At 68.6% G+C, this 44,241-nt stretch carries 42 protein-coding genes, 1 tRNA gene and 4 pseudogenes (1 of these 47 cut by a window edge); 22 read left to right on the forward strand and 25 right to left on the reverse strand.

The features are described 5' to 3' along the window. The 3 genes from J7E87_RS10075 to J7E87_RS10085 all read right to left on the reverse strand — a co-directional run. A protein-coding gene (locus J7E87_RS10075; protein WP_215092245.1) for a YxD-tail cyclophane-containing RiPP peptide crosses the window boundary here: on the reverse strand, positions 1–122 show its 5' portion. Its footprint begins 91 nt before the window's first position; the window shows 122 of its 213 coding nt (coding positions 1–122); its start codon is at positions 120–122; its stop codon lies beyond the left edge, outside the window. A gap of 615 nt (positions 123–737) precedes the next feature. Continuing rightward, positions 738–1,166: a TIGR03668 family PPOX class F420-dependent oxidoreductase gene (locus J7E87_RS10080; protein WP_215092247.1), complete on the reverse strand. Its 429-nt coding sequence runs from the start codon at positions 1,164–1,166 to the stop codon at positions 738–740. A gap of 104 nt (positions 1,167–1,270) precedes the next feature. Continuing rightward, on the reverse strand, positions 1,271–2,095 hold the full coding sequence (locus J7E87_RS10085; protein WP_215092249.1) for an LLM class F420-dependent oxidoreductase: 825 nt from the start codon (positions 2,093–2,095) through the stop codon (positions 1,271–1,273). A gap of 740 nt (positions 2,096–2,835) precedes the next feature. Between J7E87_RS10085 and J7E87_RS10090 the strand changes: the two genes are divergently transcribed. After that, a complete protein-coding gene (locus tag J7E87_RS10090; protein WP_215092251.1) occupies positions 2,836–3,390 on the forward strand; it encodes a GNAT family N-acetyltransferase in 555 nt (184 codons plus the stop codon). A gap of 98 nt (positions 3,391–3,488) precedes the next feature. Here J7E87_RS10090 and J7E87_RS10095 read toward each other — a convergent pair whose 3' ends face one another. Both J7E87_RS10095 and J7E87_RS10100 read right to left on the reverse strand, forming a co-directional pair. After that, on the reverse strand, positions 3,489–4,901 hold the full coding sequence (locus J7E87_RS10095) for an FAD-binding oxidoreductase (RefSeq protein ID WP_251017220.1): 1,413 nt from the start codon (positions 4,899–4,901) through the stop codon (positions 3,489–3,491). Positions 4,902–4,973: 72 nt separating this feature from the next. Further along, positions 4,974–8,201 (reverse strand): tetratricopeptide repeat protein, encoded by a 3,228-nt coding sequence (locus J7E87_RS10100; protein ID WP_215092253.1) that lies wholly within the window; start codon positions 8,199–8,201, stop codon positions 4,974–4,976. A 759-nt stretch (positions 8,202–8,960) separates the two neighbouring features. Here J7E87_RS10100 and J7E87_RS10105 point away from each other — a divergent pair. Continuing rightward, complete coding sequence (locus J7E87_RS10105; protein ID WP_215092255.1) at positions 8,961–9,218, forward strand: hypothetical protein; 258 nt, start codon at positions 8,961–8,963, stop codon at positions 9,216–9,218. A 112-nt stretch (positions 9,219–9,330) separates the two neighbouring features. Here the strand turns inward: J7E87_RS10105 and J7E87_RS10110 are convergent, their stop codons facing one another. After that, positions 9,331–10,143: an alpha/beta fold hydrolase gene (locus tag J7E87_RS10110; RefSeq protein WP_215092258.1), complete on the reverse strand. Its 813-nt coding sequence runs from the start codon at positions 10,141–10,143 to the stop codon at positions 9,331–9,333. An 81-nt stretch (positions 10,144–10,224) separates the two neighbouring features. Further along, positions 10,225–10,602 (reverse strand): nuclear transport factor 2 family protein, encoded by a 378-nt coding sequence (locus J7E87_RS10115; RefSeq protein ID WP_215092260.1) that lies wholly within the window; start codon positions 10,600–10,602, stop codon positions 10,225–10,227. A gap of 126 nt (positions 10,603–10,728) precedes the next feature. Between J7E87_RS10115 and J7E87_RS10120 the strand changes: the two genes are divergently transcribed. The 3 genes from J7E87_RS10120 to J7E87_RS10130 all read left to right on the forward strand — a co-directional run bounded on the left by J7E87_RS10120 (position 10,729) and on the right by J7E87_RS10130 (position 13,326). After that, positions 10,729–11,376: a TMEM175 family protein gene (locus J7E87_RS10120; protein ID WP_215092262.1), complete on the forward strand. Its 648-nt coding sequence runs from the start codon at positions 10,729–10,731 to the stop codon at positions 11,374–11,376. Positions 11,377–11,847: 471 nt separating this feature from the next. Next, complete coding sequence (locus tag J7E87_RS10125; protein WP_251017221.1) at positions 11,848–13,071, forward strand: S9 family peptidase; 1,224 nt, start codon at positions 11,848–11,850, stop codon at positions 13,069–13,071. Between the two features lie 81 nt (positions 13,072–13,152). Then, entirely contained in the window at positions 13,153–13,326 is a 174-nt protein-coding gene (locus J7E87_RS10130) for a hypothetical protein (protein WP_215092266.1), read from the forward strand. A gap of 306 nt (positions 13,327–13,632) precedes the next feature. On the opposite strand, the gene J7E87_RS10135 is transcribed toward J7E87_RS10130, so the two are convergent. The 3 genes from J7E87_RS10135 to J7E87_RS10145 form a co-directional block, all read right to left on the reverse strand. Next, entirely contained in the window at positions 13,633–15,522 is a 1,890-nt protein-coding gene (locus tag J7E87_RS10135; protein ID WP_215092268.1) for an ABC transporter ATP-binding protein, read from the reverse strand. A 474-nt stretch (positions 15,523–15,996) separates the two neighbouring features. Continuing rightward, positions 15,997–16,731: a serine hydrolase gene (locus J7E87_RS10140; RefSeq protein ID WP_308312890.1), complete on the reverse strand. Its 735-nt coding sequence runs from the start codon at positions 16,729–16,731 to the stop codon at positions 15,997–15,999. A gap of 712 nt (positions 16,732–17,443) precedes the next feature. Next, positions 17,444–18,421, reverse strand: a complete 978-nt coding sequence (locus J7E87_RS10145; RefSeq protein ID WP_215092271.1) for an alpha/beta fold hydrolase — start codon at positions 18,419–18,421, stop codon at positions 17,444–17,446. 220 nt (positions 18,422–18,641) lie between these two features. Here J7E87_RS10145 and J7E87_RS10150 point away from each other — a divergent pair, with 220 nt between their 5' ends. From J7E87_RS10150 to J7E87_RS10160, 3 genes are all read left to right on the forward strand, one after another. Beyond that, a complete protein-coding gene (locus J7E87_RS10150) occupies positions 18,642–19,298 on the forward strand; it encodes a class I SAM-dependent methyltransferase (RefSeq protein WP_215092273.1) in 657 nt (218 codons plus the stop codon). A 141-nt stretch (positions 19,299–19,439) separates the two neighbouring features. After that, entirely contained in the window at positions 19,440–19,817 is a 378-nt protein-coding gene (locus J7E87_RS10155; protein WP_251017222.1) for an FtsX-like permease family protein, read from the forward strand. A 300-nt stretch (positions 19,818–20,117) separates the two neighbouring features. Beyond that, the gene (locus J7E87_RS10160; RefSeq protein WP_251017223.1) at positions 20,118–20,675 is read left to right on the forward strand and encodes an alpha/beta hydrolase; all 558 of its coding nucleotides are present in this window, start codon (positions 20,118–20,120) and stop codon (positions 20,673–20,675) included. 51 nt (positions 20,676–20,726) lie between these two features. Here the strand turns inward: J7E87_RS10160 and J7E87_RS10165 are convergent, their stop codons facing one another. Next, entirely contained in the window at positions 20,727–21,113 is a 387-nt protein-coding gene (locus J7E87_RS10165; RefSeq protein WP_251017224.1) for a hypothetical protein, read from the reverse strand. An 839-nt stretch (positions 21,114–21,952) separates the two neighbouring features. Here J7E87_RS10165 and J7E87_RS10170 point away from each other — a divergent pair. After that, the gene (locus J7E87_RS10170; RefSeq protein WP_215092279.1) at positions 21,953–22,831 is read left to right on the forward strand and encodes a DUF4394 domain-containing protein; all 879 of its coding nucleotides are present in this window, start codon (positions 21,953–21,955) and stop codon (positions 22,829–22,831) included. Positions 22,832–23,185: 354 nt separating this feature from the next. On the opposite strand, the gene J7E87_RS10175 is transcribed toward J7E87_RS10170, so the two are convergent. From J7E87_RS10175 to J7E87_RS10185, 3 genes and pseudogenes are all read right to left on the reverse strand, one after another. After that, a complete protein-coding gene (locus J7E87_RS10175) occupies positions 23,186–24,286 on the reverse strand; it encodes a winged helix DNA-binding domain-containing protein (RefSeq protein WP_215092281.1) in 1,101 nt (366 codons plus the stop codon). Positions 24,287–24,396: 110 nt separating this feature from the next. After that, positions 24,397–24,939: pseudogene (locus tag J7E87_RS10180) on the reverse strand (aldo/keto reductase); the annotation flags it as partial. A 169-nt stretch (positions 24,940–25,108) separates the two neighbouring features. After that, positions 25,109–25,687 carry a DinB family protein gene (locus J7E87_RS10185; RefSeq protein ID WP_215092326.1) on the reverse strand — a complete coding sequence of 193 codons (579 nt, stop codon included), beginning with the start codon at positions 25,685–25,687 and terminating at the stop codon, positions 25,109–25,111. Positions 25,688–25,788: 101 nt separating this feature from the next. On the opposite strand from J7E87_RS10185, the gene J7E87_RS10190 reads away from it, so the two are divergent. Continuing rightward, a complete protein-coding gene (locus tag J7E87_RS10190; RefSeq protein WP_215092283.1) occupies positions 25,789–26,817 on the forward strand; it encodes a YafY family protein in 1,029 nt (342 codons plus the stop codon). Between the two features lie 288 nt (positions 26,818–27,105). On the opposite strand, the pseudogene J7E87_RS10195 reads toward J7E87_RS10190, so the two are convergent. Next, positions 27,106–27,216, reverse strand: a pseudogene (locus J7E87_RS10195) (EamA family transporter); the annotation flags it as partial. Positions 27,217–27,512: 296 nt separating this feature from the next. Between J7E87_RS10195 and J7E87_RS10200 the strand changes: the two are divergent. Beyond that, positions 27,513–27,590: transfer RNA gene (locus J7E87_RS10200), tRNA-Met, on the forward strand. A gap of 106 nt (positions 27,591–27,696) precedes the next feature. Here J7E87_RS10200 and J7E87_RS10205 read toward each other — a convergent pair. Further along, complete coding sequence (locus J7E87_RS10205; RefSeq protein ID WP_215092285.1) at positions 27,697–28,434, reverse strand: hypothetical protein; 738 nt, start codon at positions 28,432–28,434, stop codon at positions 27,697–27,699. Positions 28,435–28,462: 28 nt separating this feature from the next. Between J7E87_RS10205 and J7E87_RS10210 the strand changes: the two are divergent. After that, positions 28,463–28,785 (forward strand): annotated as a pseudogene (locus J7E87_RS10210) (IS5/IS1182 family transposase); the annotation flags it as partial. Between the two features lie 15 nt (positions 28,786–28,800). Here J7E87_RS10210 and J7E87_RS10215 read toward each other — a convergent pair. Continuing rightward, complete coding sequence (locus J7E87_RS10215) at positions 28,801–29,172, reverse strand: VOC family protein (protein WP_215092289.1); 372 nt, start codon at positions 29,170–29,172, stop codon at positions 28,801–28,803. On the opposite strand from J7E87_RS10215, the gene J7E87_RS10220 reads away from it, so the two are divergent. Further along, positions 29,171–29,407: a hypothetical protein gene (locus J7E87_RS10220; RefSeq protein ID WP_215092291.1), complete on the forward strand. Its 237-nt coding sequence runs from the start codon at positions 29,171–29,173 to the stop codon at positions 29,405–29,407. The genes J7E87_RS10215 and J7E87_RS10220 overlap by 2 nt on opposite strands. 134 nt (positions 29,408–29,541) lie before the next feature. On the opposite strand, the gene J7E87_RS10225 is transcribed toward J7E87_RS10220, so the two are convergent. Continuing rightward, positions 29,542–30,099 carry a GNAT family N-acetyltransferase gene (locus J7E87_RS10225; protein ID WP_215092293.1) on the reverse strand — a complete coding sequence of 186 codons (558 nt, stop codon included), beginning with the start codon at positions 30,097–30,099 and terminating at the stop codon, positions 29,542–29,544. A gap of 368 nt (positions 30,100–30,467) precedes the next feature. Here J7E87_RS10225 and J7E87_RS10230 point away from each other — a divergent pair, with 368 nt between their 5' ends. Continuing rightward, the gene (locus J7E87_RS10230) at positions 30,468–30,623 is read left to right on the forward strand and encodes a hypothetical protein (protein WP_251017225.1); all 156 of its coding nucleotides are present in this window, start codon (positions 30,468–30,470) and stop codon (positions 30,621–30,623) included. Between the two features lie 420 nt (positions 30,624–31,043). On the opposite strand, the gene J7E87_RS10235 is transcribed toward J7E87_RS10230, so the two are convergent. After that, on the reverse strand, positions 31,044–31,892 hold the full coding sequence (locus J7E87_RS10235; protein WP_215092295.1) for an alpha/beta fold hydrolase: 849 nt from the start codon (positions 31,890–31,892) through the stop codon (positions 31,044–31,046). A 616-nt stretch (positions 31,893–32,508) separates the two neighbouring features. Between J7E87_RS10235 and J7E87_RS10240 the strand changes: the two genes are divergently transcribed. The 3 genes and pseudogenes from J7E87_RS10240 to J7E87_RS10250 form a co-directional block, all read left to right on the forward strand. Then, on the forward strand, positions 32,509–33,078 hold the full coding sequence (locus J7E87_RS10240) for a PadR family transcriptional regulator (RefSeq protein WP_215092297.1): 570 nt from the start codon (positions 32,509–32,511) through the stop codon (positions 33,076–33,078). Next, a complete protein-coding gene (locus J7E87_RS10245; RefSeq protein WP_215092299.1) occupies positions 33,065–33,883 on the forward strand; it encodes an SGNH/GDSL hydrolase family protein in 819 nt (272 codons plus the stop codon). The genes J7E87_RS10240 and J7E87_RS10245 overlap by 14 nt, the downstream gene beginning before the upstream one ends. A gap of 197 nt (positions 33,884–34,080) precedes the next feature. Next, positions 34,081–34,337 (forward strand): annotated as a pseudogene (locus J7E87_RS10250) (hypothetical protein); the annotation flags it as partial. Here J7E87_RS10250 and J7E87_RS10255 read toward each other — a convergent pair. Further along, complete coding sequence (locus J7E87_RS10255; protein WP_215092329.1) at positions 34,301–34,699, reverse strand: DUF6221 family protein; 399 nt, start codon at positions 34,697–34,699, stop codon at positions 34,301–34,303. The pseudogene J7E87_RS10250 and the gene J7E87_RS10255 sit on opposite strands and share 37 nt — an antisense overlap. Before the next feature lie 443 nt (positions 34,700–35,142). On the opposite strand from J7E87_RS10255, the gene J7E87_RS10260 reads away from it, so the two are divergent. Then, entirely contained in the window at positions 35,143–36,735 is a 1,593-nt protein-coding gene (locus J7E87_RS10260) for an alkaline phosphatase (RefSeq protein ID WP_215092301.1), read from the forward strand. 670 nt (positions 36,736–37,405) lie between these two features. On the opposite strand, the gene J7E87_RS10265 is transcribed toward J7E87_RS10260, so the two are convergent. Both J7E87_RS10265 and J7E87_RS10270 read right to left on the reverse strand, forming a co-directional pair. Beyond that, positions 37,406–37,876, reverse strand: coding sequence for a hypothetical protein (locus J7E87_RS10265; protein ID WP_215092302.1), 471 nt, complete (start codon positions 37,874–37,876; stop codon positions 37,406–37,408). A gap of 83 nt (positions 37,877–37,959) precedes the next feature. Beyond that, positions 37,960–38,166 (reverse strand): hypothetical protein, encoded by a 207-nt coding sequence (locus tag J7E87_RS10270; RefSeq protein WP_215092304.1) that lies wholly within the window; start codon positions 38,164–38,166, stop codon positions 37,960–37,962. Between J7E87_RS10270 and J7E87_RS10275 the strand changes: the two genes are divergently transcribed. Next, on the forward strand, positions 38,165–38,893 hold the full coding sequence (locus J7E87_RS10275; RefSeq protein WP_215092306.1) for a DUF899 family protein: 729 nt from the start codon (positions 38,165–38,167) through the stop codon (positions 38,891–38,893). The two genes, J7E87_RS10270 and J7E87_RS10275, sit on opposite strands and share 2 nt — an antisense overlap. Before the next feature lie 337 nt (positions 38,894–39,230). Here the strand turns inward: J7E87_RS10275 and J7E87_RS10280 are convergent, their stop codons facing one another. After that, on the reverse strand, positions 39,231–40,043 hold the full coding sequence (locus J7E87_RS10280) for a hypothetical protein (RefSeq protein WP_215092308.1): 813 nt from the start codon (positions 40,041–40,043) through the stop codon (positions 39,231–39,233). 989 nt (positions 40,044–41,032) lie between these two features. Between J7E87_RS10280 and J7E87_RS34960 the strand changes: the two genes are divergently transcribed. Together J7E87_RS34960 and J7E87_RS34965 are read left to right on the forward strand one after the other, a co-directional pair. Next, positions 41,033–41,305 (forward strand): hypothetical protein, encoded by a 273-nt coding sequence (locus J7E87_RS34960; protein WP_251017226.1) that lies wholly within the window; start codon positions 41,033–41,035, stop codon positions 41,303–41,305. Between the two features lie 257 nt (positions 41,306–41,562). Continuing rightward, positions 41,563–41,850, forward strand: coding sequence for a transposase (locus J7E87_RS34965; RefSeq protein WP_251017227.1), 288 nt, complete (start codon positions 41,563–41,565; stop codon positions 41,848–41,850). Positions 41,851–42,046: 196 nt separating this feature from the next. On the opposite strand, the gene J7E87_RS10290 is transcribed toward J7E87_RS34965, so the two are convergent. Together J7E87_RS10290 and J7E87_RS10295 are read right to left on the reverse strand one after the other, a co-directional pair. Beyond that, the gene (locus J7E87_RS10290; RefSeq protein ID WP_215092311.1) at positions 42,047–42,550 is read right to left on the reverse strand and encodes a hypothetical protein; all 504 of its coding nucleotides are present in this window, start codon (positions 42,548–42,550) and stop codon (positions 42,047–42,049) included. 210 nt (positions 42,551–42,760) lie between these two features. Then, positions 42,761–43,228 carry a VOC family protein gene (locus J7E87_RS10295; RefSeq protein WP_251017228.1) on the reverse strand — a complete coding sequence of 156 codons (468 nt, stop codon included), beginning with the start codon at positions 43,226–43,228 and terminating at the stop codon, positions 42,761–42,763. A 609-nt stretch (positions 43,229–43,837) separates the two neighbouring features. On the opposite strand from J7E87_RS10295, the gene J7E87_RS10300 reads away from it, so the two are divergent. Then, positions 43,838–44,050, forward strand: a complete 213-nt coding sequence (locus J7E87_RS10300; protein WP_308312891.1) for a hypothetical protein — start codon at positions 43,838–43,840, stop codon at positions 44,048–44,050. Positions 44,051–44,241: the final 191 nt, after the last annotated feature.

Below are 44,241 nucleotides of genomic sequence, written 5' to 3' on the forward strand. Positions count from 1 at the left end.
AGCACAGGGTTGCGCGCGTCACTGGTCAACGACGACAGATCGAGGCCGGTGAAGTCCGGCAGCGGCTCAATGGCTTGATGTCCGTCCCTCGGGGACAGAGCAGTGCCCGGGGGAAGAGGCAAAACCCAACTCCAGGAAGAAATGCTCGCGCTTCGCTCGCTGCTGTGAAGTGGGCAGCGGCCACATCGTAGACGGTTGAAGGGTGAGTTCGAGACACGACGCATAGAAAATGCCGACCGGAATTACCGGGCTGGTGCAGCGGTCCGGAGGCGCCAGGGCGACAAATGGTTTAGGAGTCGTGCATGGCAGAGCCCACCGCCACCATGCGCCGCCTCGCACGCGGCGAGCGCTGTCCGGTTATTCACCAGGTCACGGGCAGACGGCCAAGTCCTCGCGGGAGGCTGGGCCGCCACTGATGATCGACCACATTGCGACGGTGACTGCGTGTGGGGCCGACCCTCGGAGTTGGCCTTGATGTGTGCGGCACCCGGTCGTCGTAGAGTGCTGCGGCCGGGTCGAAGTCGACCAGGAAACCCACCGGTTCGTATTGCGGTCTCCCCTCGGCCAGGACCGCGTCGCCCAGCGATCTCAGCGTGGAAGGGCCGTCGCCGATGCGCCAGGCGGCCCGCGCCATTTCCTGCCATTTCCTGCCTGACCCCCACAGGCCACCGGCCGTGACCTTGCGCCCCAGCTCATCGACGGCACCTCGTACGCGTACGACCCGGCCGGCACGCGGTTCACGACGCGCGCCAGCCGCTCCAGCGCACGACCGAGACTTCGACCACCGGTCCGCCGGGTGGCCGGTCGGCGTACTGCCGGTATTTCGCCGTGAGCAGGCCGATGCAGCGCGCGGCCTCGGGGGACTGGTCCGCGGGCGGGAGCACTCGCGCTTCGCCATCGGCCCGGGCCCACCAGAGGCGGTCCCAGTCCTCCTCGTAGTGATCGGTGAGCAGGCAGATCGATGGGTTGGCGGCGATGTTGGCCAGGCGCTTCAGCCGCGTCGTCCGCTTCGGTTTGTGGTCCACGGCCAACATCACCGTGTCGCCGTCCAGGGCGAACACCACCGGCACCAGGTGCGGGCGGGCCGCCGTGTCGGCCGTCGCGAGGTGGGCGATGCGCGCCATGGCGAACCGCTCCCGTGCCTCAGTGCTCGTCAGAGCGGGCATCGCACCCCTTTCCGACAGTCACGGCGACGGTTTTGGTGGGGCCATCGCGGTTACGGATCTTCGCATCGGTCCCGCCTTCCCGGGGCGCAGCGGTTTCCGGCCTCTCAGCGGTACCGGGCAGCGACTTCGGCCAGTTGGTCCAAGTACTCCAGCGTCTCGCGTTCGGGCATCGTCGGCACGTAGAACAGCAGCCGCTCGACCCCCAGACGGCTGTAGCCCTCGATCTGTTCGGGATCGGCGGGAACCGCGTACACCGTCACGGGCACCTCTCGGTCGGCAAGGGCGCGCAGCCGCTCGATCCGCGGGCCGAGCTCCTGGGGCGGCATGCTGATGGCCAACCATGCGTCTCCGAGCTGCGCCACCCGCCGGAACGCGCCCTCGCCGCCCCCGACGTAGATCGGCGGATGGGGGCGCTGCACGGGCTTGGGCCAGGCATAGACCGGATCGAAGTTGACGAACTCGCCGTGGAACTCGGCCTTCTCCTCGGTCCACAGCTCTCTGATGGCGCGCAGCCGCTCGTCGGTGAGCCGGCCGCGGGTGGACGGGTCGGCGCCGTGGTTCCTCATCTCCTCACGGTTCCAGCCCACACCGACGCCGAAGATCACGCGGCCGCCGGAGATCAGGTCGAGCGAGGCCACCTCCTTCGCCGTGATGATCGGGTCGCGGTGCGGGATCAGTGCGATGCCGGTGGCCAGCAGCAGCCGCTCGGTCACCACACCGACCGCGGTCAGGGCGACGAAGGGGTCAAGGGTGCGGTAATACATCTCCGGCAGCTCACCGCCACCCGGGTAGGGCGTCTGGCGGTCTGCCGGGATGTGGCTGTGCTCGGCGATGAACAACGAGTCGAAAGCGCGTTCCTCCACCGCGGTTCCGAGCGAGGTCGGACTGATGCCCTGGTCGGTGATGAAGGTCGAGACTCCGAATTTCACTACGGCTCCGTCGAGGGTGGAGTGGGGGAAAGGACGGGTGGCACAGATCTGCTGACTACCCACCCCGGGTGGTCCCGCTCCCAGGACCACCCGGGAGAACCATCGCGGATTACGGTTTCGGGCCCGCGGTCGCAAGAACGCGCCGGGGAGACGGCGGACGCGCATCGGCGACCCCGCCGACCCAGAACCCCCCGCGTGGCGTCCAGCGCGCGGCTGACAACGCCGGCGTGGCGTCTCCCGCAGGGTCGTGTGCCGGTGTCCGGGCGGCCGAGGACGCGCGTGCTCGGCGGCGGCCCCGCATCCGCCCGACGCCGTCCGGCAACGCTTTGCCGTGGGATGTAGCGCAGGCACAGCCGGAGCACGCACTCGGCTCTCAGGCCGCCATCATTCGCCGGCGGCGAACATGTCCGGCATTTCGTCGACGCCGGATATCCCGATGCCGAGTCCGCAACCGCCGGCAAGGTGCGCGCGCGGCACGTCTTCGGACAACGGTCCGGCGGGCCAGGGGGTGCCGACGAGGTCGTGTACCCGGTGGTCCCGGGCGAGGTTTCATAAATTGTGCATAGTTGCCACTCCGATGAGTGACAGCTAGTGTGCAATGCGTAATCGAGATGGCGTGAACTCCCCTTGAATCGGCTGGGGTAGTGGCAAAAGACTTCTCATGTGCCAAGGCGGACATGCCCCCCAGGAGGGGCTCCGCGGCACACCAGTCACGTTCGCCATGTAGAGGAGATCGCCGCATGCCCGATGCCGGCCCTCAAGGCACCGCGCACCCGATCACGCTGACCGACGGCACCACCACCCGGACCCGGGAGGTGACCCCCGCCGACCTCGGTCCGATCCAGGCGCTGCACCGCCGTTGCTCGCCGGTCAGCCGGGCCCTGCGTTACCACGCGGGTAAACCCGAGCTGTCTCCGGCCGGATGGCGGCTGCTGTCCGATCCTGAGCGCGGCACCACATTGGTCACCACCACCGCCCAGCGCACGGACCGCATCATCGCCATGACCAACGTCATGCGTACCGATCAGCAAGGAGTCGGCGAACTGGCCGTGCTGGTCGAGGACGAATGGCAGTCGAAGGGGCTCGGCACCGCACTGGCCGTACACGCGGCCGACGTGGCCCGCCGGGCCGGACACCACACCCTGACCGCGACGGTCGCCGTGGCCAACACACCGATGCTCCACGTCCTGGAGAGTCTGGACGCGCCACCCACCCGCGCCACCGGACCCGTCCTCGATATCCACATCCCCATCGCGGGGGACACCTGCCAGGAGCACGTGACCACTTGGGCGTAGGTCCAGGTGCTTCCAGCCACGGCCCGCGCCGACTGTCGGGCGGGAGGAACCGACACGCCGGCCCCCTGTATGGCCGTGCGGGCCGCAGTGCACCAGGGTCAACTCGCCGACGACGGACGGATGTTCTGATTGAGCCGGAACAGGTTCGTGGGGTCGTACTTGTCCTTGACCTGCACGAGCCGGTCGTAGACCGCGCCAGGATACGAGGCGCGCACCTTGTCCTCTGCCGCGTCACCGGTGAAGTTGACGTACGCCGCACCGCGGCCGTGGCGCGCGATCTCCTCCCGTCCCCCGCGTGCCCACTCGGCATGCTCGTCGAAGCCTGTCGGCTCGGGGGAGCGTGCGATCACATTGCAAAGGAAGCCTGCGTCACGTTGGCTGAAGGCGGTCGCGTCCGCGGGAATGCGGCCGAAGGCGCCTCCCAGTTGATGCAGGTGCAGTTCGCTGGACGGCGTCGGCGTGGTGAGGTGCAGGCGCGTCAGCGCATCGATCGCAGTGCCGGATGCCTCGATGAATGCCGAGGTGAAGTAGTTGTGCGCACCAGGCGTCCACAGTGGGTCCAGAAGCGACTGCATACCGACGTACGGCATCGGGCCCATGAGGTCGGCGATCGGGGTGCCGAGCGTGCGCAACGGACGGACCGCCGCCTCACCGGCCTCGATGGCGCCGGAATACATGCCGGCGACGACCACGACGCGGGTACCGTGCACCTCTTCCGGCAGGAACGGCAGCGGCGGGGCTGTTGTCAGGTTGACCAGCGTGGTCAGCTCGTCGGGCATCTCGGCGGTCAGGTCACGCCACCTGGTGATCACCTGCTGTGCCTCGGCGGCAGGATAGAAGATCAAGCCCGCGAGCACTTGTGGGCCCACCAGGTGCAGCTCGTACTCGAGCGACGTGACGACACCGAAATTGCCGCCGCCGCCCCGGAGCGCCCAGAACAGGTCGGGGTTCTCCTCCGCACTGGCGTGCACGAGCCGGCCGTCCGCGGTCACGACATCGGCCGCGACCAGATTGTCGGAGGCCAGTCCGTGGCGGCGGACCAGCCAGCCCACCCCGCCGCCGAGGGTGAAGCCGGAGATACCGGTCGTCGAGACCAGGCCACCGGTCACGGCAAGGCCGAACGCCTGGGTCTCGTGGTCGAGATCCCCCCATGTCATCCCGGGCTGCGCGACGACCCGCCGCCGCTCCGGGTCGACCCGCGCCCCCTTCATGGCGGACAGGTCGATGACGATGCCTCCGTCGCAGGTCGAGAATCCTGCGATGCTGTGTGCGCCGCCCCGCACCGCGACGGGCAGGTCCTGGCTGCGCGCGAACTCGACCGCACGGATCACATCGGCGGTTCCGGCGCACCGCACCACCAGGGCCGGCTTCCGGTCGTGGGCGGCGTTCCAGATCGCCCGGGCCTCGTCGTACGACGGGTCGCCCGGGCGTACGACCTCGCCTCGCAGTGCCGCCTCCAGCTCACCGATGGTGGCGTCCCCGAGGACACCCCTTGCCATATCGATCGACATTGTCGGCCTCCTTGGCCGGTATGGCCTTCTCTCTGACACCAAGGACCGTAGGAGGTGCCGCTTAGCACCGGGTTAGCGTCGACTTTGCGCCCGTGCCCCGGCTCGGCGCAGGTGGGCCAGACCCCGCATGTCGCCCAGTTGAGTGAAATGGCCCAGCGCACGGGCGGTGGCCGCCTCCGCGCCGGCATGGTCGCCCGCTTCCTCCGCCAGCCCGGACAGCATGACCGCCACCCACCCGGTGGCACACGTCGACCCGGCCACGTACTGGAGATCCAGGGCGCGGATGAGCAAAGCCCGGGCTGTGGCGGTGTCGCCCGCCGCCCGGGCGACGAGGCCGAGGTGGAGCAGGCTGTTCGTCCTGCCGGGGGTGTCGCCGGTCTCCTCGAAACCGGCGAGGGACCGGCCGATCGCCGCCCGCGCGCCGTCGACGTCGCCGACGGCCATGGCCAGCAGGCCGAGACTGCCCAGCGTGATCCCGACCTCGCGGCGGTCGCCGAGCCGGCGCCTGATCCAGAGGCTGGCATCGAGATGCGGCCGGGCATTGTCGTACTCCCCATGGGTACGGCAGATGTTTCCCAGGGTGTTGAGGGCCAGCGACTCCCCGTGCGGGTCACCGAGCCCGCGGAAGCAGTCGACGCTCTGTTCGGCCGCTGTTCTGGCCTCCTCCACATCGCCGTCCAGCCGGGTGGCCCACGCGAGGTTGGACAACGCGTACCCGCGCGCCTGTGCCGTGCCCACCAGGCGCCCGACCAGCACGCTCTCCTCGAAGAACAGCGACATCCTGCCCTCGGCGTCCTCCTCGGCCATGTACCCGGGTGTCATGACCGGGAAGTACGGCCGGTCCCTGCCGCCCGGCCCCGTGAGGTCGGCAAGGTCCGTGAGCAGACGCAGACTTGTCCCGAAGGCCTCCCGGGCAGCCCTACCGTCACCGCGGCAGACGGCGCTGATCCCTCGCTGGTGCGCGGCGGCGGCCAGAACCGGCAACTCCCCGCCGGCGAGCGCGCACGCCTCGTCGAGTGCTGTCCGTGCCTCCTCCCAGGTGCCGCGCATCCACAACAGGATCGCCTGCTGGTAGAAGGCGTACGCCAGTGCTGCCCGGTCCCCTCGCGCCCGGTGGATCGCCACGATCTCCGCACCGATGGACGCCAGCCGGGAGCTGTCGCCGAGCCGTATCGCGAGCACGCCCTGGCCGAGGAGCGCCCGAGCGCGTAGCGGGGTCGGTGCCGGCGCTGCGGAGAGGGCGTCGTCCAACCGGCGCCGCCCCTCCGCGAGATACCCGCGCTCGACCCAGAACCGCCGCAACGCGACCGCCAGTCGTAGCGCGCTTTCGGGGTCGTTCTCAAGTGCCGATCGCAGTGCGGCGCGGAGGTTGTCGTGGTCGGCTTCGAGCTGGAGCGAGGTCTCGCCGGAGGCGCGGGTCGTCAGCTCAGGGTCGTGCGACTCGGCGAGTGCGAGGTAGAAGCCGCGGTGCCGGCTCTCGGTCTGCGCCAGTTCCCCGCTCTCACGCAGCCGCTCCCGTGCGTACTGCCGGATCGTTTCCAGCAGTCGATAGCGAGCCTCGTCGCCGTGGCGGTCAACCAGGACGAGCGACTTGTCGACCAGCCGGCCGAGCAGATCCAGCACGGACGCGGGGTCGATGTCCCTGGTGCACACGTCCTCCACCGCGGCCAGGGAGAAGCCGCCGGCGAAGACCGCGAGCCGACGGAAGAGCAGTCGCTCCTCGGGGTCGAGCAGCTGGTGACTCCACTGAAGGGTGGCGAGCAGCGTCTGCTGCCGGGTCACCGTATGCCTGCTGCCCTGCCCGAGGAGGGTGAGCGCGTCGTCGAGCCGTTCTGCGATCTGCCGCGGTGCCAGCATGCGTACTCGCGCGGCCGCGAGCTCCAGGGCCAGCGGCATCCCGTCGAGCCGGAAGCAGATCTGCGCGACGGCGGCCGCATTGTCCGCGTCCAGCTGGAAAGGCGGGACGGCCTCCGTGGCCCGCTCCACGAACAGCCGCACGGACGAGAAACGGCCGAGCTCGGCCGGCGGTGGCAGCCGATGTATGTCCGGCAGCCCGAGTGAAGGCACCCGCGATGTGCGTTCGCCGTAGGCCTGCAGAGGCTCGCGGCTGGTGGCCAGCACGACGACCCCCGGACAGTGGGCCAAGACGTCCGCGACCAGGCCGGCGCATGCCTCGACCAGGTGCTCACAGTTGTCGAGCACGAGCAGCAGCTCCCGCCCGGCGAGCTGCGTGACCAGCGCCGCTTGCGTCCTGTTGTCCGGCGAGAGCTGGATGTCGAGCGCCGCGGCGACCGCGTCCGGAACGAACCTCGGGTCGGTGAGCGCGGCGAGGTCGATGAACCACACACCGTCGCGGACAGCCTCGACGTGGCGTGCCGCGACGGCCAGGGCCAGGCGGGTCTTGCCGCAGCCGCCGGGGCCGGTCAGGGTCAGCAGCTTGCTTCGCGCGAGCAGTTCCTCCACTTCGGCAATCTCGCGTTCCCGGCCGATGAAGCTGGTCATCTGCGCCGGCAGGTTGTGGCGGTGGACGGGACCGCGTTCGGCCGGCTCCTCGACCGAGCCGGCCAGCAGGGTGCGGTAGACCTCGCGGGTCTGCGGGTCCGGGTCGGATCCGGTGTCACTGCGGAGCGCGTCGCGCAATTGCTCGTACACCGCCAGCGACTCCCGCCGTCGCCCCGCAGACGCAAGGACCCGCATGAGCGCCCGGTTGCCTGGCTCGTTCAACTCATCGTCGGCGATCAGGGCCTGCAGCACCTCGACCGCCTCGGCGGCGTGGCCCTCCTGCTCGAGCGCCTCGGCGAGACCCAGTCTCAGCCCGGTGCGCCGGACATGTATGGCACCGCGCGCCTCCCGCGTCCATGACTCGAAGGTGTCCTCGGGCAACAGTTCATGTTCGGCCAGGGCAAGTGCGGCGCGGTAATCCGCCGGACTGCCGCCGGCCGATGCCCGTCGTGTCGCCTCCTCCAGCTCGTCGAGGTCGACCCGTACGCCGCCTTCCGGGCCCAGTACGACCATGTCGTCCCGCAGGACGACGACATCGCCGGGTGTCCCGGCCGTCGCCAACGCGCGCCGGACGGCATGCAACACCTGGTGCAGGTTGTTGGACGCGGCTTCCGCATCGAGGTCGGGCCACAGCAGGTCGTACAATCGGTCCCGGTGCAGCCTGTGGCCCGGCGTCAGGGCCAGCAGTTTCAGTACGCTCCTGGCCTTGCGCAGCCGCCAGGCCCCGGCGGCGACGTGACGGTCTGCGACCGTCACCCGCAAGCCACCGAGCAGACCGATGCGCACCTCGTCGGCCATGTCTGCCCCTAAGGCAGGCTGCGCAGGGGCACTGGACCCGTCGGCAGTCGGTGCGGTCGGCGAGGTGATCCTTCAGCGGCTGCCCCCAGGGCCACTGAGCCCCAGTTCTGGCACCGACGCAGGCTGAGCCCGCGGCCGTCGGCACGGCACCGCCGAGGCCGAGCGCTGCGGGACTGGTTCCACGTGACCATACGCATCACCGTGACCCAGATGGCCATTTCCCTGCGCTCGCCGACGGATCCGACAGCCAGGCTCACACAGGAATTACACCGGTCACTTTACAGGCCCGGGGGAGACGAGTCGCCTGCGCCTGGTAACGGCGGGTGACCGAGATCAGGGCCGTGGTCACCGCCGTGACACTCCACCTGGTGAGCGTTGCGCAGCCGGCCGGCGAAGACGCCTCGCAACCCGGCGACGGGCGCGGGGGGCGTCTCACCGGACGTTGGGCGGGTCGTCCGCCGACGTGCCGGGCGTCATTCGGGCGCCCCTCGACACGGCCATATTCGCCGGCCGCATCGTCAGTTCCGTCGGCGCCCGATCCCCGGCGGGGTCCTGTTTTGAGCGCGCCGTCCTCGCCCACGGCAATCACCCCGGGCCAACCGTCCACCTCGCAGGCCCGGTCCTAGTCGTCCGGGGTGTCCCCATCGCCGATGTCCACCCTGATTCCGTACGGCCGCCCCATGCGTCCAGCGCGGAGGCAGGGATGACGATCAGCGGTCAGGACCTCGTGATCGTCCAACTGCTGTGACTCAAGGGAGGATGGGCCAACTGGCAGGGTTTTTGGGGCCGATGGGCTGCGCCGCGATCCACGATGGGTGGAGCCGGTGGTTCCTCGACGCCAGGCCGGGTCCGGGGTTCGGCGCCGTCGGCTCCTTCTTCATGGAGTCCGGCGGCGACTGCGGGAGGTGGCCGTCGCCGGCGGTGTTCCTCGAGGAGATGGCCGACGCCGTGGAGGATGTCCGGCCCCTGGGAAACCACCTGCCCCGAGTGGACGACGAGGCGTTGTCATGGGACTGAACTCCCGAGGCCGAGGCCGAGGCCGAGGCCGACAGACCACGCCGATCAGCGCGTCGAGGGCAGCGCCGGGCGATCGCCGCCTCGTGACGCACAGGTGCTTGTCTCGTGTCGGTCATGGCCGGGGCCGGGTCAGGTACTGAGCGATGCGTTCTCCCCATGTGCGGATGTCGGCGCGGGTCCGGGACACATACAGGTCGGCGTGCGGGAGCAGACGGGCCAGCGTTTCCGCGGTCGACAGGGGATGGCCCGGGTCATCCACCCAGGCCAGGATCAGGCTTGGCCGGCTCAGCGCGGTGATTGCCGTGGGGCAGGGCAAGTCGGACAGCGCCAGGCCGCGCAGGACGGACGGCAGTACCCGCGCGGCGGGCGTCGGTGGGAGCTCGGGAACGTCGGCCAGGACTGTGGGGCGAGGCTGATTCCTCTTGGCGGCGAGCCAGGCGTCCACTCCCTCTCGTTCGATCAGCTCAGCCCATTCCCGGTTGTCCCGCGCATGCGTCTTTCGCGTCGTCCAGGCTGTGGGTGGGATGAGCAGAACCAGTCGGGAGAACCGGTCTGGCGCCTGGACAGCGGCGTGCAGCACGGTGGCGCATCCCATCGACGCGCCCATGGCGTCGACGGGCTGGGCGGCGCGGAGATGGTCGAGCAGGGCCAGCAGGTCGTCCGCGAGCGAGGGGTAGGTGTAGTCGGTGTCCACGGGGTCGCCGGTGGATCGCCCGTGTGCCCGGGCGTCGTAACGGACCAGGCGCTGCCCCGCGTCCAGGACCGGCGCCCAGTCGAACAAGCCCATTCGGTCCTCGGCGGCCTGACTGACGAATCCGCCGTGCGCGTACACGGCGAGCGGGCCCTCACCGGCGTCGTCGTAGACCAGCTCGGCCCGGCGGCGCCGGAAGCGGCCTTCCCTGACGGTGTGCTCCACTGCCCTCATAGCCGCGCGCCTCGTGTCGGCACCTCTGCTCAAATCCTACGGCTGCCACGGCCAGGGGCGGCAATGGCTGGGACGGGGCAGTCAGGGTTCGATGACGAGTTGCTCGATGAGGCCGTCGCGGAGGGTGAAGCGGTAGTGCAGGTCGACAACTCCGCCGGGGAAGTCGCCTTCGAGGTGCTGCGTGGCGATGAAGTGGGTGCCGTCCGTCTGCTGGGCGCCGGTGAGGCGGATGGTGTACGTGTACTCGCTCGCTGACCGGCTCAGCCACTTCTCGATCGCATCGGCGCCTTCGTACGTCCGGCCCTCGTCGACGACCGATGCGTCGCCGGTGAACGCTGCGACGGCACTGGCCGTGTCGTGGGCCCGGTGGGCGTCCAAGTAGCGGGTGACCGCGTCGGGGAGCGCGGCGGGGTCGATGGCGCCGGGTCGCCGAGTCGGCTCAGCGTTGATCACAGGCATCTGGTGACAGGGCCTCGATGCCGGAACCTCCACGCCATCGACCGGGCTACGAAGTCCGGCGGGTGGCTCATCACGTTCGCGGGATCAATCAGAATATTTCTGAGCATTTAACCCTAGGGTGGCGTTGTGAACGGCCACCAGCGAGTGCGGGACGACGAGGGAAGCGCGGCCCGACTCCTTACGCTGTCGGACGGCGTGTTCGCCATCGCGATGACGCTGCTGGCGCTGGACCTCACGCTGCCCGCCGGGTTGGACCCCGAAGGTTTCGAGCATGCGCTGGGGGATGTGATGCCCAACCTGTGGGCGTACGCCCTCAGCTTCCTGGTCATCGCGGCGTTCTGGCGGGGCCACCACCAGATCTTCCGGTACGTGCGGGAGGTGGACGGGACGGTCATCAGGCTCGGGCTGCTGAGCCTCGGGCTGATCGCCCTGATGCCCTTCCCCACCACCCTGTTGGCCGAGTACGGGGAGCTGCCGCAGGCGGTGGCCCTCTACTCCGGCGCAGTCGCGGCCATGGGGGCCACGCAGCTCATGCTCACGTTCGTAGTGTGGAAGCGCCCGTGGCTGGGTAGCGCGGCGGTGCCCGATCCCGTCGCGCGCAACGATGTGGCCGATCTGGCGTCGACGGTGCTGGTCTTCGCCGTCGCCGTGCCGCTCGCCTTTGTCTCCCCGATGGGCGCGAAGCTGTGGTGGGCGGTGCTGATCCCGGTCAAGTCGTTTACGGGCAAGCGGGGCAAGCGGCTGCGCGCGGCCGCCCAACGGCTCGGTGCATAGCGGGTCTGCGCCAGGTCGGCTGGGGGCTGGGTGGACGGTGTCTACCTGATGCCCTTGGTGGGCGGCGGTGGCATGTGGTGCAAGCGCGGGTGCCGGTCCAGCAGTTCAGGAGGGTCCCAAGTGCGCCAGCTTTGGCCAGTGGCCGTGGAACGCGCTGGGCGGGTCGATGGAATACACCTGTCTACGCGCGGTTGAGGCAGAGGACTGTGGGAAGCGCCGTTCGGGGGAACGGCGGGTGTTGCGGAGAGGGGCCCGGAGGAGCGCCGCGTACGTTCGGTTGGCATGACGCACGCATCGGGTGATCGCGCATCCGCCCCCACCCGCCGCACCACGCTTGCCGGTCTCGTCGGTGGGGCCGGCGCTCTGATGACCGCTGGGTGCACCCCTTCGGGCGCGTCTCCCGCGCATGCACCCACCCCCAGTTCCACGGCGTCGGCCTCCGCCCCGGCGAGCGGTCCCACGCCCGGCGTGATGACGCTCTTCAAAGACCCGGGCTTCAACTTCAACGGGCTCCTCGCGCTCGGTGCGTCCGGCTACGGCGCCGGTGAGGTGGGCGAGGTGCTCACGGCCGTGAACGCGATCAACAAGGCCGGGCTCTCCGCGCAGACGTACACCGAGACGTTCAAGAATCTCGGCGATCAGCTGATGGAGGCGCCCCAGGGCAGCAAACCCGGGACGGAGACGACACGCTTCCGTGCGCTGCGGGCCGCCCAGTACTACGGCCAGGCACTGTTCTTCGTCCTCGGCTCCGACGACCCCGGCAGCGAGGAGCAGCTGTACAAGGCCGGGCGCGGTGCCTGGGACAAGTTCTGCAAGCTGTGCGACCCGGCACCGGTGACGGCGAACATCCCGTACGGGAAGACCCCGCTGCCTGTGTGGTTCTTCCGGCCGGACGACTCGGTCGAGCGGCGCCCCACCGTGATCCTCACGAACGGCAGCGACGGACAGAACGTCGACATGTGGACCTACGGCGTCGCGGCCGCTCTGGAACGCGGCTGGAACGCCCTCGTGTACGACGGGCCCGGCCAGGGGCAGTTGCTCTATGTAAACGAAGTGGTCTTCACGCCACGCTGGGAGACCGTCGTAACGCCGCTCGTCAACTGGCTGGCCGCCCGCTCGGACGTGGACAGCGGCAAGATCGCCCTGACCGGGCTGAGTATGGCCGGGAACCTGGCCCCCCGGGCCGCGGCCTTCGAGAGCAGGATCGCCGCTCTGGTGGCGATGCCCGGCGTGCTCGCGCCCTGGCTGGGCTTTCCTCCGGAGGTCCGGGAGATCCTCACTCCGGACAAGGAGGAGACCAACAACATCTGGAACAAAGAGGTCGTTCCCGAGCTCCCTCCGCCCGCGGCCGCGACGATGAAAAAGCGCATTGAGCCCTTCTCCGTACCGGCGATGCTCCAAGCCCGAGAGGGCAAGATGTTCAGCGACTTCTACACCCCCGCCAAACTCATCGAGTCGCTGGACATCACGAACGTCGTGGGCCGCATCAAGATGCCCACGCTGGTCCTCGACTACGACTACGAGCAGTTCTATCCCGGTCAGCCGCGCCAGATGTTCGACAAGCTGACGGCTCCCAAGGACTACGTGAAGCTGACCACGGCCACCGGCGCGCAGCTGCACTGCTCCCCGATGGCCCCACAGCAGCACTGCGAGGTCGTCTTCGACTGGCTGCAGGAGAAGCTGTCGGGCAGCTGACTTCTGCGGCCACCTCCGCCTCGTCCCACGCGCTGCCCCGTCCGCTCACGCCCGCATGGCCTGTGGGCGCCCAACGGCGGCATGGAGTATCCGCTGAGCATTGCGGTCGTCGCGATCGCCATCGCCGCCGTCGGGCCCGGACGTCTGTCCCTGGGTCGCCCGTTCCGCTGGCGATACGGCGGATGGGTGCCGGCCACCGTGGCGGTGTGCCTCGGTGGAATCGGCGCCGTCATCGTCCTTGCCCTCAAGCAATAGGGGCAGCAGCCCAGCGATTCGCAATCGAAGGCCTTCCCGCGGCACGTGAACGTCCCCAGACAACTGCTGTGGCCCTCGCTCCGGACCTGTGCGCTGCGACAGCGCTCCCTCACTCCCTGCCCGTGACAGGTCGCTGCGCCCGTCATGGCCTGGATCACCGTCACGGCGTAGCCGACCGGCCGCGGACCATCTTCACGCCTCGGGTGACGGGTGTAGTGCCTGTCGCCGTGCCACTCGTGGCGACGGGGGCGGGGCATCGATCTGCCCGTCGGCGAAACGGACTTGGTCGCTTTCGGCGCGGCGGCGTCAATGGACGGGCTGCGCCTCGCCCGCTCCCGGCTGTTCGAACTGGGTCCGGTACAGCTCCTCGTAGCGTCCGCCCACGGCCAGGAGTTCGGTGTGGGTTCCGCGTTGGACGACCCGGCCCTCCTCTACGACCAGGATCAGGTCTGCGGCTCGTACGGTCGAGAGCCGGTGGGCGATCACCACTGCGGTACGGCCCGCAAGTGCCTCCCCGAGGGCCTCCTGGACTGCCGCCTCAGAGGTGGAGTCGAGGTGGGCGGTCGCCTCGTCGAGGATGACGACCCGCTGGCGTGCCAACAGCAGCCGGGCGATGGTCAGCCGCTGCCGTTCGCCGCCGGAGAGCCGGTAGCCGCGCTCGCCGACGACGGTGTCCAGGCCGTCGGGCAGCGAGGCCACCAGCCCGGCCAGGCGGGAGCGGCGCAGGGCATCCCAGATGTCGTCCTCGGTGGCGTCCGGCCGGGCAAGGAGCAGGTTGGCACGGACGGATTCGTGGAAGAGGTGGCCGTCCTGGGTGACCATGCCGATCGTCTCGCGGATCGAGTCCGAGGTCAGGTCGCGGACGTCGACGCCGTTCAGCCGCACGGAACCGGTGTCAACGTCGTACAGCCGTGGCATGAGTTGGGCGATCGTGGACTTGCCCGCGCCGGAGGAGCCGACCAGCGCGACCATCCGGCCGGGTTCGGCGCGGAAGGAGACGCCGTGCAGAACCTCTGTGCCGCCCCGGGAGTCGAGAGTGGCGACCTCTTCCAGGGAGGCGAGGGAGACCTTGTCGGCGGAGGGGTAGCCGAAGCGGACCCCATCGAACTCCACGGACACCGGCCCGTCCGGCACCCGGCGGGCGTCCGGCTTCTCGGAGATCAGTGGTTTGAGGTCGAGGATCTCGAAGACCCGCTCGAAACTGACCAGGGCGCTCATCACCTCGACGCGGGCGCCGGCCAGGGCGGTCAGCGGGGCGTAGAGGCGGGTGAGGAGCAGAGCGAGGGCGACGAGGGCTCCCGGGTCCAGGCTGCCGCGCAGTGCGTAGTAGCCGCCGAGTCCGTATACCAGAGCCAGGGCCAGTGCGGACACCAGGGTGAGGGCGGTGATGAACACGGACTGGGCCATGGCTGTGCGGATGCCGATGTCGCGCACGCGGCGGGCCCGGGCGGCGAATTCGGCGGACTCGTCGGAGGGGCGTCCGAAGAGTTTGACGAGGGTCGCGCCCGGGGCGGAGAACCGCTCGGTCATCTGAGTACCCATGGCGGCGTTGTGGTTGGCGGCCTCGCGCTGCATCTTGGCCATGCGGGAGCCCATCCGGCGGGCGGGGACAACGAACACCGGGAGCAGGACGAGGGCGAGCACGGTGATCTGCCAGGAGATGCTGAGCATCACGGCAAGCGTCATCAGCAAGGTGACGAGGTTGGATACGACGCCGGAGAGGGTGTTGCTGAAGGCCCGCTGGGCCCCTATGACGTCGTTGTTGAGCCGGCTGACGAGTGCACCGGTGCGGGTGCGGGTGAAGAAAGCGACTGGCATCCGCTGGACGTGGTCGAAGACCGCCGTGCGGAGATCGAGGATCAGCCCCTCGCCGAGAGTGGCGGACAGCCAGCGGGTGAGCAGACCGAGCCCCGCCTCGGCGACGGCGATGACGGCGATCAGCAGCGCGAGCCGAGTGACCGTGCCGGTCTGCTCGCCTTTGATGATCGCGTCGACGACGCGGCCGGCGAGTACAGGCGTCGCCACGGCGAGCAGGGCGGTGACCACGCTCAGCAGCAGGAAGCGGTACAGCTGCCGGCGGTGCGGGCGGGCGAAGGAGGCGATACGGCGCAGGGTCGCCCTGGAAATGGGTCTCTGGTCCTGCTGAGCGTTCATCGCGCTGTGCAGCGATGTCCACGCGGTGACTTCCATGTCCAAGGGGTGCCTCCGGAATCTGGTGGGCCGACGCGGTTCCCGTCGGCCGGCGTGGCCCGGGGCGCACCCAGAACGCTACGACCTAAACCAAACTTGAGGTCAACCGATTCCTCTCGGTCCTCGACCGTTTCCACGCTCACCTGCCACAGCTGGTCGCCCAGATCGTTCGGGCTCAGTTCGGTGGCTGATTCCGAATCACCGCCTGCGCGGGCGTCCCGGGTACGGGAAACCGCGAGTACGAGTGCCTGGATGACCGCTCCAGACCGAACACGTTCGCCACGAACAAGTTCGCAATCTTCACCCTCGCCTCCGCTTGCCACACACCCGCCCCCTGCGACGCCGACCGCGTCGCCTCGCCGCCCACAATCCCCAAAGCTCCCAAGCGACCAGGATCACCGCCCCGCCGGACACATCGACGCTCACCGGTTCTGACCCTCCCCAAGCGGGAGACGCGGCCTCGGGCCGGCAGGGGAGAGGTCAGCGGATGATCGGGGACACCGGAGGGGGAGTGCTGCAAAGGGCACGTACGGCGGACTGCGCTGCCTGCTCCACGGCGGAGATGCCGCGGGACATGCTCCGGCTGCCGTGAGAGAGGATCACGAGGTAGAACGTTCTCCCGTGTGCTTTGACCCGCCCCATGCTGTTGATTGCCCAGCGTTGGGACTGGGTCCGCTGCAGCCAGCCGTTCTTGAGTTGCCAACGGCTGCCTGCCGCGGACACCCCCCAGTCCTGGTCGGCGTCGATCCGGCCCATGAGGGTCTGGATCAGGTCGCGCGAGGCCCGATTCAGCGGTGATCGATCGTCGAACACAGCGGACAGCAGGGTCAACTGGTCTGCCGCGGTGGTCCTGGTGAGGCCCCAGTGGATGCCTGGCCCCGCTTCGGTGGACGTCAACCCCAGGGTCCTGTTGGCGTCGGTGAGTCCTCGGCCGCCGCCGATACGCCGCCACAGGGCGCCGGCGGAGTCGTTGTCGCTGCTCTGGATCATCGACGCGGCGGTCGATTCCTCCCACCGGGTGAGCGGCCGTTCCTCGCGCTGGGCACGCAGCAGCAGGGCCGCCAGAATATCCACCTTCGCCAGGCTCGCGGTGATGTGCACTTGCGAGCCGTACAGCGCGCGGCGACCGCTCCTGGGTTCCAGAACAGCGACCGACACCCGAGTGCCTTTCCCCGTTCGGATCGGTTCCAGAGAACGGGCGAGCACGCTGTTCACATCCGTCGGGACCGACGCCCGTGCGCCGGGGCTGCCTGACGGCGCTTCGGCCGGCTTGCTGCTCCCCGACGTCAGCGGTGCCTGGTTCTGAGCCGGGGGGCGTCCACTTCGGTCACCGACTCCGCTCTGACCGGCAGCGAAGCAGCTCGTGAGCAGCATGCCCGCAGCTGAGCATGCCAGTACACGCTGTATCCGCCCTCGGCCCGCGATGGCCTCGTCGTGTCTGCCCGGGGCGGGCGGGACAGGCTCCTGTCCCATCCGGTGGGGTGATGAGGCAGCATCAAACGGATTCATCGGGAACCTCAATCGCACAAGTGGGCGGCAAATCGAAGCGGAAGATATGCCCATAGTCTTTTCCGATGCGAGGCGCGCCGCATCCCGGCGCGGTTTCCCCCTGAAGGCGCAACGCGCTTACCGCAGAAAGCCACCTGACGACCCCTCGGGACGTGACGAAGGCCCATTTCTTCCGGCCGTCTGCGCCTGCCCCCGCGCCGCTACGTCGTGCAACGCCGCCCCTGGCCCCGGTGCCGTGGCCTTTCCGCGCCACTCTTGCCGGTGAGCGCCTCGCGGCGTTTGGGGGTGAGTTGGGCGGCGCGCTGCGGGTGTCAGCGAGGAACATGCCGCGCGGGCGTGGATGTTCGGGTGCGTTGGTGCACGCGGAGACTTCCGTGATCGGAACGGGCTCTGCCCCTGACGCCCCCGATGCGCACGATCACCCGTGCGGGGTCCGGCCCCTGACCAACCTGATCGCGCTGATCGTGAGGTCGGGGTCGTGGACCTGTACGTAGTGGTCGCTCCCCGTGGCAAGTAGGTGGGGGGTCTGCGGTGCCAGTTCCACCAGCGCCTGCTGCACCCGTGGCCAGGCCCGTTCCAGTCGCGTCAGCAGCGGCTTCGGGGCTTCCTCGGCGGCGGCGAAGGGTTCCGTCTTGCTGATGACGGCGAGAGGTACCTTCGGCAGCGGACCGGCACGGTCGACCGCCGCGACGGCACCGTCGATGTCGGCCTTCTCGAATGCCGGATCGTCGTCGAAGGCCGTGCCGGGATGGTTGAGCAGCCGCACGTACTCGGCCCAGTCCCGGCCGAACAACGGCTTCATGTTCGTACCGAACGCGTCCACAAAGACGAGGCCGCCGGTCCGTTCCGGATACTTCTGGGCATACAACCGAGTGATCATTCCCCCGAAGGAGTGGCCCACCAGCAGGTAGGGACCGGGCACATGGCCCAACGTCAGCACCTCGTCGAGGTCGCGCACCATGTCCGTAAGCGAGCGCGTACCGGTAAACGAGGTGCTCCGCGCGGTGAGGGCGGGTGGTTCGGTGTACCGGAGCGTTCCGGGCCGGTCGTAGGTGCAGACGCGGGTGAACTCCGCGACGCCCGGGAAGACCGCGGGCGCCTTCGGCACCGGCGGGCGGGTGTCCGTGATGCTCCAGGTGTCGGACGAGTCGTGGAGCCCCGACACGAGGACGACGGTCGGGCTGCCACTTCCCCGGCAGTGCAGATATATTTTCCGGCCACCGCCGATGTCGACCTGCCGAGCCAGGTCACCGGTCGTCGCGGTCGCCGTCGAAGCCGCAGAGGCGGTCGCCGTTGCCCCCGCGGCGCGGTCGGCCGGGACGGTGTGACAAGCAGAGGGCAGCATCAGCGCCGCCATGGTCGGCACCAGCACCACGACGGGCACGCGTTGTCGCATGGCGCCAGCCTGACCGGAGGCGCGGGCGTCCGCCACCGAGTCGACAGCGGGACCGCGGGCCGGAGCCGTTGCGCACGACACCCGCCCCGGCTCGGGCGGGCGGCTGGTGCTCCCGCACCAGCATCTCGCAGTGCCTGGCTTCATAGGCGAGTACGGAGACCGGAACTGACACCGCCGCTGGAGGATCTGGACTGTCAGTGGCTGCTGAGAGCATCGAGTTATGACTGAGAACACTGCACCGATCACGGCTTACTGGGATGCCGCTGCGGCGACCTTCGACGACGAACCCGACCACGGGCTGAGGGCTGACAACACCCGTGCTGCGTGGGCACGGCTCTTGCGCTCCTGGATGCCGCCGGATCCAGTTGACGTTCTCGACATCGGCTGCGGCACCGGATCCGTGTCCTTGCTGCTGGCCGAGGCCGGTCACCGGGTCACTGGGGTCGACCTGGCGCCGCGCATGGTTGAACAGGCACGTAGGAAGTTCCAGGCCACCGGTCTCGCGAGCCGTTTCCTGGTCGGTGACGCCATGATGCCCCCGACCGGGGAGCAACGGTTCGGTGTCGTGCTGTCGCGTCATCTGGTGTGGACGCTGCCCGATCCGCAGGCCGCGTTGCGGGAGTGGGTGACGCGCTTGCGGCCAGGAGGGCGGCTGGTGCTCGTCGAGGGTCGGTGGGGTGAGGCAGGCCAGAGCGGTGTGCCGTATGTGGCCGGTGCCGAATCGCTGCCGTGGAACGGCGGGATCAGCGCGGAGGACCTGGCCTCGGCCGTTCGCCCGCTTGTTTCTGACGTGAGCATTGAACCGCTCAGCGCAGACCCGGACTTGTGGGGTGGCCCGGTGGACGATGAACGGTATGCCCTGATCGCCGTCATATGACGTGCTGCTTCTCATCCACGGCTTCCACCAGTCCGTCCTGATCCGTATGGACGGCACCGACGCGGCTCAGCGCAACGTCGCCGCACCGGCCGCGTCCCGACCGGACCTGGCCCTGGACGACAACGGGGCCGGGCCGGGGGCGTGGGCGACACCTCGCCCGAGTTGTGGATCAACATCGCCGTACTCGCGGTGCTGCTCGGATATCTCCTGCTCGGCATCGCCAACAAACTCATCGCCACCACCGCCGCGCGGCGCACCGAACTCGCCACGCTCCAGCTGATCGGCGCCACGCCGTACCAGGTCCGAGCGATGATGCGACGCGAAGCGATACTCATCGCCACCCGGGTGCTCATCACCGGCCCGCTGCCGTCCGTCGTCCCTCTCGCGTTGCTGTCCGTCGGCTTCCTGCACCGCCCCTGGCCCGCGGGACCCGCCTGGCTGCTGCCCGCCGGCGCGGGCCCGCTCAGGCGCTCGCCCGCGCCTGACCTGCTCGGCAGCCCTGCGGCATACAGCTGCTGACTCAGGTGGACGCGGTCGGCGGCGCTGCACCAACGCCGCCCGTTCGGATGCGTGTCTGTTGCCCGGCACGTGCGCGGCCAGTGGTATTGCAGTGGGCCTGCCGACGGATGGCGCCTGGACATGAGTCGCCCCGCACAGGAGGGATCTGCCGATGCCAGGAGCCAGGAGCAGCTGGCGAGGCCGTGGTGCTGCGTGCGCCGCAGGGGCCCTGTTGCTCTCCTCCGTCGTGGTGAACGGTTCGGGCGCGGTCGAGCCACCGCGCGGAGGAGCGCCGGTGGGCAACGAACGGACCCTGCTGCGATGGAGCGAGCAGGGTATCTTGGACACTGGTGGGTCTGGGCCAACGAGCCGTGTACGACATGGCAGGCGACAGCTGCCGCGAGCTACGACGGTCCCTGGGACCGGCCCACTGCTCACCCCATTCTGGTCGTCAATCCGACCTACGACCCTGCCACCCCACACCAGGCAGGCAAGGCCATGGCCCGGGAACTCGCCGACGCCCGCCTGCTCACCCTCAACGGGTACGGGCACACCGCACTGGACAATCCGAGCAACTGCGTCAACCAGCACGCGGTCCGCTACTTCCTCAGTGGTGTTCTCCCCCCTGTCGGCGCGTCGTGCGAACAGGACACCCCGCCCTTCAGCACGAAGACGCCGGCCAACGGATCGGCCGGGCCTCGCACACGCGACGAGGATGGCCGTCACGCCCCCGGTCCCGGGCCACAGCACTTCCGTGTCTCGGGCGGGATGATCTCGAAGTCTGCCTGCTTGCCGGGGGCGAGGCTCAACTTCAGCGCATGGAACGGCTGCAGCTCGGCCGGTTGGCCTTCGATGAACGGGTACCACTTCTGGACGTAGCGCTTGGAAGGAAGGACAACATCAGCCGTGGGAGTGCTGTGGCGAGAGGGGTCAGTGCAGGAGATAGAGGGCGAGGGCGCCGCCCGAATCAGCGATACGGGCGATGTGGGCGTAGCCGCGGACAGTGGCGTAGGCACCCGTGCCGCCGGTGATGGCGATGTCGAAGTCGCTGGGCGGGGTGCCGATGGGGGTGGTCTTGAGGTGCTGCCACGACACCTGCCCACGGGGAAGGCTGAAGGTGCCCGAGCAGAGGGTGCTGTCTGCTGCTACGCGAGTGCATACCGCCCCCTCGGTGCCATAGCGTGCACCGTTGCGGAAGAGGTTCGCGGTGATGATGATCTGATCGCCGATCCCGGGTCCGGGCGTGCCGTTGTCGACCACCGTGGTTCCCGTGCTCGTCGACGTCAGTCGGACGACCTCTGTGAGCCCTCTGCTCATGCTCCTTTCCAGGGAGTACGGGTCATGGGATGCAGAGGCAGAACTCGTGAGAGTTGCCAGCGATAGCGCCGTTGCCGCCACCACACCCCACTTTTTTGAAGTGGTAAGCATTCTTCCTCCCCTTATGGAAATGGCTTCTTGGGTGCGCATCAGAATTGCCATTGTGTGATGTAGCGTCAATTATCAACACATCAAAGGTGTCTGGTTCATCCATTCGGCCGTCTCTCGCCGCATCGCCGGGATGACGGCCTCGTCCCGACGCTCCTCACCCGGCGGCAGCGGTACGGCGAGCGGGTGGGGCAGGGCTGCCCGATCCTTGGCCGGCTGACCGTGTGACACCGCTAGCGCCCTCCAACCAGGCCCTGGACCTGCTCCAACACCTCCTGGTCGGCTGGACCGGCGACGCCTCACCTGCGACAACCCACCCCATGGCAGCCCTACGACACCACTCAGCAAGGCCCTACCAGGGCGGCGGCTACAGGAGCCGTACACGCGGATCCTGGCGCCGGTGACGGGGCGCGTGTTGCCGGCCCCAGAAGGCAGGGGGCGACGTCCCTGGCCCTGGACGACGTGCCGATCGGCTTCGCAGCATCACCGGGGTGCCTGCCGAGACGACAGTCAGGGCGGCGAAGTACTTCATCGCCGCACGCCTCGCCGGAAACGGCGCCCGCGTAGACGCGGTGCACCAAAAGCCGCACGGACCGGTCATCCCCGACTGCTTCTGGAGGATACCGGCACTGCGCCGTTCAGCCGTATTACCGCGCTTGCAGTGATATTCGGTGCTTTCGTCGACGGGGGGCGCCCGGCAGCGCTGGCGCCGAACTGAATCGGGAGACGTAATGCGCAGAGCAGTTCTCGCGGCGGCCCTGGCCGCCGCAGTGTCCTCGGCAATCTTTGCCCCTTCGGGCGCCTTGGCGGACGGCGCTGCCTCGTCGCACCGCACAGGCGGGCAGCACGCCGGCAACAGCCAGTCGGTGATCGGGCTGACGAACGATCAGCAGCTGGTCAGGTTCGATGTGAAGGCCCCCTCGAAGGTGTGGCCGCTGGGGCCGGTGGGCGGGCTCACCGGGGACACCGAGCTGGTGGGCATCGACTTCCGGGTCCAGAACGCGAGGCTGTACGGGGTCGGTAACCGGGGCGGCATCTACACCCTGAACAGCTCCAACGCACAGGCGACGAAGGTCTCTCAGCTCACCGTCGCACTGGCCGGGTCCCGGTTCGGGGTGGACTTCAACCCGGCGGCGAACCGGCTGAGGGTCATCAGCGACACCGGCCAGAACCTGCGCCACAACATCGACGACCCGGCGGCCCCGCCGGTCACCACCGTCGACGGCACGTTGACCAACCCGACGATGCCCCCGTCCACCGCGCTGGGGGTGACCGGCGCCGCCTACACCAACAACGACGTCAACGCCGCCACCGCTACGACCCTGTTCGACATCGATACCACCAACGACCGGGTTTCTCTGCAGTCCCCGGCCAACGCCGGCACCCTCGCCCCCACCGGCAACCTCGGCGTCGACGCAGGGCCGAGCGCGGGCTTCGACATCTATTACTCCCCGAAGGCCGGCACCAACCAGGGCTTCGCCGCTCTGCAGACCGGCGGCTACTTCCGCTTCTACAGAGTCAACATCCTGAACGGGGCCGCCACCAGCCTGGGCTTCTTCCCGGCAAACTGGCAGGTCTTCGACGTCGCGCTGCCCCTGAACCAAAGCTGACCGCCTTCTTCAGCTCGGATGATCTCGTGTGCTGCGCTGCGGCGGACCCGCGGCGCAGCACCACCCGCACACCCCGCCCCGGCGCGGGCGAGTGCGGCGGACGTGTGCTGTACAGCGGTCCGGTCCCGCGGGGCTGGCCAAGGCGGGCTACACGCCAACTGCCCCCGCTGCGCGCTGCGATGGCACCGCCGCGTCGTCAGCACCCCGGTCGGCTGGCGCCAGCTCTCGCTATGGACTGCGTGGGTTCCCCTGTCACCGTGGACTGGCGCCTGACCGTGCAGGCCCCTCGACGGTGTGAACCGGAGCGCGCCACTCGATCCCGTGCTCAAGGGAAGCAGCTCGCGGGTGTGTCGCTCAGCAGGGATACGCGGTGATCTGGATGCGGTGGCTGTCGTTGTCGGAGAGGAACGACGCCAGTTCCCGCCCCTGTTCGGCGACGGTGGTGCGGTCGGCTCGGGAGAAGCGGCGCAGCGGGGTGACAATCACGGTGCCTGCCTTGACGCTCCAGGTCGCACCGACCCGGCCGTCGACCAGGACAACGCGAGCGCCGGCAACCGACAGGCCGCGGTGGGCGTCGTCGATGATCCGGCTGCGGTCGTGGTAACCGAGGATCGCGTTGTCGAACGCCGGCAGGAACCGCACCGGGGCGGGTGTGTCGGGGTCGGGACGCGGCGCGTCGGGCAGGTCCAACAGTTCCCGGCCTCGCTCGTCGCGGAAGGTGACCAGTTCCCCGCGTATCGCGGCGACCGCGGCCGGCAGCCCGGCGAGGCCGCACCAGGCGCGCAGGTCGGCCGAGGCGGCGGGGCCGAACGCGGCAAGATAGCGCCGTACCAGCGCTTCGCCGACCGGATCGGCGCCGTCCGGGGACAGAGGGTCGATTTCGCGCCCCAGCCAGGAGGAGAGCATGACGTTGCGCACTCCTGCCCTCGTGCGCCAGAGCCCGCGCGGTGGCAGCTGCGCCACCGGGACGAGGGCGGCGATCAGCATTTCGCCCAGTGCTCGCGGCCCCGGCGTCGGCCAGCGCTCGGCGAGCGCCCGCGCGAGCTCGGTCATCGAGCGCGGCTCGTCGTCGGCCATTACCGCCCGGCCTGCTGCAGCGAGCTCGTCGAGGTCTGTCCCGTCGAGCTCGCGGCGGTAGTTCCCGAGTACCCGTTGGCGCAGCATGGTGTCGTGGCGGGCCCGCCAGGCCAGAGCGTCGTCGGCGGTGACGAGGTGGACGGTGCGGCGCATGAGATGGGTCCGCACCACGCTCCGCCGGACAAGCAGGTCCGAGAGCACCGCCGGGTCGAACGCGCGCAGCCGCGACCAGAGCCCGACGAACGGTTCCTGCGGTTCCTGCGCTTGCAGACCGCCGAGGTGTGCGACGGCGTCGAGGACCGGTACGTCGGCGCGATCGAGCAGCAACTGCCGGGCGAGCGTCGCGCGGTTGAGCGCCCGGGTGTCGAAAACGGTCATCGGGGTCATGCCGCGGCGCGCTCGTCGGCCGATCGTCGGCGTAGCGACGCGCGTTTGATGGCCGGCGGCGTGTAGGACACGTCGAGCGGGCCGATGTCGGTTCCGGGCGCCGAGTACGGGGGCCGCTCGGTGCCGAAGCGCTGCAGTCCAAGCCTGTCGGCGACCCATTGCGCCTCGACGATCTCCGAGACCGGGGCGTTGGAGGATCCGATGGCGCGTACCTTGCCGCTGCGCACCAGGTCGGTCGGGACGGAGAGCGTCTCCTCGACGTCAGTTCGCGGGTCGGGGTGGTGGATCTGGTAGAGGTCGATGTGGTCGGTCTGGAGGCGTCGCAGCGAGTGCTCGACCTCGGTGACGATCCAGCGCCGGGAGCTGCCGCCACGGTTGGGGTCTTCACCCATCGAGCCGTTGACCTTGGTGGCCAGCACGATGTCGTCGCGCCGGCCCTTCAGCGTCCTGCCCACGATCTCTTCCGACTCACTGTGGGAGTAAACGTCGGCGGTGTAGGCGAAGTTGATCGCCGCGTCCAGTGCCCGGTGGACGATCCGGACGCAGTCGTCCTGGTCGGTGTTACCCGTCCGGCCGAACATCATGGTGCCCAGGCAGTAGGGGCTGACCCGAATACCGGTCCGTCCCAGCTCGCGCATCTTCACGGTGACGCCGTTCCCTTCTTTGCTGACTGATGGCAATTGATTGCTCGACCGAGCGGGACCACAGGACCGGACGGCGGGCGAGCAGTCGCCGTCCGGCCCTCATTCACCCCGTCCGGCGCGCAGCAGCGGGTCGGGGCGGCGGCCGGATCTGACAGAGATCCGTCATCAGTCAGGTCGACTTCTGCCCGTCGAGCGTCTCGCGCAGGATGTCCGCGTGCCCGGCGTGCTGGGCGGTCTCGGCGATGACGTGCATCAGCACCCGGCGCACGCTGCGCACCGCTCCCGGCTCGTTCCAGGGCGCCTCCGGCAGCGGGTGCGTCGCCGACAAGTCAGGCACGGAGGCGATGATCTCCTCGCTGCAGGCGGCGACCTGCTCGTAGCGCGCGACGATCCCGGCCAGCGTCTCGCCGGGCAGCATCTGGAAGTCGTTCTGGTGGTCGATCGCCCACTGCGGGAACTCGCGTGCGGTACCAGCCGTGAGGTCGGCCCAGGTGACACCGTCGGGCAGGTCGTAGCGCATCGCCGACGGGCCATCGGCCACGAAGCACATCCATCCTTCCTCGATGGACGCGACGTGCTTGATCAGCCCGCCCAGGCACAGCGCGCTGACCGTAGGGCGTTCACCGGCCTGCTCGTCGCTGAGCCCACGCGTGGTGGTGGTCAGGGCCAATCGCGCGGTCGCGAGCTGGGCGAGCAGGTCGGCCCGCTCGGCGTCGAGAGTGGAGAGGGGCGTGGTCGTGGCGGTCACAGTGATCGGGTCCTTCTGGTCGTTCTCGTTGTCTGGCACGGGAGAACAGTCGCAGGGGAAGCGGTCAGGGTGTGGCCGCTTCTCAGGGCAATATGGGAGTCATGCCGAAGACATCAGCGCGACTGCTGTCGCTGCTCTCGCTGCTCCAGGCACGCCGGGACTGGCCGGGGGCGCTACTGGCCGAGCGGCTGGACATCAGCCCGCGCACCGTGCGCCGTGATGTCGACCGCCTGCGCGAACTCGGCTATCCCATAGTGGCCTTCAAGGGGCCCGACGGTGGGTACCGGCTCGACGCCGGCACGGAACTGCCCCCGTTGCTGTTCGACGACGAGCAGGCCGTCGCCCTCGCCGTCGCACTCCAGATCGCCACGACCACCGGTGCCGGGATCGAGGACGCCGCGGCGCGCGCGCTGACCACCGTCCGGCAGGTCATGCCCGCACGGCTGCGCCGCCGCATCGACACCCTCCAGGTCACCGCCGTCGAGCGCCCCGCGACCCGACCGGACCCACAGGTCGACAGCAGCATGCTCATGACGCTCAGCGCTGCCGTCCACGCCTGCGAAGTGCTGCGCTTCAACTACACCCCGGCATCCCCACCGGGAGCCGGCGACGACGACCGCGCCGAAACTCCACCGCGCCGGGTGCAGCCCCACCACCTCGTCACCTGGGGCGGGCGCTGGTACCTCGTCGCCTGGGACCTCGACCGCAACGACTGGCGCACCTTCCGCGCCGACCGGATCACACCGCGTACCCCCACGGGGCCCCGCTTCACCCCGCGCGAACTGCCCGGAGGCGAGGTGGCCGCCTTCGTCGCCAGCAGGTTCCGGGGCTCCGACGGCTCGGGCGACTGGCCCTGCCGCGGCGAGGTGATCCTCGACCTGCCCGCCGCTGTCGTGTCCCGCTACACCCGCGACGGAGTCGTCGAGGAACTCGGCCAGAACCGCTGCCGGCTCGTCCTGGGCTCGTGGTCATGGCCCGGCCTGGCCGCCACCATCGGCGGGTTCGACGCCGATATAGAGGTCGTCGGCCCACCCGAACTCAAACACGCCTTCGCGCACCTGGCCCGCCGCTACGCCAACGCCGCGACCGACGGAACCGCCAAGCTCACCCCGCCACCCTCAAGCCACTGAGCGACGCGCACTCTCAGAGCGGAACTCGTACGTCCTGTCGCCATACGGCGATCGGGTGTACAGCTTCGCGTACTTGTGCGTCCCGGAGTCTGCGAGCTCGCGCCCTTCCGACCGTGCCGCGGCGAAAGTGAAACGTGACGAGGCTGGCCATCGGAGAGTCGAGAGAAGACTCATCTCTCTGGGGGCGCCGCCCCGCCAGGATGGAGAGACCGGAGCATGCTGGCTCGCCCGAGCCCTCGAAGCGGTCGGCGCGACGGCACTCCACCACGGCAGCAACCATCGCTCCTGCAGCATTAGCCCGATCCCTACCACCATCAGCCCCGCCGCCGCGATCCTCGGCGCACCGAAGCGTTCCTTGAAGAACAGCGCCCCGATCGCCGCACCCACGATGATCGATGCCAACTCTCAACAAGTGTCAGGGCGAAGCCTTGGGCACATCAAGGCACTTGCTGCTGCTGACCGTGGGTCATCAGCGCCGCCGACGGAACCGTCTTGATCCTTTCCGCCCGGCGCGGGCTACTGACGCTGGATCAGATGTGGAACCGTACGAGCTGCGCATGCGGCCCCCCGGGCAGCGCCTGCTCCGCGGAACTACTGCGCAGGCCCGGAAACTGGGCGTGGCGGACGCACGAGAGGCGACTGTCCTCGCCGGTGCGCTCACGGGGGCGGGCTTTGCCGTACAGTGGACTTACCGACGCGGGGTGGAGCAGCTCGGTAGCTCGCTGGGCTCATAACCCAGAGGTCGCATGGTTCAAATCCTGCCCCCGCTACCAATTCCGGCCCCTTCGACGCCCAGGCGACGAGGGGGCCGGAAGCATCTATGGCTACCCGAGCAGAGCCGTGAACGGTGACTTTGTCCGGGCAGGTGCGGTGCCCCGGTCAACTGTGCTGCATCCAGATGTTGGGCTCCCGATACACGCCCTCATCGGCGGATCGGTCGAGCCTCAGCAGGCTCAGTCCCCCCGGGATCACATAGTCGCCCGACTCGGGGAAGGCCATACCGGTCCAGCGCTCCCACTCGGCAACCGTGCCGGTCATCGTCTGCGATGCGGGGGCCGCCGACAGTATCTCGGCTCCAAGGCGCTGATGGGTCCGGATCCAAGGGTCAAGCGCCATCCCGTCCTCCCGGCGCCACCTCATGAAGGTCTCGATCGGCGTCAACGGGTACTGGGCCTTCATCGTCGGGCGGACCGGCGCAATGACCCGAGACCAGCCGGCGTCCTTCGCTGTCTGACGTAGGGCCTTGAGAGTCTCTCCCGCAAGCCCGCGTCCCTTGAGCGCCGGGGTGACGATCGCTCCGCAGATCACCAGGGTGTTCGGCTCTATTCCTTGCTCGCTGCCCTCGACGGCCCGAACAAGGGCCTGCGTATAGCCGGTGGGGAGTGCCGCGGGCACACCGTCCCAGTGGATCGGCACACCCCAGCCTGATGCGACTGGCATCTCGTGCTCATCGATCAGCATGAGATTCAGATCGGCGAAGTATTCGCCGACCCTGCCTATGTAGTCCTTCACCAGCCGGTCAGCTGTGATGAACTCCGGAAAGCCCTCACTGAAGAGCTCCTTCAAGTGTCCATCCGGCCACCTTCGTGCATCCGTTCGCTCGATCTTCAAAGCCATGCCTGTTCATAGCACACAGGCCAAGCCCGGCCGCCACTGTCGACGACGTGGCCCCCTCGCGCCCGACGAGGCATACAGCAACGGGCCGTGCCGCCAGAACCTTCGGCGTCGGGGCATCCGGCACACGATCCCGGAGAAGACAGACAGTCAGGCCGCCCGCCTTCGCAAGGCTCACGCGGCGGACGGCCACCCGGCTTCGACGAAGAGCGTTACAAGAAGCGCAACACCGTGGAACGGGCGATCAACCGACTCAAGCAGTTCCGGGCGGTGGCCACGCGGTACGACAAGCGCGGTTACGTATTCCTCGGCACCGCGACAGCAGCGGCTGTCGTCATCTGGCTCCGAACGTGATCGCCCGAACAACTCCTAGCCGATGAGGGTCTCCTTCGGGCGCACTACGCAGAACTCGTTCCCCTCCGGATCGGCCAGCACGGTCCAGGACTCGCTGCCGCTCTGCCCAACGTCCGCCCTGCGGGCGCCGAGTGCGAGGATGCGCTCGATCTCGGCCTCCCGGTCCTCCGCGGCGGACGTCAGATCGAGGTGCAGGCGGTTCTTGACGACCTTACGGTCCGTCACCGGCATGAAGCAGATGCCCACCGGCGCGGTCTCGTCCGGCCCGATCACGACCTCCCGCTCCCGCTCGGACAGGATCCGCCAGCCCAGCACCTCAGCCCAGAACCGGGCCAGGGCGGGCAGGTTGTGGACGTCGATGACGATGTGATGCAGCGAGACAGGCATGTCGGCCAGTGTGCCCGGTGATCGCCCGGACAGAACCTGGCCGCGCGAACTGGGCTTCCGTTTCGAGGACTCGGACAGTGGCGACAAGGTCGACGTGAAGTGGAACAACTCGACCACGACCCTCTTCATCAGCATCTACGCCCCCTGCGGGCGGGTTCCCGACGAATTCGTGGACAGCTACTACCACTTCCCTGAGGGAGCCTGGCACCGGGACGAGCAGGCCGCGAAGCCCTGAGCTCAAGTCTCAACAGTCTCACCTCCGTCGCCGCTCGAAGTCCACCGCCGGCCGGATCATCGACGACCTCGCTCCACGCCTGGCACTGAAGCAGCGCCGCCGCTACCGCGATCTCGATGGTGTGGATGACAAGCTCACAGTTCGCTCATTGAGTGCAGTTGGGCAAACTCGTCAGCGAGCATGCCCATCATGACGAGATCGTGGTGCCGACCGGCGAAGAACACGTGATCGCGGAGGCGACCTTCCTCGATGAAGCCGAGCCGACGTTGAAGTGCCAGCGATGCCTCGTTGTGTGCGAAGATCCGCGCTCCGCACTTATGAAAGCGCCGCTCGGCGAACATGAAACGCAGCAGCATCACCACGGCTTCTGCCGCGTAGCCTTTGCGCCGATGATCAGCGCCCATCGTGACGCCGTACTCGAACCAGCCCGCACGTGGATCAGCGTGGTGCGAGCCGACAGCACCGACTATTTCCCCCGTGTCGACGGCTTCGATTGCCAACTGGAAGCAGTCGCCATCGGATTTGGCAGCGGCCTGCTCCTTCGCCCAGGCACGGTAGCCCTCGGCGGAACGGGGTGGGTGCAGCAGGTCTCCCGACCGCTCCTCGTCCACGGCGAAGCGCAGGAACGCGGTCCAGTCGTCGGGCTCGATACCGCGCAGGCGTACCCGTTCGCCGGTCCAGAACGATGTCATCCCCTATTTGATCACGCTGCAGTGCGCGAGATCCAGACTCTCGCCAACCTCTGAAGCAGCCTGTGACCTGGCACTTCAAGGTTGCCAAACATGCCAAGTTCGGGCCGCGTTCGGCACCGGACGCTCAGACAAGCTGAACTCCGCTTCGTCCTTCTGCCATGGGCCGGCGACGACAGCAAGGGCAGCATGTAGCGGGCGCGGCGACAGCTCGGCCAACGGGGCCCGGCTGATGCCGTCGACGACATCACCGACGCCCCGCGAGGCCACGGTGCCGTGGCCTGGACGACCCGAGCGCGAGGCTGGGTGGTGGACTCGGCAGCCAGGCGTCTGGGGGCCGTCTTGCCGTGCGTGGTGCGGATGTGGTTGCCGTGGATCACGGGGAGGGGGCCACGGTCCGGCAGATCGGCGAGATGGCCGCCCTCTCCCGCACCGGTTCGGTCGCCTACGAGCTCGGCCGCCTGGGGGAGCAGCGTCCGGTCCTCCGCAGGGGCCGGTGTTGGGGGTCGGTCCGCCTCGGCAGCTGACCGCAGAGACCGACGTGTCCGATCCGCCCGGGAGGGTTGCACGGGTCAGGGACACCCGCTGGCGCGCACTTCGACCGATGCGGGCTACCGGATCGGTCATACGCCGCTCACCGGGCACAGTGCAGACACCTGCCGGGTCACGCGTGCCGGGCAAGCCCAAGGGGCACCTGGGCAAGCTCACCGCCGGGCAGGGGCCCGCGAGTAGCCGCCCGCGGCCTTCAGTTGCCCAGGAGCAGCTCGGCGACGCCTGGGCGGCCGAAGGTGACGGTCAGCAGGCGGCCGTGGTCGAGGTCGACCACTATCCGGGGCCCCCTGGTAGCCGTTGGCCGTGCGACGGGCAGGCCGATCGGTCGGGGTTGCCGCCCCGGCGCCGACACCTTTCGAGGTGACCCATACAGTGCGGCAGCGACGTCCGCGGTTTCACGTTCGGCAGGAGCCGGTGGGGCCGCTTTGTGCGCAGAGGGCGTGCAGGAGGGGGCGCAGGGCCTCAGCGAGCGCGGCCGGGTGCGTGAGGTAAGGCACGTGACCGCCCGGGAGTTCGAAGAGTTCGGTGTGCATCTGGGTGGCGAGCCACTGCGATTCTTCGTACCCGTGGTGGTAGTCCGCAGTCGGGTCGCGGTTGTCGGCGCCGGCCGTGACGATGCGCGGGACCTTCACACGGGAGAGCTCCTCAGGTGTGGGCAGGTACTCGATGAAGGCCCCGAGCTCCACGCCGAGGAACACGTCCGCGTTGGACAACAGCCGTTCACGGAGCTGCGGTTCGAGGGCCGCCAAGCCCTCCTCGCCCCAGGACCAGCGGAGCAGGGCCACCAGCGCACCCGCCAGCCCACCCGTCGCCATTCCCTTCTCGAACAAGACGCCCATCAGCCTGCCCACCTCATCGGCGTCGGAACTGACAGAGACGAACGGCGGCTCATGGAAGATCGCCGCGCGCACCACTTCGGGGTGACGCAGCACGAGGTTGGTGAGGATCACTCCACCGCCGCTCGCACCGAGCACCACAGCCGGAGCGAGATCGAGCCCGCGCAGTAGCCCCGCAGCGTCATCGGCCTGCTCATCGACGGACGTCGAGATCCAGTGCTGAGGACGTGGACTGCGCGAGTTGCCCCGCCGGTCGTACGACACCATCGTGAACTCGTCCGCGAGTGCCTCGGCGGTGTTGGTCCACAGCCCGGCGTCGCCCGTGACTCCCGAAATGCACAGCACCACAGGACCGCACCCACGCTGCTCGTAGTAGACAGTGGCGTCGCCGACGTCGATGGTGCTCATAGCAGCCGCCTTCCCGAATTCGGCCCCGCCTCCACAGGGCATTCTGCCTTGTGGAGGCTTTGCCCGGCCGGAGACAGGTCTCAGACCGGACCGGAGACGGGTCTCGGAGAGGAAGCCGCTGAGCAGCGGTTCAGACTCTCTGCGCACGTCCGTGCGGCACAGCTCGCGGCCCTGGCGCCCAGGTGATCAGGGGTATAGCCAGGCGATCGGGGCAGTGCCGGGGGCAATCATCCGCACCAAGATCGCCCCGCCCCGGGCGCAGGCCGCAACCTCGGATGGGTCAGACCACTACGGCGGGGGGACACCCGCAACGCACCGCGGTACCCCATTTCGAATATCAGCAACGCGATCGCATCGTGTTCCCCCGCGTGTTGAGCGCCTCGTATGCAGGCCGCCGCTGACTTGCGGTTGGGCGTGACGGTAGCTCGTCCGTACTGGTTCGAGTGGCTTCCCAGGTCCGCCGGCGGCGGCCGGCACTGCTTGGACCACACGATTTGCAGGTCCTCCACGGCGCGAAAGTGTTCAGCTGTCTCCGGCTCCTGATAGTCAAGGATGTGATTAGTCAATTTCTTGCGTATGATGCGGGGGAGGACTAGGACAGGGAGGGGCTGCTTCGATGGCCTTGCGACATGCGGTGCTGGCGGCGCTGTTGGACGGCGAGTACAGCGGATACCAGTTGGCGAAGGCGTTCGATATCGGTGTCGCGAACTTCTGGCACGCCCTGCCCCAGCAGCTGTACGCCGAGCTGACCAAGCTGGAGAAGGAAGGGCTGGTCGCGGGCCGGGAGGTGGTCCAGGAGGCGCGGCCCAACAAACGTCTGTTCCAAGTCACCGACGCCGGTCGCGCCGAGCTGGAAAAGTTCGCTGCTGCCGGACCGAAGCCCTCGTTCATCCGTGACGATCTGCTCGTCAAGGTCCAGGCCGCAGACCGTATCGGCACCGCGCCGGTGATCGAACAGCTCGAGGAGCGAGCATCCGCAGCCGACGGCAAGATCGAGCTTCTCGGCAAGCTGCTGCGGCAGATGCGCGGCGATGCGGACGAGGAGGAGTTCCTGCGCCAAGGGGAGCGGATCGGGCCGTACCTGACGTGCCTGCGCGGCCTGGCCTTTGAGCAGGACCACCGGGACTGGTGTCGGCGGATCGCAGCCGTCCTGCGGGAAAGGCAGGCAAGTCATGCCGAACGGTGAATACCTGCGCTACGTCGCCCTGGGCGACAGTCAGACCGAAGGGCTCGGAGACGGGGACGACACTGTGGGCCTGCGAGGCTGGGCCGACCGGCTCGCGGAGCACTTGGCGGCCGTCAACCCCGGGCTTCGGTACGCCAATCTGGCCGTGCGCGGGCGTACCGCCGGCCAGGTCCGCGCGGAACAGCTGGGACCCGCCCTGGCCCTGAGCCCTGACCTCGCCACCGTCGTCGCGGGTGTCAACGACCTGCTGAAGCCACGGTTCAATGCCGCAGAGGTGGCCGGGCACCTGGAAGAGATGTTCGCTGTGCTCACGGCCGCCGGGACGCACGTGGTGACCATGACCTTCCCTGACGTGGGGAAGATCGCGCCTCTTGCCCGGCCCATCAGGTCCCGGGTGTTCGACCTCAACACCCGCATCCGTGCCGCGGCCGCCCGTCAGGGGATCGCGGTCGCCGAAACCGGCCGGCAGGCCGTTGCCACCGACCCTCGGCTGTGGAGCACAGACCGGCTCCACGCCAGCCCCCTCGGCCATGAACGGATCGCCGCAGCCGTCGCCCACGCCATCCACCTGCCTGGAAGCAGCGAAGCCTGGACGCTCCCCCTGCCGCCACAGGCAGTCGCCGCGGGCTGGCAAGCCGCTGGAGCCGAAGTGCGCTGGGCGGCCGCATTCCTCGGCCCCTGGCTCGGGCGCCGTCTGCGTGGTCAGTCCTCTGGCGACGGCCGTACCGCAAAACGCTCCCAGCTGCTGCCCATGACCGCCATGCCGGCCCCGCCGGCAAACAGCGCTCAACGGGAATCTTCGTAGGGACGGCATCGGCCGCGGGGCGGCTTCTCTCGGACGGCCCGACGCTGTGCCGTACGTCGGAGTGACAGGCCACGGCGACCGGCGGGGTGCATTCGCGGGTACGCGGACACCACGGAATACGGTGTCCTAGCTCAGTGGCAAGTAACGGTTTCCTCCTGGCAGTTGCCCCCCGGAGACGATTCATTAAGGACCGCATGCTGGTCAACGACGCCGCCGCGCGCGGCTCGTCGAGACGATTCCCAACCCTGCGCACCAGCGCTCCTCATTGATCCGGCTCACCGACGACGGCCTCGCCGCCATCACCGCCGTGACCGCCCGCGAGCACGCCCTGCTGCGCCAGGTCGGCGGCGACCTCACCGAGCCCGACGTGGCGGCCTGCGCCCGGGTGCTGAGCGGGATGCTGGAGCTGTGTGGGCCCTATCGGATGTATCGGGGAAGCCATTTCGCTTTGTAGTCGGGGTGCCAGGCGTATTCGGCGGCCAGTTGGCGTACTGCGAAGCCGAGTCCGACGGCACGGCCGGATGCGTAGTCGTCGTTGGGACGGTCGGTGTCGCGGTCGGCCACTTCGGTGTACTCGCCGAGCAGGACGCGGCTGGTTTCGATGCGGGCCAGCGTGCGAGCCGGGTCCTGGAGCGCGATGTGCCGGTCGTAGCCAGCTCCTCTGACCGTGAACGCGATACCGGAGGTCCTGTCGTGGACCTCTCCGGGCACTTCGGCCGGGCATCTCCAGCTCGCGCCGCCGGCGTCCCGGGCGACTTGCTCCTCCTCGGTGAGCCGTGCCTCGATGAAGGTCACCATGTCTGTGTTGCCGGCCATGCGACGGTGCTTCCTCTCGTGACGTGGTGCGGTGACTGCCGGGTCATTGTGGGGGACCTTGGACCTGGTAATCCAGTTGTCTCCTGGCACATCGACGCCGTGGCCGAAGGCGAGGTGCTCCTTGTCGATCGTCGATCCGGGTGACGTCGAAGCGGTCCGCGTCCTCACCGTACGACGCTGGGTACGACCGACGGCGGCGTAGGCGGCGAGGATCGCATCACCCTTCTCGAGGCCACCCCCGGCCTCGATGTCCTCGACCGCGTAGCGAAGCGGCAGGCTCGCCACCGACACCTGGACGCGCAGCGTCTCCTCGATCACATCGTTCCAGGCCGCCGGTGGGCCACGACCACGCCGCAAGCCCAGACGCCCAGGTCGGCGAGGCGTCACGTCGGCGCCATGCTGGGGACGTCTGACCGTTGGGCGCGGCGGGTGGAATACCGGCCATGACCTCCGCCGAAGACCATCCCGCCCTGTCCGCCCTGAACCGTCGCCGCTTCCTCGTCGGCATCGGTGCCGTAGCCGGACTCGCCTCCCTCAGCCAGGTGCCGCTCGAGGGCACCGCCCTCGCAGCGCCGCGCGTCCGCAGCGGTGACTACCCGTTCAAGCTGGGCATCGCCTCGGGCGACCCGACGCCCGAGGGCGTGGTGATCTGGACCCGGCTCGTGCCCGAGCTGTTCAGCCCCGACGGTGGCATGCCCAGCCGTCCGGTGCCGGTCGACTGGCAGGTCGCACTGGACGCGGGCATGCGGAAGGTCGTCAAGCACGGCACGGTGCCGGCCCTGTCCGAGCTGGCGCACTCGGTGCACGTCGAGGTCGATGGACTCCGGCCGGGGCGGGAGTACTACTACCGCTTCCGCTACCGCGGCGACGTCTCCGAGGTGGGCCGCACCCGCACCGCGCCGCGCGAGGAGGGCCCGCTGGGGTCGCTGAGCTTCGCGTTCGCCTCCTGCCAGGACTGGTCTCACGGCTTCTACTCGGCATACCGGAGCATGGCCGAGGAGGACCTCGACCTCGTGATCCACCTCGGTGACTACGTGTACGAGTACGGAGTGCCCGCCGACGGCGGCATGCGCAAGAAGGCGACGCCCGACGTGTTGCGGGAGGGCCCGCAGAACCTCGACCGCTGGCGGATGCAGTACGCGCTGTACAAGTCCGACCCGGACCTGCAGCGCGTACACGCCCGCTTCCCGTGGCTGGTCACGTGGGACGACCACGAGGTGCAGAACGATTACGTCGGGGCGTACGACGGCACGATCAGCGCGAACCGGGCCGCGGCGTACAAGGCGTGGTACGAGCACCAGCCGGTACGCCGCCGTTCGCTGCCGCGCAAGGACGGCTCGCTCAAGCTCTACAGGCGGTCGAGCTGGGGCAGCCTTGCGCAGATCGACGTACTGGACACGAGGCAGTACCGCACTTCGCCGCCGTGCGGCTGGGGCGAGGCACCGGCGTGTGACGCCGGCAATGACCCGACCAAGGGCACCATGCTCGGCGCCACGCAGGAGGAGTGGCTGCTGGACGGGCTGCGCCACTCGGACGCCCGGTGGAACGTCATCGCGACGAGCGTGATGATGGCGCGTCTGGACCACGACGGCCCGACGGGCGACATCATCTGGCATGACGCGTGGGACGGATTCCCGGCATCGCGCAAGGCCATCACCGACACGTTCACATCGGCCAAGGTGCGCAACCCCGTCATGGTCGCCGGTGACTGGCACTCGACGTTCGTCAACGACATCAAGAGCGACTTCGACAGGCCCGAATCCCCTGTGGTGGCAACGGAGTTCGTCGGTACCTCCATCACGACCAATGGGGACGACGAGGTCTACGGGCCGTACTACGGGCCGATGATGAAGTGGAACCCGCACATCAAGTTCTTCGACGGCGACCGCCGCGGCTACGTCACCTGCAAGTTGGACGCGCGTACCTGGCCGACGGACCTGCGGATGGTCCCGACGGTCAGCCGGGCCGACGCAGCCGCGTCGACGTTCGCCTCGTTCGAGATCGAGGACCGCCGACCGGGAGCCGTCAGGGTCTAGACATCCAGGGGCGGCGCGTGGTCGGCAAGTCGTCTTGCTCTCGGTGCGCAAGGCGGGTTGCCGCGCGGCAGGCAGCAGCCGCGCGCGAGCGCAGAGCCGCCCCGCGCGCGGTACCTTCCCGCCCGCGCAGTGCATAATGCCTGCCGCATCCGCGCCACTGCGACGGTGAGACGCGTGCTCGCTGCCCACTGTGGGTGATCACCGCGTTGACCGATGTCAGCGGGTCCGAGCCGATCGCCTTGGCCAGCGGCATGCCGACGGCCAGTGGCAGTAGCACAACGGCCAGCGCCGAGCCGGTGGTGGTGACGTGCTCCCTGTGAGGGCGGCGCGGTGCGTCAGAAGTCATGGTTCTCATTCGACCAGCAACAGTGGTGGTGGAAATCGGCCCGCATACTCAGGCCGTCCGGCCCGACGTACTCAGATGCCTGGGCAGTCGACGTCCCGTAGCGGCCCACCTGCACATCCTCCCAACACCGTTGACTGCAGATTGCGAAAGGCGACGACCCGCTGAAGGGGGCCGCAGTCAGCTGATGGTCACAATGCCGAAGTGCCCGCAGAGGGCTGACCTCTGAGGGCACTTCGACGAGATCCGAAGGATCGCCTTGGCGGACTTGAAGGTGGTGGGCAGGGCCTGTCGCTCCACGTCGGTTGAGGCACGGGAAGCCGAGGGCTACAGCCGGCCGCCGGTGAGGCGCGAAAGGGGGCCGCGCTGACGAAGGCCCGCGCGACGGCCCAGCGCATAGGAGGAGGTCACCACGGTGGCCGCCACGCCTGCGCCGGCACCGGCCGCAATGGCCTTCCGGGCCTTGACGAGCGTCCAGGCCATGCCGGCCATGGCCCCGGCCCGGCCCGCCGCAGAGCCGACGGTCTGCTGAACCGTCTTGGCCTTGTCGGCGACCGCCCCGCCGAAGCCGGCGAGAGCCTCCTTGCCGCCCTGCGCGGCGGACCGGGTGGCGTCCTTGGCCTCCCGCGCCGCCGTAGTGGACGCGGCCGTGGTGTCCTTCACCGCGGCGGCAGAGGACGACGCAGAGGCCTTGGCGTCCCGAGCGGGCGCCTTGGCGCCGTTGGAGACGGCCTTCTTGGCCGACCGGGAAGCTGTCGTCTGCGGTGTTGAGTCGTTGGAATTCTTGGATTCAGCCATGGTGTTCGTGTAACCGGTCACCCCGATGGCAAACCGAAGCCCTTGCGGGCTGGGCCGAGCTCCGGCGGACTGTCCCAGGCCGGTCACTGCGAAGCCACCATCACGGTCGGGGACTTCGGGCTTGCGGCGGCATCGCGGCGGACGATCTCGTAGCCACCTTCGTCAAGGACGGTGACGGTGGCGAACCGGGCGGGCGCGTGGCGACTCGCCCGGCGCCGGAGATCCTTGCCGGTGACTGCCGCAGGCCACACGCTGTAGGCGAATCCATGAGGGAAGGGATCCTTGAGCATGGCCTTTCCAGGCGAGTCGGCGGAATATCGGACGGCGCGCAATCGGCTGCTCGACCAGGAACTCGAGCTGCGCCGCGCCACCGAGGCGCTGGCTGCCGCCAGGCGCAAACTGCCGCCTGGTGGGGTCGTCCCCGAGGACTACGTCTTTCAGGGGGCTGGGGCCGACGGAACCCCGACCGACGTGCGGCTGTCCGAACTCTTCGGGCCGGGCAAGGACTCGCTGGTGATCTACAGCTATATGTTCCCGCGACACCCCGGCGACAAGAGGCCGGGGCCCAAGGCCGGCCGGACGGCGCAGCTGAAGCTCGAGGAGGGCCCGTGCCCCTCATGCACAGCCCTGCTCGATCAGCTCGACGGTGCGGTGGAGCACGTCTCCCCGCACACCAACTTCGCGATCGTGGCGAGGGCGCCGCTGCCACGCCTCCTCACCTTTGCGCAAGAGCGTGGCTGGCGACGACTGCGCCTGCTGTCGTGCGCCGACAACTCCTACAGCCGCGACTACCGCGCCGAGACGGCGGACGGATCGGCGATGCCCATGCTGAATGTCTTCCGGCGCGACGGCGAGGAGATCCGCCATTTCTGGGGCTCGGAACTGCTCTACGCACCCACCGATCCCGGACAGGATCCCCGCCACGTCGGCACCCTCGAACCGATGTGGAACCTGTTCGATCTCACCCCGGAAGGCCGAGGAGCCGACTGGGAAGAGCAGCTGAGCTACGACCGATAGCGGCTGATGTCAGCCGGGACGCAGTTGGTTGAGGCGCAGCCGGTTTCCCAAGGGGGCGACAAGTGACAGCGCCCGTCCTGGACCTGCTGCCGGCTGCCTCACCGTCTACGCCGCCGCCGGTGCCCCCTGCTCCAACTGCTGCGGCACCACCACCGACGAGCCGGGAGACTCGGTACCACGGCTCCGCGCCCCGGACACCCATCCAGCGACGCGGGTGGCCGTCCTCGGCAGGCCCAATGACACCGCGTCCGCGCGATGACGCCGCCCCGCCCGAATTACGTCCTTCTCAACCGACTCGCTGACACAGCGATTCAACCCCCGCGGGCAGCCTTTGGGCCTACTGCACGCCGGGCGTCAATTCGATGCGCATGCCGTCGGCTTCCCGGAGGACGTAGACATGGTCGGTCTTCGCGCTCCAGCCGATCGGTACGGCGTAGTAGCGCCCGTCGCGCGCCGCGATGAGCCGCAGGCCCGTGTACCGGTAGCGAAGGTGGACACTGTTGCCGAGGTCTTCGAAGTGGAGGTCCGGTGACCGGGAGGTCAGGCCGAGCCGCTTGGCGCTGAAGACTACGAGGCCGGTGCGCTGGATCACGTCACGTTCGGCGTTTCTGGCGTCCTGCTCGCCGAGTTGGCCGGCGGCCAGGGTAACGGTCCAGAGCAGGAATACTCCGGCGGCGAAGATCGGTACAGCTGTGTCCCGCAGGCCCCTCGGCGTGTGATCGACGTCGATCCGGCGCACCTCTCCCAGCAGCAGGCCGAGGCCGATGAGGAGTGGACCGAGCCAGCGGTACGGCAGAAGCAGCTGCCAAACCCACCACAGGACGACCAGGACCAGGCCGGCTACCACGACGACCAGGTAGTAGCGGGCCAGCACCGAGGTGCCGAGCGAAGCGACGCGCACCAGGCCGCCGGGCAGTGCTTGCCGCGGCCGGCGTCCGCTGATGGCGACGGCGATGAGCAGCACGACGGCACCCACGAGGACCGGGAAGGTCATCAGATGCAGGCTCTGCAGAACGAATTCGGCGAAGCCGAATCCGAGGAAGAAGGGAGAGAGGTGGAAATGGCCGTAGTAGGCGCTCGTGTAGATCACGCCCATGTAGAACATCAACGCGGCGATGAACGACGCCTGCGCGACCACGATGTTGATCAACGCTGTCGGGGACGTCAGATCAGCCGGTCCTGCTCGCTTTGCCCACCGCGCGTCGCGAGGCTCCGATTGGCTCACGTAGCGTCCGGCGAAGGCACTTCCGGGGGCAATTGCTCCCCGGGGGGCGGCGAGCAACCGGGTGCGCCGGGGCAATCGGGAGTGGGCATGTCCGAGTGCGGTGGTGCGATGTCGGGGCCCTTCTTCTTTGACGGTCCGCTGTTTGTCGGAGGCGGCGGCGGAGGAGGTACCGACTCGCCGCCCCCGTTGGAAGGAGAGCCGCCGGAGGGCGACGGATACGCCGAGGGTGACGGCGACGTGGGGCTCGGCGACATCGGACTGGACGACATCGGACTGGACGACATTGGGCCGGGAGACCCGTCGCCCTCGCCCGGGTCCCCATTCGACCCGCAGGCCACGACCATTGCGGTGGAGGCTGCGAACACGCCGAAGCGGGCCATCCGACCGAAGCCGTTGCTCATGCGTGTCTCCATATTCGCGCGGTGCGGTCAGCGGCGAGCGTAACGTCGTCCTCGCTGGTCACACGAGGAACCGACGGCAGCAGTGAGCCCGCACCGCTCGATCGGAGCAGCGTGCTGCGGTGAGCACGAGCTTCGCGCGGAGGCGCTGACGGCGCCGCGTTGCGCGTGGTGGGTACCCATCCCCTCCGGGGACGCGTGTTGGCTGATCTCGATGAGGAGGTCGCCGGCTTCGACCTGCTGGATCCGACCGCGAGCCGTGCTTGCGGTGTCGGCGCGTTGTGCGCTCTTCGGCCTGCACGGCACACCACGACTAGAGCCAGTCCGGCCACTTCGCCGACACTCGTGTAGCGGCGCGCCTGGGGAACCCCAGCTGCGATGTGACCAGCGTCTGCCCGAGCTTCGAGCGGCAGTAGAACCACGACCGGCTGACGCACGCAGGCACACTCCAGGAGACGGTCGCCCCCTACGACTTCCGGCTAGGCGACTTCTGGGCGTTCAGCCGGTGCCAACAAGGTGGCCGATCACATCCGGGTCCTCACCGGGGCACTGGCCCAGATCCCGCACTCCTCGTCGGCGAAAATCCTGGTGCGGGTCGACGGTGCCGGAGCCACCCACGACCTGCTCACGCGCCTCGAAGCCCTCAACACCGCACGCCGCACGGTCCGTTACACGGTCGGCTGGAAGATCGGCGAGGCCAACGAGCAGGCGATCGCCAAGCTGCCGGAAACAGCGTGGGAGACCTTGCACCAGTACGGCACACTGCAGGACGGGTACGCGGTCGTGTAACTGACCGCGCTCAACACCCGTGGAGGCCGGCCGGCGGGCATGTGGCTGATCGTGCGCCGGGTCAAACTTTCCCGTCGGCAGATGAAGAACCTCACTGCCTTCGAGATCAAGACCGGCTGGCGTTACTCGGTAACCACTACCAACATCCGGCACATGTGGGGCATTGCCGGTTCACAGCACGCGCAGTGGCTCGACGTCCTGCACCGCTCGCATGCGGTCGTGGAGGACCGGGTGCGCTGTGAGACAAGGCCCGCGGCATGCACAACTTGCCGTCCCAGTCCTGGACGGTCAACCGCGGATGGATGCTCGCAACCAACCTCGCCGGCGACATCGAAGCCTTGACCAGGCTCCTGGGCCTGCAGGACAGGGACGACCTCGCAGACGCCGAACCCGACACCCTGCGCTACAGACTGTGGCACCGGCCCGCCCGCCTGGTCCGTCATGCCCGCCGACGAACACTGAAGATCCCGGACACCCGGCCCTGGCTAACCGCGTTCACCACCTGCCGGCAACGCCTCACTGCCCTGCCCGCCGCACCGACCTGAACTTCCTCAACCCGTCGGCAGAACAAGAATGGAGAAACCCGCACCACCTCCGGAGACGTGGAACCCGTACGCAACCGCCGCGACACGCGACGACCCCACCCTCACACGAGGGGTCAAAAAGGGGTGAAGTGATCGCCTCGTGCAACAGTGATCACCCCTGACGAATCGAGGTTGGGTGAAGGACTGTCCGAGGGCGTCATGGCGGGATCTGGCCATCAAAGCTGGGGTCCGCTGCTTCCAGCTTGTCAAGGACGCGGACTGTGACTACCGCATAGAGGACATGCGGGATGATGTCTGAGATCCAGTCCGAAGTTGCCCAGGTCCGTGGATCCGTGATTCCCGAAAGAATAATCGGCGCATTTGTGACAGTTAGGGCAAAGAGAGACGCAACGACATAGCGGGAAGCCTTCGTCGGAGGCCAACCAGCAGCCTGTGCCAATGACAGCGCCGCCCCCATGCCCAGCCCCACGGTGTATCCGGTCAAGGGGCCAAGGCCAGCGATCCGGTTCGCCAAGGTCTGAGCGTCCCCGGGGATTCGAATACGGAGCTTCGCAGCAAGGCTACGCACTGTGATCTCAGGAGTATCGCTGATGGGCCGGCCTCGAAGCGCGATGTCGGCATAACCCGCGATATTGAGCGCGGTCGTACCGGCGAGTCCCGCAACAGCGCCGTGAAGAAGCGGCCGCATAACTCTGATCATGGGCGGTCCTCCTGCTGAGCAATCAATCTCGAGTCGGTGACCCGTACCCCGAGGCTGAGCTTCAAGAGTCCTATTTCCGTGGACGCTCCGCATCACAGGACGTGTGAGTGGACGACGGCGGGACCAGCGGTAGGAGCGTCCGCAGAGCCCGGTTCGGGGTGAACAACCGTCCCAGCCCTTCCTGATCGGATCTTCTCGGTTGTGCGGCTGTCACCGTCCAGCTAGTCGCTCCTGCACCTCTTGCAGTACCCACCCGTTTCCGTCCGGGTCGCTGAACGAGGCGTAGGAGGCGTAGCTGCGGCCGTTTGGATCGCGGCCGTCGACCCGTACTTCAGCGCCGGTGTCGTAGACCTTGTGGAAGATCTTGCTTACCTCAACACCGCGGCCGGCGAGGTCGGCGCGGGCTTTGTCGAGGTCGAAGACCACGAGGTAGCCCTCTGCGGATCCAGGCGCCGCGGAGATGACCCCGCGGCCGAAGATGATCGAGCATTCCGACCCAGGCGGCGTCAGCTGAACGATCCGGAATTCTGGGCCGGCCTCGAAGTCCGCATCGAGCCGCCATCCCAGACTCTGGTAGAACCGCAATGCACGGTCGACGTCAGCGACGGGGATAATGTGGACCTCGATCTTCATATCCACGGTCGGCTCTTTGACGCCGCCCTGCTCTTGAGTGCTCATACTCGTTCTCCTGCGCCCGATGCCCAGAAATCCATGAGGACGACGTGGCCGCGCAGCTCTGGACGGCCGAGCGGCTCGGTATTGACGCCCCGCCGCGCGAGGGCATGTTTTCGTCGGTCGGGCACGGTCTACCGGAGGGAGCGGAAGGCCGTTCTTCCACGAGGAGTTCTGGCTGCTCCCAGGCGGCGAAGTACCCATCGTTGGGCAGCTTGTTGCAGTGTCAACCCCGTGCCACCTACATCCCCACGTTAGACCGATGGGGTACACGATGCACCCGGGAAGAACCCTGGGGTGCGTCCCGTGGCTGCACCGCCGGGGGTCTGGACTTCGTAGGAAGCGGTGGCACGGTCCCACCCGGATGTCGAGAACTCGTAAACGCACTAACCTCGAACTTTCGTGACGGGTCGTGAGTTCTTTCGGCGGCCTGATTCGGCCGGCCGGACTGGTAGTGGACAGACTGCGGGCCCGGCTGTCGCGTCGGGTGGGCACCGGGTTCCAGTGCTCCGGCAGGTGCTGCCGATTCGTCGGGGTGAGGTGTTGCCGGTCAGCCGGGGCCGGGAAGGGCTTCGAATCGCTGGATTCGGCGGTGATGACATCGGTCCAGGGCCAGTGGATGAGCTGATTGAGCTGCAGCGCGCAGCGAACCGGGCGCGCGAAGAAGCGACGGAACACGGATACTCGTCGGAAGCGTGGCGGCCGTGGCTGGACGCGGCCGAGGCGCTGACGGCTGCGATCACGGCGCACGCGGCGGCGACCGGGCAGAACCGGCACGACGTCGAGGTTGAGCTGAAGCGGCGGGCCCGGGAGTCGGGCGAGGGCTGACGGTCAGGGATCGAGGGGTTGACGCTTCCAGCCCGACGGGATGAGTGTCACGGTGATGGCACCCATGGTTGATGACCGGGTGAGAGTAGTTGAGGTACAGGAAGGTTCAACGGGTGCACGGCAGCCAGGGCAGGGGGCCGGACGCGTCGGTGAAACGGCCCGTTCCTAACCTCGGCGTTTCGGTTGCAGTG

This window comes from Streptomyces sp. ISL-1, from assembly GCF_018614585.1.
GTDB classification, from domain to species: Bacteria; Actinomycetota; Actinomycetes; order Streptomycetales; family Streptomycetaceae; genus Streptomyces; species Streptomyces maoxianensis.

What these genes read in the sequence shown, in the direction of transcription:
- J7E87_RS10240 (WP_215092297.1), top strand. Translation starts at nt 32,509, where the DNA reads ATGGCCTTGCGACATGCGGTGCTGGCGGCGCTGTTGGACGGCGAGTAC.
- J7E87_RS34965 (WP_251017227.1), top strand. Translation starts at nt 41,563, where the DNA reads ATGCACAACTTGCCGTCCCAGTCCTGGACGGTCAACCGCGGATGGATG.
- J7E87_RS10100 (WP_215092253.1), bottom strand. Translation starts at nt 8,201, where the DNA reads ATGGCCGACGAGGTGCGCATCGGTCTGCTCGGTGGCTTGCGGGTGACG.
- J7E87_RS10290 (WP_215092311.1), bottom strand. Translation starts at nt 42,550, where the DNA reads ATGATCAGAGTTATGCGGCCGCTTCTTCACGGCGCTGTTGCGGGACTC.
- J7E87_RS10295 (WP_251017228.1), bottom strand. Translation starts at nt 43,228, where the DNA reads ATGAGCACTCAAGAGCAGGGCGGCGTCAAAGAGCCGACCGTGGATATG.
- J7E87_RS10105 (WP_215092255.1), top strand. Translation starts at nt 8,961, where the DNA reads ATGGGCCAACTGGCAGGGTTTTTGGGGCCGATGGGCTGCGCCGCGATC.
- J7E87_RS10270 (WP_215092304.1), bottom strand. Translation starts at nt 38,166, where the DNA reads ATGCTCAAGGATCCCTTCCCTCATGGATTCGCCTACAGCGTGTGGCCT.
- J7E87_RS10095 (WP_251017220.1), bottom strand. Translation starts at nt 4,901, where the DNA reads ATGTCGATCGATATGGCAAGGGGTGTCCTCGGGGACGCCACCATCGGT.
- J7E87_RS10205 (WP_215092285.1), bottom strand. Translation starts at nt 28,434, where the DNA reads ATGGCTTTGAAGATCGAGCGAACGGATGCACGAAGGTGGCCGGATGGA.
- J7E87_RS10235 (WP_215092295.1), bottom strand. Translation starts at nt 31,892, where the DNA reads ATGAGCACCATCGACGTCGGCGACGCCACTGTCTACTACGAGCAGCGT.
- J7E87_RS10175 (WP_215092281.1), bottom strand. Translation starts at nt 24,286, where the DNA reads ATGACCGTTTTCGACACCCGGGCGCTCAACCGCGCGACGCTCGCCCGG.
- J7E87_RS10170 (WP_215092279.1), top strand. Translation starts at nt 21,953, where the DNA reads ATGCGCAGAGCAGTTCTCGCGGCGGCCCTGGCCGCCGCAGTGTCCTCG.
- J7E87_RS10145 (WP_215092271.1), bottom strand. Translation starts at nt 18,421, where the DNA reads ATGCGACAACGCGTGCCCGTCGTGGTGCTGGTGCCGACCATGGCGGCG.
- J7E87_RS10220 (WP_215092291.1), top strand. Translation starts at nt 29,171, where the DNA reads ATGTCGGCCAGTGTGCCCGGTGATCGCCCGGACAGAACCTGGCCGCGC.
- J7E87_RS10115 (WP_215092260.1), bottom strand. Translation starts at nt 10,602, where the DNA reads ATGCCTGTGATCAACGCTGAGCCGACTCGGCGACCCGGCGCCATCGAC.
- J7E87_RS10260 (WP_215092301.1), top strand. Translation starts at nt 35,143, where the DNA reads ATGACCTCCGCCGAAGACCATCCCGCCCTGTCCGCCCTGAACCGTCGC.
- J7E87_RS10215 (WP_215092289.1), bottom strand. Translation starts at nt 29,172, where the DNA reads ATGCCTGTCTCGCTGCATCACATCGTCATCGACGTCCACAACCTGCCC.
- J7E87_RS10190 (WP_215092283.1), top strand. Translation starts at nt 25,789, where the DNA reads ATGCCGAAGACATCAGCGCGACTGCTGTCGCTGCTCTCGCTGCTCCAG.
- J7E87_RS10125 (WP_251017221.1), top strand. Translation starts at nt 11,848, where the DNA reads ATGACGCTCTTCAAAGACCCGGGCTTCAACTTCAACGGGCTCCTCGCG.
- J7E87_RS10090 (WP_215092251.1), top strand. Translation starts at nt 2,836, where the DNA reads ATGCCCGATGCCGGCCCTCAAGGCACCGCGCACCCGATCACGCTGACC.
- J7E87_RS10255 (WP_215092329.1), bottom strand. Translation starts at nt 34,699, where the DNA reads ATGGCCGGCAACACAGACATGGTGACCTTCATCGAGGCACGGCTCACC.
- J7E87_RS10130 (WP_215092266.1), top strand. Translation starts at nt 13,153, where the DNA reads ATGGAGTATCCGCTGAGCATTGCGGTCGTCGCGATCGCCATCGCCGCC.
- J7E87_RS10275 (WP_215092306.1), top strand. Translation starts at nt 38,165, where the DNA reads ATGGCCTTTCCAGGCGAGTCGGCGGAATATCGGACGGCGCGCAATCGG.
- J7E87_RS10080 (WP_215092247.1), bottom strand. Translation starts at nt 1,166, where the DNA reads ATGCCCGCTCTGACGAGCACTGAGGCACGGGAGCGGTTCGCCATGGCG.
- J7E87_RS10165 (WP_251017224.1), bottom strand. Translation starts at nt 21,113, where the DNA reads ATGAGCAGAGGGCTCACAGAGGTCGTCCGACTGACGTCGACGAGCACG.
- J7E87_RS10110 (WP_215092258.1), bottom strand. Translation starts at nt 10,143, where the DNA reads ATGAGGGCAGTGGAGCACACCGTCAGGGAAGGCCGCTTCCGGCGCCGC.
- J7E87_RS10160 (WP_251017223.1), top strand. Translation starts at nt 20,118, where the DNA reads ATGGAGCGAGCAGGGTATCTTGGACACTGGTGGGTCTGGGCCAACGAG.
- J7E87_RS10245 (WP_215092299.1), top strand. Translation starts at nt 33,065, where the DNA reads ATGCCGAACGGTGAATACCTGCGCTACGTCGCCCTGGGCGACAGTCAG.
- J7E87_RS10225 (WP_215092293.1), bottom strand. Translation starts at nt 30,099, where the DNA reads ATGACATCGTTCTGGACCGGCGAACGGGTACGCCTGCGCGGTATCGAG.
- J7E87_RS10265 (WP_215092302.1), bottom strand. Translation starts at nt 37,876, where the DNA reads ATGGCTGAATCCAAGAATTCCAACGACTCAACACCGCAGACGACAGCT.
- J7E87_RS10150 (WP_215092273.1), top strand. Translation starts at nt 18,642, where the DNA reads ATGACTGAGAACACTGCACCGATCACGGCTTACTGGGATGCCGCTGCG.